Origin of the sequence: Cyanobium sp. NIES-981, from assembly GCF_900088535.1 — a bacterium.
In the GTDB taxonomy this organism is placed as follows: Bacteria; Cyanobacteriota; Cyanobacteriia; order PCC-6307; family Cyanobiaceae; genus NIES-981.
Genome location: NZ_LT578417.1, coordinates 1,860,286 through 1,917,956, shown reverse-complemented (window position 1 = coordinate 1,917,956; position 57,671 = coordinate 1,860,286). Strand labels below are relative to the sequence as shown.

The window sequence follows — 57,671 nt, the reverse complement described above, 5'->3', positions numbered from 1 at the left end:
TGTGGGTTATCGGGACGATCTCGCGGCTGGGCGGGTGGCCTTCGCCCACCTGATCCGGGTCTGGCACGGCCGCAACGGCTGGAGCCACCGGGTGCTCCCCGCCCTGGCGGAGGCGCTCGACCTGGGGCGCGTGCACAACTCCCAGCTCTCGATGCTCCGCAACGGCAAGCTGGCCTCTCCGGGGCCCGAGGTGTTCCTCGCCCTGGGCCGCATCAACCGCCTGCTCGCCGCTGAGGTGGTCGAGGGCGTGCTCTCCGACGCGCTGCGCCGCAAGCTCGCCGACCACCCGGCCCTGCTGGCCGACCTGGAGGCCTCGGCACTGCCGGTGCAGGCCCCCGGAGAGCCGGTCCTCGGCCCGGGCGAGCTGCTGGAGGTGTTCGTGGGCCTGCGCCCCCCGCCCCCCGCCTTCGACCTGCGCATCGGCGACGTCGAGTCGCGGGCCCTCAGCGAGGCCCTGGCTGCGTTGCTCACCGCCGGTCGGCCCTGGCGCCTCTGCCGGGAGCAGGTGCTCGCCGCCTACCCGGTGAACAGGCGCCAGCGCCGCGAGCGCTTCGCGGCGGTGATGGCCGGCCAGAGTGATTACACCGCCGCTGAACTCGAGGCCGAGTTGCCCGAGCTGCGCCGCACCCTGGCCGCCCTCGGCGGGGTGGAGGAGCAGCAGCTCGGGCCTGACCAGTTTCTCGAGCTGCTGCGCCGACGGGCCCGGGAGCTGGTCGGGGGAGCCGACGGCACCGCCCCCGACGAGTTCACCGCCGCCATCCGGGCGGAGCTCGGAGGCCTGTGCAAGCCGTGAGCGGGGCCGGCCGCCCGGGCTCTGCCCGGATGGCAACCGGCACGGGCACCATGGCGGCTGCCGGGATGTGCCGATGACCTCCGCCCGTTGGGCCGCCGAGCGCGTGGAAGCGGCCGCCGCCCGCACCGCCGCCGCGGCCGAGCACCACACCGCCCAGGTGCAGCCGCGGCTTGCGCGGGTGCTGGCGGCGCTGGCGGCCGAGCGGGTGGGGGTGCATCACTTCGCCTCCGTGAGCGGCTACGGCCATGGCGACCAGGGCCGGGAGGTGCTCGATCGGGTGTTCGCCCGCGTGCTCCAGGCCGAGGCTGCCGCCGTGCGGCTGCAGTTCGTGAGCGGCACCCACGCCATCGCCGCCGCCCTGTTCGGAGTGCTGCGCCCGGGCGATCGGCTGCTCTCCATCACGGGTCGCCCCTACGACACGCTCGAGGAGGTGATCGGCCTGCGCGGCAGCGGTCAGGGCTCCCTGGCCGAGTTCGGCATCGCCTACGACGAGGTTCCCCTCACCCCGCCGGGCCGGGTGGATCTGGAGGCGGTGGAGGCCGCCCTGGCCGCCCCCGCCCGCATGGTGCTGATTCAGCGCAGCTGCGGCTACAGCTGGCGCCCCTCCCTGCCGGTGGCCGAGATCGGCGATCTGGTGGAGCGGATCCGCCGGCGCCAGCCCGGCTGCGTGGTGTTCGTGGACAACTGCTACGGCGAGCTGGTGCAGGAGCTGGAACCCACGGCCGTGGGGGCGGATCTGATCGCCGGCTCCCTGATCAAGAACCTCGGCGGCACGATCGCCCCCACCGGCGGCTACGTGGCCGGCCGCGCCGACCTGGTGGAGATGGCCTGCTGCCGCCTCACGGCACCGGGCATCGGCGCCGAGGGCGGCACCAGCTTCGATCTCAACCGGCTGCTGTTCCAGGGGCTGTTCCTGGCTCCCCAGATGGTGGCCGAGGCCCTGATCTGCAGCGAACTGGTGGCCCAGGTGTTCACGGATCTGGGCTTCGCCACCCACCCCCTGCCCGGTGCCGCGCGCAGTGACGTGATCCAGGCCGTGCGCCTCGGCTCCCCCGACCTGCTCAAGGCGGTGTGCCGCGCCTTCCAGGCCAGCTCCCCGGTGGGCTCCTATCTCGATCCGGTGCCGGCCCCCATGCCGGGCTACGCCAGTCCCCTGGTGATGGCCGGCGGCACCTTCATCGACGGCAGCACCAGCGAGTTCTCGGCCGATGCCCCCCTGCGGGAGCCCTACGTGCTCTATGCCCAGGGGGGCACCCACCGGGCCCATGCCCGCCTGGCGCTGGAGAAGGCGCTGGCGGCCCTCGCCGAAAGCGGAGCCTGTCCTCCAGACTGAGCCGCACCTTCCCGTGCACCCGGTCGCGATGGCGCTCTCCTATCCCAGCGACTGTCGCTACGCCGACAGCCATGAGTACCTGCGTCCCGAGGGCGACACCGTGCGGTTGGGCCTCAGCGCCTTCGCCATCGACCAGCTGGGCGACATCGTGTTCGTGGAACTGCCGGAGGTGGGTGCCGAGCTCCTCCAGGGGCAGAGCTGCGGCAGCATCGAATCGGTGAAGGCGGTGGAAGACCTGCTGGCTCCCATCTCCGGCGTGGTGGAGGCCCGCAACGAGGCCGTGATCGCCAGCCCCGAGGAACTCCAGAACGATCCCTACGGCGAGGGCTGGCTGCTGAGACTGCGTCCCGCCGAGCCGGCCCAGATGGAGGCCCTCATGGACGCGGAGACCTATGCCGCCAAGGTGGAGGGTCACTGACGGTGGAAGATCTGCTACGGGAAGATCTGTTTGGGGATGGTCCGCTTCGGCATGGTCCGCTCCGAGATGACCTGATGCCGAACAGTTGCGGCAGCGATCCCCTCCGCCCCGCGAGTTTCGTGCAGCGCCACATCGGGCCGAGCCAGGCCGACCAGGCGGCGATGCTGGAGGAACTGGGGCTCGGGAGCCTGGAGGAGCTGGGCCGGCAGGTGGTGCCGGCCGACATCCTGCTCAGTGCCGAGGAGGCGGAGGCCGGGCTGCCCAGCCCCTGCGACGAGGCCACGGCTCTGGCCGAGCTGGCCGCCATCGCCAGCGACAACCGGGTGGTGCGCAGCCTGATCGGCCAGGGCTACCACGCCACGGCCACCCCGGCGGTGATCCAGCGCCACGTGTTCGAGAACCCCGCCTGGTACACCGCCTACACCCCGTACCAGGCCGAGATCGCCCAGGGCCGCCTGGAAGCCCTGCTCAACTTCCAGACCCTGATCAGCGAGCTCACCGGCCTGCCGATCGCCAACGCCTCCCTGCTGGATGAGGCCACGGCCGCCGCCGAGGCGATGGCCATGGCCCGCGCCGTGGGCCGGCACGGCGGTGCCAGCCGCTTCCTGGTGGATGCCCAGGTGCTGCCCCAGACCCTGGCGGTGCTCCGCACCCGGGCCGAACCCCTCGGTATCACGCTCACCTGCCTCGACGCGGCGGCCCTGGCGGCCCGCCTGGCCTCCGGCACCGCCCCCCCGGCGGAGGAGCTGTTCGCCGATGCCTTCGGGCTGCTGCTCCAGCTCCCCGGCCAGCAGGGCCAGCTCTGGGATCCCGCCCCCCTGCTGGCCGCCGCCGGGGCCGCCGGCCTCGTGACCGCCGCCGCCGTCGATCCCCTGGCCCAGGTGCTGCTGGCGCCGGTGGGGGATCTGGGGGTGGACATCGCCGTGGGCAGTGCCCAGCGCTTCGGCGTGCCGATGGGCTTCGGAGGACCCCATGCCGCCTTCTTCGCCACCCGGGAGGCCTACAAGCGCCAGATTCCGGGCCGCATCGTGGGCCGCTCGCTCGATGCCGAGGGCCAGCCGGCCCTGCGCCTGGCGCTGCAGACCCGGGAGCAGCACATCCGCCGCGACAAGGCCACCAGCAACATCTGCACGGCCCAGGTGCTGCTGGCCGTGATCGCCGGCTTCTACGCCATCCACCACGGGCCGGACGGTCTGCGGGCCATCGCCGAGCGGGTGGTGCGGTTGCGCGGCGGCCTGGTGGCCGGCCTGAGGGCGCTCGATCTGCCGCCCGAGCCCGCTACGGGCTTCGACACGGTGTGCGTGCCCACCCGCCGGGCCTCCGAGCTGCTGGAGGCTGCCCTCGCGGGGGGCTTCAACCTGCTGGCCCTGGAGGGCGGCGTGGGGATCAGCCTCGATGAGTGCAGCAGTGCGGAGGAACTCCAGCGGCTGCTCACCTGCCTGGCCCCCGGGCCCTCCGAGGCCGACCGTGCCTGGCAGGCCTGCCGGGAGGCCCTCGGCCGTGATGACGGGCTGGACGGCTGGCAGGCCATTCCCCAGCGCCGGGGGGCCTGGCTGCAGCAGCCGGTGTTCCACCGGCACCGCAGCGAAACCGAGCTGCTGCGCTACATCCAGCGGCTGGTGAGCCGGGACCTCTCCCTGGTGCACGGCATGATCCCGCTGGGCAGCTGCACGATGAAGCTGAATGCGGCGGCCGAGCTGGCCCCCGTGAGCTGGCCGGCCTTCGCCCAGCTGCACCCGTTCGCCCCCGCGGCTCAGACTGCCGGTTACCGCCGGCTGGCGGCGGATCTGGAGCGCTGGCTGGCCGCGATCACCGGCTTTGCGGGGGTGTCGCTCCAGCCCAACGCCGGCTCCCAGGGCGAATATGCCGGGTTGCTGGCGATCCGCGCCTGGCACCGCAGCCGCGGCGAGCAGCATCGCGATGTCTGCCTGATCCCCACCAGCGCCCATGGCACCAACCCCGCCAGCGCCGTGATGGCGGGCATGCAGGTGGTGGCCGTGGCCTGTGATGACCAGGGCAACGTCGACCTGGCCGATCTGGAGGCCAAGGCGCAGCGCCATGCCGCCCGCCTGGCGGCCCTGATGGTCACCTACCCCTCCACCCACGGGGTGTTCGAGACCGCCATCCGCCGCATCTGCCAGCTGGTGCACGAGCACGGCGGCCAGGTGTATCTCGATGGCGCCAACCTCAATGCCCAGGTGGGGCTGTGCAAGCCGGGGCTGTACGGCGCCGACGTCTGTCACCTGAACCTGCACAAGACCTTCTGCATCCCCCACGGCGGCGGCGGCCCCGGCGTGGGGCCGATCGCGGTGGCCCGGCACCTGGTGCCCTTCCTTCCCGGAGACCCCTGCAGCCCCGGGGAAGCGGGCGCGGCTGGACCGGTGGCTGCGGCACCCCTGGGCAGCGCCTCGATCCTGCCGATCAGCTGGATGTACATCCGCATGATGGGTGGAGCCGGCCTGCGCCAGGCCAGCCAGGTGGCCCTGCTGAGCGCCAATCTGATCGCCCGGCGCCTCGACCCCCATTTCCCGGTGCTCTACCGGGGAGCCCAGGGGCGGGTGGCCCACGAGTGCATCCTCGATCTGCGGCCGCTCAAGCGCAGCATCGGGCTGGAGGTGGACGATCTGGCCAAGCGCCTGATGGATTACGGCTTCCACGCCCCCACGGTGAGCTGGCCGGTGGCCGGCACCGTGATGGTGGAGCCCACCGAGAGCGAGAGCCTCGCCGAGCTCAACCGCTTCTGCGCGGCGATGGTGGCGATCCGCGGCGAGGCCCGGGCGATCGAGGAGGGCCACTGCGACCCCACGGACAATCCGCTGAAGCGCGCGCCCCACACCCTGGCCTGCGTCACCGGCGACAGCTGGGACCGCCCCTACAGCCGCCGCCAGGCGGCGTTCCCCGCCGGGGAGGGGCAGCGGGAGGCGAAGTTCTGGCCCGCCGTCGCCCGGATCGACAACGCCTACGGCGATCGCAACCTGGCCTGCACCTGTCCGTCGGTTGAGGAAGTGGCCCTGGCGGAGCCTTTGGCTACGGCTGCCTGAGGGGTCATGCCGCACACTGGCGGCAGCCGGGAAGGGCAGGCAAAAGATTCTCTTTAGGATTCTTCCCTTGCTTTTCCCGGAAAATCTGGTGCAACTGCGCTCGTGGGCGCAGCAACGGCACGACTCCGTGTCGGCACCCGTTCACCGCCTGGGACTGGGTTTCAGCCATCCATCGTGTGGGGGATCATGAGCGGCGACCAAGACGGCAAGCAGGGGCGCAGCCTCGGTCCTGTGGAAGGGACCAACGTGGTGCGGGTGGCCTTCGGCATGCGACGCGCCCGTCGCACCCGGCCCGAGCGGCCGGATCACTGGGCCACCCTGGTGATCCCGTTCCAGCAGGGCGGCAGCGATCCCACGCCCCCTCCCCGGGCCGCCTGAGCCTGAGCGGCGCCCTGCGGGGTCGGACGGGATCAGTACTGGGCGCCGCTGCGCCGCTGGTGCACCGCCGTGGTGCCGGCGGCATCGAGCACCCCACCCTCACGGGCTTCGGCGTAGATGAGCCAGTGGTCGCCGCACTCCATCCGCTGGCTCACGCGGGCTTCGAGCCAGGCGAGGGCCTCGGGCAGCACGGGCTGGCCTCCGGGGGTCTCCTCCAGGTTGAGCCCCGCAAAGCGGTCGGCCCCCGGGCTGAAGGGTTTGAGGAACTGTTTCATGGGACCGGTCTCCCGGCCCGCCGCCAGCACATTGAGCGCGAACCGGTCGCCGATGTGGAGCAGCCCCTCCACTGCCCGGTCCTTGGCCACGGCCACGGTGAAGCCAGGGGGCGTGAAACTGGCCTGGCTCACCCAGCTGGCCACCATCGCCCCCCCCAGACGCGTATCGCCGGAGGGCTTCACGGCCGTGAGCACGCACAGGGAGCCCACCACCCGGCCCAGCGCCTGGATGGCGGGGTTGGTGCGGCTCTCCTGCAGGCCTCCGGCGGTGCGGCGCTCCTGGCGTTTTCTGGCGCCGAGCAGCTCCCGGCCCAGGGCCGTGCCGGTTTCCTCGATCGTCTTGACGGTGACGGGATCGGGGCTGAACTTCACCTTGATCGGCTCGAAGGCGAAGCGGAAGCCGCCGTCGCGCAGCTTGCTCTCCAGCAGGTCGAGGGCCTCGCCGCTCCAGCCGTAGCTGCCGAACACCCCCACCGGCTTGCTGCGGTCGCCCTCGGCGAGCACTGTGCCGAGGGCCGCCACGATCGGCGTGGGGGCATGGCCGCCCAGGGTGGGGGAGCCGATCAGCAGGGCATCGGCGGAGCGGATCACGGCGAGCAGCTGCTCAGGCTCGCTGAACTCGCAGTTGAGGCTCTCCACCCGCACGCCCGTGCGGGCCACCCCCTGGGCCAGGGCATCGGCGATGGTGGCGGTGTTGCCGTAGGCGCTGGCGTAGAGCAGGGCCACCGACAGCCGGGAGCGGTTCTGGCCCTCCCCCCAGCGGCGGTAGTCGGCCAGGAGGCTGCGCCAGCTCTCGGCGATGGCCGGGCCGTGGAAGGGCGCGATCGTGCGGATCGGCAGTTCGTCGATCCGGTCGAGAACGGTGTCCACCTGCCGGGCCATCGGGGCCATCAGGCAGTCGTAGAACCAGCGCCGGTCTTCCTCGGTGCTGCTGCGGTTCGCCTCGGCGAACCGCTCCTGGCAGATGTGGGCGGAGAAGAACTTGCTGCTCATCAGCAGGCCTGTGCTCTCCTCGAAGGCCATCAGGGCGCCGGGCCAGCGGGGGGTGGGGGCCGGGATCAGCCGCAGCTGCAGTCCAGCGGCCAGGGGCCGGCACGCCTCCTGCTTCACCACGTCGATCGGCGGCTGGGGCGGCAGGGGTGCCGGCTCCGGCGCGCCGGCCGGGGCGGGCCGCCGCTGATCCCAGAGTTCGCGCACCAGCTTGGCCCCGGCATTGGAGGCCACCAGGGCCATGTGGGGCCAGCGCTCCGCCATGGCCCGCAGCAGTTCCACCCGGTTGGGGTTCACCACCCCCACCACCACCTTCAGTGGAGCATCGCCGGGCACCAGCTCCGCCAGGGCCGCGAAGAAGGGTTCGGCATAGGTCATGCCCGGGGGATGGATCAGCACCGGCGGCACGGTGTGGCCGCCCTCGGAGCTGCCCGACTCGAACAGGAAGCTGTTGGCCGTGGTGCCCCGCTCCAGGCCGTACTCCACCTCGAAGCGCGACCGGCGTGGACTCAGCCCCCGCAGGCACACCAGGCCGGGCTCCAGGGGGATCACCAGCACGCGGCGCTCAACTGCCGGGGCTGCTGCAACGGCTGATCCGCTGATCGAGGTCTTCATCAGTAGTGGTTGCCCACCTTGCGGTGGTGCACGGCGGTGGTGGCCTCAGTGTCGGCCACATTGCCCTCCTCCACTTCGGCATAGATGATCCAGTGGTCGGGGCCCTCCATCCGCTGGGCCACGCGGCAGCCGAGGAACGCCAGGGCATCGCCGAGCACGGGCCCGCCGGCGGCGGCTCCCTCCACGATGGCCACGCCGGCGAAGCGGTCGGCCCCGGGCGGGAAACGCTTGAGGAAGTGGCGCAGCAGCTGCTGGTGGTTGTCCTCCCGCAGGATGTTGAGCACGAAGCGGTCGCCCACCTGCATCAGCGATTCGATCGCCCGGTCCTTGGCCACCGCCACGGTGATGCCGGGCGGCTCGAAGCTGGCCTGGCTCACCCAGCTGGCCACCATGGCGCTGCTGAGTGATCCCCCATCGTCGGTGGTCTGCTGGGCCGTCACCACGTAAAGCCCGCCGCTGAGGCGGCCCAGAGCCTTGTCGAGGTCACCGTCGAGGGCTTTCATGGCCGCGATCGTCTTCGCCTTGGTGAGCAGCTGGCCCAGGTCGGTGCCGGCCTCCTCGCAGCGCTGGTAGTCCTCCGCCTGGGGCACCTGGCGCACCCGCAGGGGATCGAAGGCCGGCTTCTGGCCGAGGCTGCGCAGCTTGGCGGCCACGGTGTCGATCGGCTCGTCGTTGCCGCCGAAGGCGTCGTAGCAGGCCACCCACTGCTTGGGCTTGAGGGCCGCCAACAACGTGCCGATCGAGGCCTGCAGCTCGGCGTCGGCTCCGGCCGGCCAGGTGGGCACCACCACGGCGCTCGCCTCGCCCACCAGGGCACTGAGCTCCTGGGCGTCGGTGGCGCGCAGATCCACCAGCTGCACTTGGGCGCCGGCCTTGCCGATGCCGCGGGCGATGGCCTGGCTGAGCCGGTCGCAGAAGCCGTACTGGCTCACGTAACACACGGCCGCGTACACCTCACCGCTGCTGCGGCCCGTGCTCCAGTCGCGGTAGTCGTCCACCCAGAGGCTGAGGTGATGGCGCAGCAGCGGACCGTGCCCCACGGCGATCGTGGTGATCTCCGGCAGCCCCTCCATGCGCTTGAGCGCCTGCAGCACGCTGCGGGCGTTGGGGCCCATCAGGCAGTCGTAGTAGAAGCGGAAGTCCGGGGCGATCGCGCCGGGATCCACGTCGAACACATCTTCGGAGCAGTAGTGGAGGCCGAAGGCGTCGCAGGTGTAGAGGATGCCGGTGCCGTGGTCGTAGGAAAAGATCGTGTCGGGCCAGTGCAGGTTGGGGGCGCTGAGGAAGGAGAAGCGGTGCTGCACGCCGCTCTCGGGGTTGGTGCCCAGATCGAGTTCGTCGCCACTCTTGACGGCACGGCTGCGGAAGGGGCGGTGCACCTGGTTCTCCAGGAACTGGATCGCCACCTTCGAGCCCACGATCAGGATCTCCGGATTGCGATCGATCAGGTGGCCGATCAGCCCGGAATGGTCTGGTTCGGTGTGCGACACGATCAGACAGTCGATCGCCAGGGGATCGACCTGCTCCTCCAGCAGGGGCAGCCAGGTATCGGCGAACTTGAGGTGGCTGGTGTCGATCAGCGCCGTCTGCTCGCCCCGCACCAGGAAGGCGTTGTAGGTGGTGCCGTTGCGAAGACCGAACTCGATGTCGAAGCGGCTGCGGTCCCAGTCCAGCGAGCGGATGGTGGTGGTGTCGGCGGCGATGGCCTCGCACTGCAGGCTGAGGCGGGGCGCCGCTTCGGAGGTGGCTCCGGAGGCGGCGCCGGACGTCGTGGCGGACGTGGAGGTGACAGCTCCCATGGGACACCCGGTGGAACGGCCTGAACTGTAAGGAGGCTGCCCGGAGGGCTGACTCGTGGGGCCCCACCCGCCGATGTGGTCGGCTGTGCTCGGGGCTGTGGTCGTGGTCACCGCCCCTGCCACGGTCACAGCCAGTGCCAGTCGCTGAAGCGCGCGGCCTGCCCGCAGGGCTGGCCTGCGGCGTCCCACAGCGTCCAGAGGCGCGCTCCCCTGATCTGGAAGCGCCGGCCCTGGCTGTCGATGCGCACGCCGCTGTAGCCCTCGAGGGCCGTGGCCGCCCGGGCGCTGCGCAGGGCCTGGTGGCGGCGGCCGCGCTCGTGGGGTTCGGCCGTGAGCTGGGAGGGCAGCCCCACCATCTCCGCCCAGCGGCGCTTCCAGAGCACCAGGGCGGCCCGGTTGGCATAGATCAGCCGGGGGCCGGGATCAGCGCCGGGATCGGCGCCGTCATGGGCCAGCACCGGTGCCGCAGAGCTGAACAGGGCCTCCGCCTGCTGCTCCGGTGATGCATCGGCGCGCAGACCCCCCAGCAGGGGCCGCCCGAAGGCCCGCTGGTGGGACTGCAGGATCCGCAGGGCGGCCTGAAGTGCCGCTGGGGAGAACCAGGCCGCGGGGGTCGGCACGGGGAGGGATCCGACGGGGCAAGCCATTGTGAAACGGCCCCCGCCGGCTAGGGCTTCAGCACCAACTTTGCAATTGGTAGCCATAGACACGCTCAGGGGGATCTGCGCCGTGATTCTTTAGTCGCCGCTGGCAAGCATTGGCGCCAGCTCCTATCACCGGCACGGTGCGCTTCGTTCTGGAGCCCGTCCGGAGGCCAGCGCCTCAGGCGTTGTTCTTTCTCCGGCCATTTCCAGGCTTCCCCGAAGGCTCCATGTCAAGTCTTTCCCGCCGTAAGTTTCTGATCACCGCCGCCGGCACCGCCGCCGGTGCCGTCTGGTTGAGCGCGTGTGGCAGCAACCAGTCGACAACCAGTTCCACCCCTGCCCCCACGGGAGCTTCCGACACCGAGGTGAAGGGTGCCACCCTCGGTTTCATCGCCCTCACCGATGCCTCCCCCCTGATCATCGCCAAGGAGAAGGGCTTCTTCGCCAAGCACGGCATGCCCGACACCAAGGTGGTGAAGCAGACCTCCTGGGCCGCCACCCGCGACAACCTGGAACTCGGTGGAGGCAGCGGCGGCATCGATGGCGCCCACATCCTCACGCCGATGCCGTATCTGTTGACGGCCGGCAAAATCACCAAGACCAACAAGCCGCTGCCGATGTATATCCTGGCGCGCTTGAATGTGAATGGCCAGGGTCTTTCCCTCTCCAATGAGTTTCTGGCTGAAAAGGTCACGATCAAGGATCCCAAGCTGAAGGAGATCGCCGATCGCAAGAAGGCCAGCGGCAAGCTGCTCAAGGCTGCCATGACCTTCCCCGGCGGCACCCACGACCTCTGGATGCGCTACTGGCTGTCAGCCAACGGCATCGATCCCAACAAGGATGCCGACCTGGTGGTGGTGCCGCCCCCCCAGATGGTGGCCAACATGCAGACCGGCACCATGGACACCTTCTGTGTGGGTGAGCCGTGGAACCAGCGCCTGGTGAACAAGAAACTCGGCTACACTGCCGCGATCACCGGTGAGCTCTGGAAGGATCACCCCGAGAAGGCCTTCTCGCTGCGCGCCGACTGGGTGGACAAGAACCCCAAGGCCGCCATGGCCCTGCTGATGGCGGTGCAGGAGGCCCAGATGTGGTGTCAGGATCCGGCCAACCTCGACGAGCTGTGCGAGATCACCTCGAAGGACAAATACTTCAAGGCCAAGGTGGAAGACATCAAGCCCCGCCTGGCTGGAACCTTCGACTACGGCGATGGCCGCATGGTGAAGGATTCGCCCCTGCGCATGCACTTCTGGAAGGACACCGATTCCTACTCCTTCCCCTACAAGAGCCACGATCTCTGGTTCCTCACCGAGGACATCCGCTGGGGCTACCTGCCCCAGGACATCAACACCAAGACCCTGATCGACCAGGTGAACCGCTCCGACATGTGGAAGGAGGCCGCCAAGGCCATCGGCCAGGAGAAGGCCATCCCCGCCAGTGATTCCCGCGGCAAGGAAACCTTCTTCGATGGTGTGGTGTTTGACCCCGAGAACCCGAAGGCCTACCTCGACAGCCTCAAGATCAAGGCGCTGGCCTGAACTCCCCTCGGTCGTCGCTTACCCCGGGCGGCGACCACCCATTCCTCTTGCATGTTGTCGCGATGACCCTCACCGCCTCACCGCCCCGGAGCCGTTCGCGGTTGCGGAGGCTTCTGCCGGGCCTGCCCCAGGTGGTTCCCTATCTGCTCTGCATCGGCTCCTTCCTGCTGGCGTGGCAGCTGCTCTCGCTGCTGCTGGGTGCCGCCCGGCTGCCAGGGCCGGTGAACGTGATCGTGGATACGTGGGATCCGTACATCAGTCAGCCCTTCTATGACGATGGTGGCACCAGCAAGGGGCTGGGCCTGCAGATCCTGATCTCGCTGCAGCGGGTCGCCCTCGGCTATGGGCTTTCCGCCGTGGTGGGCATCGCCATCGGCGGGCTGCTCGGCATGAACCGGTTCATCGGCCAGGGTTTCGATCCCGTGATCCAGGTGCTGCGCACGGTGCCGCCGCTGGCCTGGTTCCCGATTTCGCTGATGGTGTTTCAGGATGCCAACACCTCGGCCGTGTTCGTGATCTTCATCACGGCGATCTGGCCGATCATCATCAACACGGCGGTCGGTATCCGCCAGATTCCCCAGGATTACACCAACGTGGCCCGTGTGTTGCGGCTGCGCAAGTCGGATTACATTCAGAACATCGTGATTCCGGCCACCGTTCCCTATGTGTTCACCGGGTTGAGAATTGCTGTGGGCCTGGCCTGGCTGGCGATCGTGGCTGCCGAGATGCTCAAGGCGGATGGGGGCATTGGCTATTTCATCTGGGACGCCTACAACGCCGGCGGTGACTCCAGCGCCAGTCAGATCATTCTGGCCATCGTGTATGTGGGCATCGTGGGGCTGGCCCTGGATCGGCTGGTGGCCTTCGTGGGCTCCAAGGTGAGCAAGGGAGCCAACTGAGGTGGTCACCGCTGCAGGCCTGGTCACGGTGGATGCCGTCACCCAGGTGTTCCCCCTCGACGGGGGCGGCCACTACGTGGCTCTCGAGAACATTGATCTCGACATTGCCGAAGGCGAATTCGTCTCCCTGATCGGCCACTCCGGCTGTGGCAAGAGCACCCTGCTCAACCTGCTCGCCGGCCTGAACCAGGCGAGCAAGGGCGGCATCCTGATGAACGGGCGCGAGGTGAGCGAACCCGGCCCCGATCGGATGGTGGTATTCCAGAACTACTCACTTCTGCCCTGGAAAACTGTGCGGCAGAACATCGCCCTGGCGGTGAATGCCGTGATGGCCGCAGCCACGCCGGCGGAACGCCGCGCCATCGTGGAACGCAACATCCAGGCCGTGGGCCTCACCCAGGCGGCGGACCGCTTCCCCTCGGAGCTCTCCGGAGGCATGCGGCAGCGGGTGGCCATTGCCCGGGCCCTGGCGATCCGCCCCCGGCTGCTGCTGCTCGATGAGCCCTTCGGTGCCCTCGATGCCCTCACCCGCGGCAATCTGCAGCAGCAGCTGATGCAGGTGTGCCAGGAATCGGGCCTCACCGCCGTGATGGTGACCCACGACGTGGACGAGGCGCTGCTGCTCTCCGACCGGGTGGTGATGCTCAGCAATGGGCCCCGGGCCCGCATCGGCCGGATTCTCGAGGTGCCCCTGCCGCGGCCGCGCGATCGCCTCGACGTGATGGGCCATCCCGATTACTACCACCTTCGCGCCGAACTGATCCATTTCCTCCAGGAGCAGCGCCGCCTGAGGACAGCTCCGCCACGCCCGCAGTAACTCGCCGCCCTGTTCGGACCATGCCTCTCCGGATCCAGCCCCGCCACGGCCGTTCCCCCAGTTCTTCCGCATCTCCTTCCCGTCCACCTTCCCCTGCACCCTCCCCTCCACCCGTCGTGTCCGCTGCCATGGCAACCACATCTGATCCCCGCCGGGGCTTCCTGGAGTTCGAGGCCGTGGGCCAGGTGTTCCCCACCCCGCGCGGCCCGTTCGAAGCCCTGCGCGACATCAATCTGAGCGTGAACGAGGGGGAGTTCCTCTGCGTGATCGGCCACTCCGGCTGTGGCAAGAGCACCCTGCTCAACATGGTGTCGGGATTCCTGCGTCCCAGCCATGGTCGCGTCACCCTGCACGGTGAGGTGATCGAACGCCCCGGCCCCGACCGGATGGTGGTGTTCCAGAACTACTCGCTCCTTCCCTGGAAAACGGTGTGGGAGAACGTGGAGCTGGCGGTGAAGGCGGCGCGGCCGGAGTTGCCCAGGGCCAGCCGCGCCCAGGTGGTGGAGCATCACCTGGCGATGGTGCACCTGCTCGACTCCCGGGACAAGCGTCCCCCCCAGCTCTCCGGTGGCATGCGGCAACGGGTGGCGATCGCCCGCGCCCTGGCCGTGAACCCGGCGGTGCTGGTGCTCGATGAGCCCTTCGGTGCCCTCGATGCGATCACCAAGGAGGAGCTGCAGGAGGAGCTGCTGGCGGTGTGGCGGGTGAATCGCCCCACGGTGCTGATGATCACCCACGACATCGATGAGGCGCTCTTCCTGGCGGACCGCATCGTGATGATGACCAACGGGCCTGCCGCCACCATCGGCGAGATTCTGCCGGTGCCGTTCGAGCGCCCCCGCCGCTACGAATCGATCCAGGAGGATCCGCGCTACGCCCAGCTGCGCAACCACGCCATGGATTTCCTCTTCCGCCGCCACGCCCACGATGTCGACTGACGCGCTCAGCGTCATCCCCGCCGGCACCCTCCCCTTCCCGCCCAGCCAGCCTCCCCTGCACATCGCGGCTGGGCACACCCTCCTCCTCGACGAAACGGCCCTCCTCCGTTGTGCGAGCTTCGTGGTGCAGGCCGGCCTGCTCCGGGTGGCTGTCAGCGAGCCTGGGGAGATCGCTCCCGGTTCATGCGCACCCTGGGACCTGGGCCCCGAGCGGGTGGTGACGCTGGGTTTCCTCTGTGGCGGTGACCATCTGCCCCTCGACCTGCTCCGTCGCGCCCGGCTGCATCTCGAGGCCCTCACCCCTGTGGTGCTGGTGGCGGCGGCGGCGGGGGTGCCGCCAGCTGGCGCGGCCAGCCTCAACGACTGGACCGTTGCGCTGCTGCTGGTGCGCCATCTGGACGACGCCGAGCAGCGGCTGCTGGCGCTGCTGCAACTGCTGGCGGAACGGCTGGGCCGGCGCTGCGGCGCCTGGGTGGATCTGCCGCTGCGGCTCACCCACGAGCGGATCGCCGGTCTGATCGGCCACACCCGCGTCACCGTGACGCGGCTGCTCTCCAAGTGGCGTCAGGCGGGGCTGATCGGGGTGGAGGCCTCGGCCGAAGGGGGGCTGCGCCTCAGCCCGACGCTGCTTGCCCTCAGGCCGGCCGCCGGCCGCAGCGCGGTCTGAAGCCGGCGGCGGCCGCGATCAGGTGCCCGCCACCGCCGTCTGTGCCACCGCCGCCTGCTCGCCATCGCCGTTGCCCATCGCCCGCGCCATGGCCAGGGCAGCGCGCGCACGGCTGTGGTCCTGGAGATGCTCCAGGAACAGGCGGTTGGCCTCGGGGAAGCGGGGCTCCTCCGCCAGGGGCAACGGCCCGGCCGCATCCAGGCCGGTGTCGCCCTCCATGGCAGGGGTGATCACCACCAGATCCGGCGGCAGGGCGGCGTCGTAGCGCCACCAGCGGCTGGGATCGAGGATGGCGGCATGCACCGGATGGGCGGGAGCGGCCTTGTCCGGGCCGCCGCCGCGGGAGCGGGCCTGCTTGGCCAGCACCTTGCGGCGCCGCTTGGCCAGATCGGCCAGCAGCTGGGCCCGGGAGCGCCCCCGCAGCTGGAACAGCACGAAGGGGTCTTCGCTGAAGCGCTCCCCCATCAGGTAGAACACGGCGCTGACGTGCTTGCAGGGGTTGGTCTTGTCCGGGCAGGTGCACTCACTGCGCACCTCCTGCAGCTTGAACGGGAAGAGCCGCTTGCCGCTGGCGGCGAAGGCCCGTTCGATGTCCTCGGGCATCACCCCCGCCAGCAGCTGGGCCGACCAGCGCGCCTTCTGACTCAGGGCCTCGAGCACGAAGCCCCAGTCGTCATCGTTGAGCACGTCCAGCCAGAGCTTCACCTTGTAGGGATCGGGGCGGCTCCCCTGCACCCGGGCGTGCACCCGGCGGCCCTCGAAGCGGATCGAGGTGACATTGCCGGAGCGGGCATAGTCCCAGGCGCGCTCCAGCCGTTTCTTGTAGCGGTAGGAGTTGATCAACTCCATCCACTGGTCCACCCACCACGGCTGCTGGCTCAGGCCTTCATCGCCGAGCTGGGTGGTGATGGGGCTCACGGTCATGGGCTGAGTATGCCCTGTTCCGGTGGCCCGGGCGACGGACCCATCAGGGAGCGGCAGGCCAGCGCCAGCACCACGGCATTGAGCAGATGCCAGGCCGGATGGGTGCCCAGCGGCAGCCAGGGGCACACCAGCGGATCCACGCTGCGCAGGGTGAGAGACACGGCGAAGACGGCGCCGGCCACGAGCAGGGAGGGCCAGCTCCGACTGCCCCCGGGCCGCAGACCCCTCTCCCGCCAGCCCAGCAGCAGCAACACCAGCAGGCTGGGCGCGTAGGCGAGGGACCCATTGACGAGCTGGGGCCAGGAGCGGCTCACCAGGGTGGCCGCCGCGAACAGCGCGACCAGGCCCAGCGCCGGCGGGATCGCCAGACGCCACCGCCGCCGCAGATAGAGCCAGAGGAAGACAAGCTGAAACAGCAGGATCGGCAGCACGTCGGCCACCAGGGCCCAGCGGCTGGCGGTGGTGTGGAACAGGGTGCTGCCCACGCCGATGGCCACCACCAGCGCCACCAGCACCGCCATGCCGCGATCGACCCGCCCCCGGCGCAGCGGCGCCCGTCGCCAGATCCACCAGGCGGCCAGGAAGAAGCCGGCGTTGGTGAGGGCGTTCACCGGCTCGGCCAGCAGTCCTGGCCCCAGCCGCTCGCAGTAGAGGTCGAGGTCCATGCCGACCGCCTCCCTACTCCTCGAGGGCCACCAGGTCCTTGAGCTGCCCCACATCGAGGCCCCCCAGCCAGTCTTCGCCGGAGCCCACGATCTCCTCGGCCAGCTTCGACTTCTCCCGGATCATCCGGTCCACCTTCTCCTCCACCGAGCCGCTGGTGATGAACTTGTGCACCATCACCCGCTTCTGCTGGCCGATGCGGTAGGCGCGGTCGGTGGCCTGGTTCTCCACGGCGGGGTTCCACCAGCGGTCGATGTGGAACACGTGGCTGGCGCGGGTGAGGTTGAGCCCCACCCCGCCCGCCTTGAGCGAGAGCAGGAACAGCTGGGGCCCGCGGGGATCCTCCTGGAAGCGGTCCACCATCGCCTGGCGCTCCGTCTTGCTGGTGCTGCCGTAGAGAAAGGGCACCTCCTGGCGCCAGCGCTTCTGCAGATGGGCCTGGAGCAGCAGGCCCCACTCGGCGAACTGGGTGAACAGCAGGGCCCGGTCGCCGGCCTCGATCACCTCCTCGAGGATCTCCTCCAGCCGCTGCACCTTGGCGCTGCGGGCGGCGAAGCTGGCGGGCCCGGCGCTGGAGGCCGCCTCGGCCCCCTCGCCCAGGGCCAGGGCGGGGTGGTTGCAGATCTGCTTGAGCTTGGTGAGCAGGGCCAGCACCTGGCCGTGCTTCTGACCGAGGGGGGAGCGGGCGATGGCCTCAAGGCTGTCGTCCACCGTGCGGCTGTAGAGCTTCTTCTGCTCCGGCGAGAGGGTCACCCACTCGCTCAGCTCCACCTTCTCGGGCAGGTCGGAGATGATCGATTTGTCGGTCTTGAGCCGCCGCAGCAGGAAGGGGCCCACGCGGGCCTTCAGATCCCGCAGGGAGGCCATGTCGCCGTAGCGCTCGATCGGCAGCCGGTAGCGCTGGTGGAAGAAGCCCTCGTCGCCCAGCACCCGGGGGTTGAGGAAATCCATCAGGGCCCAGAGCTCGCTCACCCGGTTCTCCACCGGGGTGCCGGTGAGGGCGATGCGAAAACGGCTGCCCTTGCCCGGCCGCCCCAGGTCGCGGGCCGCCATCGACTGCTTGGCGCTGGGATTCTTGATCGCCTGGGCCTCGTCGATCACCACGCCCTGCCAGTCGATCGCCTCCAGCAGTTCGCTGTCGCGCTGCAGCAGGCCGTAGCTGGTGAGCACCAGGTCCACCCCCTTGAGGGCCTTCTTCAGGGCGGCCTCGCTGCTGGGCCGCCGCGGGCCGTAGTGCTCCCGCACGCCGAGCTCCGGCGTGAAGGCGGCCGCCTCCCGCTTCCAGTTGGTGAGCACCGAGGTGGGGGCCACCAGCAGCACCGGCCGCTTCAGTTCCCCCTCGGCCTTGAGGTGCTGCAGGAAGGCCAGCAGCTGGATCGTCTTGCCCAGGCCCATGTCGTCGGCCAGGCAGGCCCCCTGGTCGAAGCGGTGCAGGAAGGCCAGCCAGCCCAGGCCGCGCTCCTGGTAGGGCCGCAGCTGGCCGGCGAAGCCCGGCGGTGCCGGCAGGGGGTCGGGGGGCTTCTGCTGGTGGTACTGCTCCAGCACCGCCTGCAGCCGCGGGCCGGCCGTGAAGGCGTGCACCGGCAGCCGGTGGAACGTGTCGCCCTCGGTGGCGGTGAGCCGCAGGGCGTCGTCGAGGCTCAGGCCCGGGTCGGCGGCGCAGAAGCGTTCGGCATTGCGCTGGTCGTTGGGCCGCAGCTCGATCCAGGCCCCCTTGTGCTGCACCAGCGGACTGCGCTTGGCGGCGAGTTTCTCGAGGTCCCGCAGGGTGAGGGTGACCCCGCCGATCATGAACTCCCAGCTCCAGTCGAGGCCCTCGCCGAGGGTGAAGCCCCGGGAGTTGGCCGGCAGTTCGGCCGTGATCGCAAGGCCCAGCCGGCTGGCCAGGCCACCGGCCAGGCTGGCGGGCAGCACCACGCCCACCCCGACATCCCGCAGCTGGGCGGCGGCGGTGCGCACCAGCACGAAGGCTTCCGCCGGGGTGAGCTGCATGGTCTCCGGCGTGGCGGAGTCGAGCCCCCGCAGGATCGGATCGAACACCGTGAGGGCCCGGCCCAGGCCTTCCAGCAGCAGCTCGCTCGGCTGGGGCACGGCCACCTCCCCCAGCTGCAGCCCCTGGTCACCGGCGGCCCAGGCCACGGCGGCCGGCACCCGCAGGCTGGGATCGGCCTCGGCCTGCAGGCTCAGCTTCACCTCCCACAGCTCGTCCCCTTCCGCCGGAGTGAACAGCTCCAGGCAGGCGCGGGCCGGAGCCACCCGGCCCGCCACGCCCTCGCGCCAGTGGTGGGTGGCGATGGTGAGCCGTTCCAGCTCCTCCTCATCGAGGGGCAGCGAGCCATCTCCCTTGCCGAGGGCCTTCTGCCAGGCCGCGAGCAGGGGATCCAGGCCGGTGGTGTCGGGACGGAAGTCCTGCCGCAGCTGGCCATCGAGCAGGGCCCCCACCAGGCTGGCCACCCGCAGCCGGCCGCTGCCCGGCCGGCGGCAGGCCAGGGCCGGATCCCCCTGCAGCCCCGCCGCCAGGGCACAGGTGGCCACCTGGGGCAGGCCGGTGGCGAGCTCCTCGAGGCGGCGCCGGTCGTCCTCCCGGTTGAGCAGGGGCAGCCAGCGGGCCTTGTCCTCCTCGATCTGGGGCAGCCAGCGGCCGCGGGCGATCAGGCTGAGCGACCAGCGCTGCAGGTGGGTCCACCAGCGCACGTCATCGCCGATCTCCGGGTGGTCGCCGGCCAGGGGCAGCAGGCTGAGCCATTCGGCGGCACTGGCGGGGTCGAGGGCCCAGCCCGTCACCTGCCAGGGCCACCACTCCAGCTGCTTCGGGATCGGTTCACCCGCCTGCAGCGGCAGACCGCTCCAGCTGCCGCCCGAGCTTCTGCGGCCGCGGACCGCCTGCTGCCGGCTGGGCAGGGTGAGGGTGGCGCGGGCGGGGCGGAGGGCCTCGGCCCAGAGCCCGTTGTCATCCAGCCATTCGGCCAGGGTGTCCTCGTCGAGGGCCAGGGGGTGCTCCGGGGCGTCCCGCCCCGGGCTGGTGGGGGCGGCCACCCGCCAGGTGTCGGCCCACAGGAACAGCCGTCCTCCCGCCCCTTCCGGTGGAAACAGCCAGGTGGCGTGCAGCAGGCTCATGGGGCGGGCAGGACCGCGGCGGACGATCGGGGAGGAACGGCTAGGACCCGTTCTCCGGCCGCAGACGCCGGACCAGGACCTGGCCTCCGTGCAGCAGCAGGGCCGCGCCGATCAGCGGCAGCCATGCCCGAACGAGGCCCATCATCACAGTTGGCGCAACCGCCACCAGCGCGGCGGGCAGAGGCGCCGGCAGCGGCCAGGGGGCCAGGGGGGGCAGGGCGAGGCTGTGGATGCCGCAGACGGCGCCCACCAGGCCGGCCTGCAGATGGCTGTCGTCGGGGTCGACCCGCTGCAGGTGGAAGGCCAGCAGGCCGTAGAGCACGCCGCAGCCGCCGGCCCGCAGGCCGGCCTCCAGACCGAGCGGCAGGCCCAGCAGCAGGGCGGCGATGCCGGCCCCCAGCGACCAGGCGATCGAGCGCAGGCGCAGCTGCTGGCGGGACGGCGGAGGGGCGAGCTGGCTCACGCGGACATGCCGGCCGGGCCGGACTGCTGCGGGGGATCATGCCGTGCGGTGTCCCGAGGCAGAGTCGCGCGGCATCTTTAGCGTGACGGGCACTGCCGCGCTCTGCGCCATGCGGATCTTCGCAAGGTGGCCCGAACGTCAGGCCCACGCCGTGCGCTGGCTGCTGCTGCTGGGCTGGCTCGCCCTGATCGCCTCGCTGCTGATTCCGCCGCTGGGGGGCTGGGCCCTGCGGCCGCCGCTCTGCACCGACGGCCTGGACTGCCACGGCCACGGCGGCAACCAGCTGTTCTGGGGCGTGGTGGTGCCCAGCGGTCTGCTGATCCTGGCGGCCGGCAGCCATGAGCTCTGGCGCCGCATCTGTCCGCTGGCGTTCGTCTCCCAGCTGTTCCGGGCCCTGGACCGGCAGCGCCGGGTACCGGGCAGGAACGGCAGGCTCCAGCTGGCCAAGGTGGAGAGCGACTCCTGGCTGGGCCGGCACCACCTGGCCCTGCAGTGGAGTCTGCTGATCGCGGGTCTGAGCCTGCGGCTGCTGGCGGTGAACAGCAGTCCGCTGGGGCTGGGCCTGCTGCTGCTGCTCACGGTGGTGGCGGCGGTCGTGGTCGGCTGGGCCTATGCCGGCAAGGCCTGGTGTCAGTACGTCTGCCCGATGGGAGCGGTCCAGCAGGTGGTCACCGGTCCGCGCGGACCCCTGGCCAGCGCCGCCCACCTCGATGCCAGCCGCATCACCCAGTCGATGTGCCGCACGCTCGGCGATGACGGCCAGGTGCGCTCAGCCTGCGTGGCCTGCCAGTCGCCCTGCATCGACATCGATTCCGAACGCACCTACTGGGCCGGATTCGAGGGCAGGCGCGGCCTGCGCTGGGCCTGGCTGTCCTACCCGGGGCTGGTGCTGGCCTTCTTCCTGCTCACCCGTCACCAGGGGCCCGAGGCCATCGAGATGCTGCGCAGCGGCCTGTGGGCCTTCGATGCCGGCCTGCCCGGCCGGGCCCTGGAGCTCTGGCCCCGGGCCGATGCCAGCTGGGGTGTGCCGCGCCTGCTGGCGGTTCCCGCCCTGCTGAGCGCCGCCGGTGCCGGCAGTGTGGCGCTCTTCGGTGGCCTGGAGACGGCGCTGCTGGGCAGGCTGGCGCGGGACCACAGCAAGGAGCGTGCCCAGGCCATGGCCCGCTCCCGCACCCGGCTTCTGGCCACCTTCCTGGCGGTGAACCTGTTCTTCTGGTTCGCCGATCCCAGCCTCGGGGCGGTGGAGGGCAAGGTGGGGCAGCTGATCCGCTCGCTGGTGCTGATCGCCAGCGCCATCTGGCTCTACCGCGGCTGGCCCCGCGATGCGGAGGTCTACCGCCGCGAGAGCACCAGCGCCAGCCTCCGCTCCCAGCTCAGGAAGCGCTTCCCCGGCCTGGAGGCCCATCTCGATGGGCGCACGCTCGAGGAGCTCACGCCCGGCGAGGTGTTCACCCTGGCCAAGGCGCTGCCGGCCCAGCTCGCCGCCAACAGCCAGGCCCTCTACCGCGACGTGCTGGCCGATCTGTTCCGCAGCGGCCGGCTGGAGCGGGCCACCAGCGCGGTGCAGCTCGAGGAGCTGCGCCTCGCCCTGGGGCTCGAGGAGGCCGACCACCACGCGGCCATCCGCGAACTGGAGCTCCAGGACGCGGATCTGCTCGAGCTCGATGGCCGTCAGAGGGCCAGCCGCAGCCTGCGGGAGGACGCAGCAGCGGAGGCGATCCACGACCTGCTGCAGCTGGCCGGGCAGCATGACCTGAGGCCCGACCTGCTCGACACCTCCCAGGCCCGGCGGCTGGAGATGATCCGCCAGGACTCCGGTCTCGACGACGGGGCCTGGCAGGAGCTGCTGCTGCGCTTCGGTCCCCGCTCGGCCTTCGCCCGTCGCCAGCTGGAGAACGGGATGGAGGCCCTGCAGGGGGAACTGTCCCGCCGCGCCGCGCTGGCTGCCGCCGCGACGCACGACGGCCTGCTCCGGCCCCTGCTGCCGGTGAGCGACCTGCGCATCGTGGGCTGCCTGCTGCCCCTGCTGCCCCTGCTGGCCGAGTTCCGCAGCGGTGATCCGCTGCTGCAGCGCTTCACTGCCCTGCAGTCCCTGCTCCCCCCCGGGGTGGTGGGTGAGGTGCTGCGCCGCGACCTCACCCTGCTGCCCCATCCGGATCCGCAGCCAGCCCAGGAGCTTGAGCCCCTGCCGGATCCCCTGCAGGCGATCGAGGACCTGTGGCACGACCCCGATCCGGAGAACGCGGTGTGGGTGCTGTGGCTGCTCGATCAGCGGGATCCGGCCCGGGCGGCACGACTGCGCCGCACCCCCCGCACCGGCCTGCCGGTCACGCCCCATCTCCAGGGCCTCCTGGATGGGCGGCCCCTGGCCGAGGCCCCCCTCCTGGAGCTGCTGCTGCAGGTGCCCCTGCTGGCGGAGCTGTCGCCCTCGGCGCTGTTCAATGTGGCGGCCTGGGGGGAGCTGCGTTCCTGGCCGGCTGGAGCACCGATCCTGCAGGTCGGCGCGGAAGCGGCCTGGATGGCGATCCTGCTGGAGGGCTCGGCCCTGGTCAGCGGCGTCGACTGGCAGGCGCGGGTGTCAGCCGGCGAAACCCTCGGGGAGATGGCCCTGCTGAGCGGCCGCTCCAGGGGTTCGGCCGCCATGGCCCTGGAGCCGGTGCGGGCGCTGGTGTTCGATGCCGCGGCCTTCGAGCAGCTGCTGCACCAGTCCTCGGGCTTCGCCCGCAGCCTGCTGCGCCAGCAGACCCGGCGGATCGAGGGATTGCAGGGCCAGCAGTCGGACGCGGCGCCTGGCCCCTCCGGAGCTCCGTGAGCCCGAAGGTCGCTGAGCGATCATTCCCTTTCCCGGGTAGTTGACCTGAGCCATGGCCGCCGCCACCCCCCCCACCGGTCGATCCCAGCTCGCCCGGCCCCGCAGCGGCGCCGAGATCCGTGCCGCCTTCCTCAACTTCTACGAGCAGCGCGGCCACCGGCGGATGCCGAGTGCCTCCCTGGTGCCCGACGACCCCACGGTGCTGCTCACCATCGCCGGCATGCTGCCGTTCAAGCCGGTGTTCCTGGGCCAGGCGGAACGGCCGGCGCCGCGGGCCACCAGCTCCCAGAAGTGCATCCGCACCAACGACATCGAGAACGTGGGCCGCACGGCACGGCACCACACGTTCTTCGAGATGCTGGGGAACTTCTCCTTTGGGGATTACTTCAAGGAGCAGGCGATCCAGTGGGCCTGGGAGCTCTCCACCGAGGTGTTCGGCCTCAGCCCGAAGAACCTGGTGGTGAGCGTTTTCCGCGAAGACGATGAAGCCGAGGCGATCTGGCGCGATGGGGTGGGGGTGAACCCCAGGCGGATCATCCGCATGGATGAGGCCGACAACTTCTGGGCCTCCGGTCCCACCGGCCCCTGCGGCCCCTGCTCGGAGATCTACTACGACTTCAAGCCCGAACTCGGCGACGACGGCATCGACCTGGAGGACGACAGCCGCTTCATCGAGTTCTACAACCTGGTGTTCATGCAGTACAACCGCGACGCGGAGGGCACCCTCACGCCGCTGGCCAGCCGCAACATCGACACCGGCATGGGCCTCGAGCGCATGGCCCAGATCCTGCAGGGGGCGGCCAACAACTACGAAACCGATCTGATCTACCCCCTGATCGAAACCGCCGCCGGCCTGGCCGGGGTGGAGTACGGGGCGCTTGACGCGAAGGGCAGCACCAGCCTCAAGGTGATCGGCGACCACAGCCGCGCCATCACCCAGCTGATCGGCGACGGTGTGAGCGCCAGCAACCTGGGCCGGGGCTACATCCTGCGGCGGCTGCTGCGGCGCGTGGTGCGCCACGGCCGGCTGCTGGGCATCACTCAGCCCTTCCTGAAGGCGATGGGGGAGGCCGCGATCGCCCTGATGCGGGAGGCCTATCCCCAGCTGGAGGAGCGCCGCGCCGTGATCCTGGCGGAGCTGGCGCGGGAGGAGGAGCGCTTCCTCGAAACCCTGGAGCGGGGCGAGAAGCTGCTGGCCGACGTGCTGGCCACCAGGCCGGCGCAGATCAGCGGCGCGCAGGCCTTCGAGCTCTACGACACCTACGGCTTCCCGCTGGAGCTCACCCAGGAGATCGCCGAGGAGCATGGCCTCACGGTGGATCTCGAGGGCTTCGAGGCGGCGATGGAGGCCCAGCGCCAGCGGGCCAAGGCCGCGGCGGTGAGCATCGACCTCACCCTGCAGGGCGCCATCGACCAGGTGGCCGGGTCCCTGGAGGCCACCAGCTTCCGCGGCTACGAGGCCCTCGAGCACCCCAGCTGCGTGCTGGCCCTGGTGGTGAACGGCGCGCCGGCCGAGCGCGCCTCGGCCGGGGATGCGGTGCAGATCGTGCTGGAGAGCACCCCCTTCTACGGCGAAGGCGGCGGCCAGGTGGGCGACCGGGGCGTGCTGCTCGGCGGCGGCGACCAGACCGCCGTGAATGCCGGTGTGATCGTGAGCATCGAGGCGGTGAGCCGCAACCGCAGCGTGTTCGTGCACAGCGGCCGGGTGGAGCGGGGCAGCCTCGCCGTGGGGGATCTGGTCACGGCCCGGGTGGACGGGGCCTGCCGCCGCCGGGCCCAGGCGAACCACACCGCCACCCACCTGCTGCAGGCGGCCCTCAAGCAGGTGGTGGACCCGGGCATCGGCCAGGCGGGTTCCCTGGTGGACTTCGATCGCCTCCGCTTCGACTTCCACTGCCCCCGCGCCGTGACGGCGGCGGAGCTGGAGCGGATCGAGGCCCTGATCAACGGCTGGATCAGCGAGGGCCACGGCCTGGTGGTGGAGGAGATGGCGATCGAGCAGGCCAGGGCCGCCGGGGCTGTGGCGATGTTCGGCGAGAAGTACGCCGAGGTGGTGCGGGTGGTGGATGTGCCGGGCGTGTCGATGGAGCTGTGCGGCGGCACCCACGTGGCCAACACCGCCGAGATCGGCGTGTTCAAGATCGTGGCCGAGAGCGGCGTGGCCGCCGGCATCCGCCGGATCGAGGCGGTGGCGGGCCCGGCGGTGTTGAGCTATCTGCAGGAGCGCGACGCCGTGGTGAAGGCCCTGGGGGATCGCTTCAAGGCCCAGCCGGGCGAGATCGTGGAGCGGGTGGCGGCCCTGCAGGACGATCTCAAGGCGACCCAGAAGGCCCTGGCGGCGGCTCGCCAGGAGCTGGCCCTGGCCCGCTCGGCGGCCCTGGTGGCCCAGGCCGAGGCCGTGGGGAACGGCTTCCAGCTGCTGGTGGCCCGCCTCGACGGCGTGGAGGGGGCGGCCCTGCAGAACGCCGCCCAGGGGCTGGTGGACCAGCTGGGCGATGCCGCCGCCGTGGTGCTGGGAGGCCTGCCGGATCCTGCCGACCTGGGCAAGGTGATCCTGGTGGCGGCCTTCGGCCAGGCGGTGATCGCCCAGGGGCAGCAGGCCGGCAGGTTCATCGGCGGGGTGGCGAAGGCCTGCGGCGGCGGCGGTGGCGGCCGGCCCAACCTGGCCCAGGCCGGCGGCCGGGATGGGGCAGCCCTGGACGGGGCTCTGGAGCAGGCCAGGCTGACCCTGCGGGCGGCCCTCGGCTGAGGCGCACACGCCCCTGAAAGCCCTCCCTGAGGCCCTTAGTCTGCAGGGCTGCAGCTCCCTCGGCATGCCGGCTCCCGCACCCCATCGCTGGTGGCCGTCAGGGCACTGCCGTTCCCTGGCGGTCACCCTGCTCCTGGTCGCGCCTCCCCTCCTCTCCGCTGCCTCGCCTCCGGCTGCGGCGGCAGCCGAGCCCCCCGTGACCTACACCATCCAGGCCACCACCCTCTCCGGCCTGGGGGCGCTGGCGGCTGGCGATCTTTCGGCCGGCGGCATGATGCGCCTGCTGATGGGCGGCGCGCCTCCCTCCTCGGCCCGCACCCTGGAGCTCAGCCTCGAGGCGCCCGGCCCGGCTCCAGGCGCTCTGCGGGCCGAGCACCGCGTTCCCGAGGGCCTGCGCCTGGGGCCGGTGCTGCCGCTCGTGCCCCCCTTGGCGGCCGCTGCCGAGCCGGGCAACCCCACGCCCGGGAGTCCGCCCGAGCGCCCGCAGGGGCGTCTGCTGCTCTTCCACGGCTGCGCTGACCAGGCCGATGGCCAGCAGCCCCAGGTGGTCAGCCTGGAGCGCCTGCTCCCCGACCAGCAGGCCCTGGCCCGCCGCCTGGCGTCGATGGGCGGCCTGCGCGCCCAGGCGGATGGGCTGCGCTCCGGGGCGACCGTGCTGGGCCGCTGGCCCAACGCGGAAACCAGGGGCAGCGGAGCCGTGCCGGCCGGTGCCTCCCTCGTGGGTGCCCACACGGTGAGTGGCGGCACCACCCCCACGCTCAATTTCTCCCTGGACAGCCGCCACGATTTCCTGGCGCCGGTGGAGCTGGCGATCACTGCGGCCGGCGGGGCCTCCCTGCTGCGCTGGCAGCCGGTGGCCGGCGCCGAGGGGTACCTGGCCCTGGTGGCCGGCGCCGGACGCCAGGAGGGCGATCTGGTGATCTGGACCTCCAGCAGCCGTCCGTGGGGCGACACCCCCTTCGTTGGGCTGAGCACGCTCTCCGGTGGCCTGCAACCCAGCTCCGGTGCCGCTGGCCAGGAGAAGGGCAAGAGCCAGGCCGGGGCCCCGGCCCTGTTGCCGCTCTCCCAGACCAGCTGCGCCGTGAGTGCCCAGGCGATGCAGGCCATGCAGGCCGGCGTGCTCACGTTCGTGGCTCCCGCCGTGCCCCAGCGTCTGCAGGAGCCAGGGGTCTCGCCGGGCTGGCAGGTGCAGGTGGAGCGCCAGTCCCTGCTGATCCAGCCCCTGATGGAAGGGATGCCTCTCGAGATGCCGGCCCGGCAGGAGGAACGCGCCCCGGCTGGGGGCGGCGGCACCTTCAACCTGTTCAAGGGGCTGTTCTGATTCAGGGGGGCTGAGCCGGCAGGCCAATCAGAACCGGAACTGCGCCTTGGCGTAGAGGCCATCGTCGAGCACCCAGTCATTCCAGGGACCCTCGAGGGTCCCTGTGGAGAACTGGTGGGCCCAACCCAGCTCGAAGGCCCAGTTGTCGCCGGCCAGCCAACGCAGCAGCAGCCCGCCGGAGCCGAGGGTGTCGCTGAAGTTGAAGTCGCTCAGCTCGCTGCGCACGCCGCCGGCACCGATGAAGGGCACCAGCTGCAGGGCGTGGCTGCGGTTCTGCCAGAAGGTCCAGGACGCCTCGGTGACGGCCAGCCAGCCGCTGTCGCCGCTGATCAGCTGGGCGGGCAGACCGCGCAGGCCCACATCCGACCCCAGGCTGAACTGCATGGAGGGCAGAAGGGGGTTGAAGGCCCACTGGCCCGCCAGACGGCCGTTGAGCTGCCAGCCAGGTGCGAAGGCCCACCCAGCCGAGATCAGGCCGCCGATGGCCGTGGCCTGGGAGGGGTCGATGCCGGCCTCCCGCCACTCACGGCGCTGTTCGGCGGGGCTCATGCCTGAGAGCCCGGCCAGCAGGTAGGCCGAGCCACCCCAGCCCACCCCCACGCCCTGGCCACTGCCACCGACGCCCAGCCGCAGATAGCCGCTGCGCGGCTTGCGGATGATCTCCGGCACTGTGGAGGGCAACGACGCGCCATCGAGGCGGGTGCGGCTGGAGCTGCCGCTGATCCCCAGGAAGGCGTTCCAACGCTGGGTGAGGCTCTCGGAGAACACCCACTCGAGCTGGCCGAGACCCTGGAGCTGCGTGGTCGAGAGACCATCGGCGGGTGGGTCCAGCTCGATCAGGTCCCGGCGGCTCGCACCGAAGGCCGTGGTGAGATTGAAGGCGTCACCGAGGGGCAGGGTGTAGGTGAGTGAGGTGATCGCTGCCCCCAGCTCTGGCTCGTCGTCACTGTTGAGCTCCCCGTAGAGCAGCAGCACGTCGCCAGCCACCAACGCGCCGGGCTTGAGGAAGCTGGCGACGGCGCGAGCATCACCGGAACCGTTGTTGCCGTCGTTGCGGAGGGAAAGGTCGCCTTGCCAGGCGGGCGCGCCGCCTTCGAGCGTGATGGTGAGGGTGGCCTGGGTGGGGTCGCTGCCGAGTCGGGAGAGGTTGCCCCGCACCTGTTTCACTCCAGGAACCCGGCGCAGCAACTGCAGCTGGCGCTCGAGGCTCGGCAGGTGGAGCAGCGTGCCCTGCAGGGATCGCATCAGGCGGGCGACGCGGCGGTTCAGCCGGTCGTCGTTGCCGTTCACCCGCAGTTCCACCAGGCGGCCCTCCACCACCAGAAGGCGACCCGGGGCGGGGGTGAGCTCCACGAACACACGGCTGTTCACGTAGCCATCGGCCACGAACTGGGCGGTGAGTGCGGCGGCGCAGGCATTCAGCCGCTCGGCTGGAGCACTGATCTGGCTGCAGTCCGCAAGGATGTCGCGCAGTCTGTCGTTGTCGTAGAGGGTGAGTCCCTCGATGGCTGGCAGACCACCGCTGGGCACGGCCGGGACCGGGGCTTCCGGCGCCGGTTCCCCGTCCAGAGGTGGTTTTGCGTTGTCGTCCGGCATCACCTCCAGGGGGGGCTGCTCAGCCCCACGGGCAGGAGCCCGCCGTTCCAGGGATGGCCGGTTCTCCGGCAGCCGCACAGGACCCTGTTGCAGCGGAGGTGCCACCAGCTGTGCGAGCAGCAGCATTGACATACCCGAGACTGGAAGCAATCCCGCGAAGATGATGGGATGGTTCAACAGACATGCAAGCCAGAGCTGGCCTGCTTCGTGAACTGGCCTTGGATGAAGAGCTCACAGTGGCAGCCCCCGCAAGCGTGATACCGCTGATCTGAGATGTGGCTGGTCGCTGTGGTGTTACCGGTTGTGGATACCTGTCTGTCTCCATGGACTGGCCCATGAACTTCAGCCAGAATCAACCTATAGTTTGTTCAGCGTGATAGCAGCCCTCGGGTTGCGCCAGGGAGTTTCAGATGCTGACGTGTGCTCTGCGTCTCACTGAATGCTGGTCATGGATCAAGGCAAGGCCTCACCGTTGGCCTGTCAGCCTGGCCCCTCGGTTGAAGATTCTCGGGCCTGTCCTGGTGGCCGGGATATGGGCCGCACCACCCACCCTGGCTCAGATTACGCCCGATTCATCCCCTTCATCCCTGGGAACGCTCGTCAACAACGGCACCGGCAGCTGCACGAGCGGCGTCTGCACGGTCACGGGGGGCACGGCTGCCGGTGCCAATCATCTGTTCCATCGATTTTCTGATTTTGATACGCGAGCAAGCACATCGCTTGCTGGCGTAAGGTTTCTGAACGGCGCATTCGGTTCCGTTTTTGTGTCGGTAACAGGAGCCAATGGCACCTTTATCAACATTCCTGTGGAACTCCAGAATGCGGCGAGCCTCTTCTGGCTATCTCCGGGAGGCATCTCCGTCAGCGGCAACGGTTCGTTCAGCAATGTGCTCAACCTCCAGCTGAGTACGGCCACCACTCTGAGGTTCCCGGGCGGCCTGGCTTTTGATGGCCAGACAACGGCTGGCCAGGTCGCTCAGCTCACTGGTGCCCCCCAGGGCTTCTTGACAAATCCCGGGGGCTTCAATGGCGACATCTCAATCTTTGGCAACCTGCTTTCCGTAGATCCAGGCTTGTTGCCTGAAACTGTACTGCTGGACTCGCAGTCTGGCAGTATTTCGGTTTCCGGTGATGTGTTCACCAGAGGGGCGGATTTCCTGGCAAAAACCGACAGTTTCTTTCTGCTTCAGGGTCGGCTAGACACCAATGGAGGGGATGTCAGTGTTCTGGCCAATGGGGATATCTTTCTGTTGTCCGGATCCGGAAGCCCTGATCCGCAGGAAAGTCTGAATTCCGGAGGGGGGCGGGTGTCCCTGCGGAGTTCCGCAGGAACGATTGCAACAACGGCGCCAGGCTGTCTGGTGTGTGACAACTCTCCCGGCGCCATTCAGGCTGGCGCAGGAGAGGTGCTTGCGAGCAGCTTTGGCGATCAAGATCTGCAGATCTTTTCTGCGGGTAAAATTGCTTCCGAATCTCTCCAGGGCTCGATCAATATCTCGTCTGATTCCGCCACTCCCCTGGTGATAGGAAGCGTTGACAATCCAGGCTTTTTCGGCGTCCCCTTCGCTGTGTCAGGGCTCCATGCAGCACAGGGAGATTTTGAGGTTTTTGCGGCTGGCGATGTTGTTCTGGCTGACACGATAGAACTGCGTGGTTCCGATTTCAGCGCGATCACATCCCCTGCATCCATTCAGGTGTCCCCAGGAGCTTTTGTCACCACTCAGACGCCTGGACAGATCAATCTGAATGGAAGGGTCATTAACCAGGGATCCCTGCTCGTGGAACAGGGTCGGTTGGCTCTCAATGGCCCTCAGCATCTCAGCGCCGGCTCCATTGAGGTATCCCAGGGGGCTGAGCTGGATTTCTACAATTGCTTCGAAGGCCGCTGCCAGGCATCTCAAGTCCTGCTGCAGCAAGGTTCTCGCCTCTCCGGCAGTGGAACGATCCAAGGTTCCTTCGACGGTTCCACGATGGGGGTGCTGGATCAGCAGGCTGGAAGCGTCATCTCTCCCGGTAGTGCTGGCGGGGTTCGCTCCATTGGCAGCCTCACATTCACAGACCTGAACTGGCAGGTTCAGGATGGCGCTGTTCTGGAGTTTGATCTTGGTTCGATCAATGGCCTTGGAGTTTCGGATCAGATCGTTTTCGGTGCCACTTCCACGGCCACATTTCTGGGGCAGGGTCCCCTCTTCCAGATCCGTCTGGCTGATCCCCTGAATCCCCCTCCGGCCGGGACCAATCCGTTCGTGCTGGTCAATGCCGACTCGGCCCAGCTTGCAGGCGTCGACATCGACATCCTCAATGCCAGGGCTGGACTGGAAGACGGAATCCTTGGCCAACTCCAGCGAGGTTCGATCCAGTTTGCCTTCAACGGCCTGGCCCCCACCCCGGAACCCCCGCAGCCGCCCGCTCCAACCCCAACCCCCAACCCCAACACAACCCCAACTCCGATCCCGACCCCGACCCCGACCCCGAACCCGAACCCGAACCCGACCCCAACGCCAACCCCGACCCCAACGCCAACTCCAAACCCAGGGCCCGATGCTGGCCCGGGTCCGGCCCCAGGCCCGACGCCAGGCCCGTCGCCATCTCCAGATCCCACCCCACCGCCGGTCCCCGGGCCGACTCCAGAGCCTGGTCCGGGGGTCCCGTTCACCCTGCTGCGTGAGTTCACCCAGGCCGTCATTCCCCCCTGGTCGTCCGAGCCTGCAGCGGTCTCGAATGAGCCGACTCCTGGCGGTGCCGGCCCGTTTGCCGGCCCGTTTGAATTGTTAGACAACCTTCAAGCCAACGCTCTCGCGCTGCGACTCCCACTGGGCGAAGACGCGGACGCCGCTGGGGTGCCGCTGATCCTCGGGACCGAGAGCCTCGGCGCGGATCCCTCCCTGGCCCTGCTCACGCAGGTGGAAGACAGGCGACTCGAGGATCTCAATGCGCTCCTGCCGGATCTCGAGCGGCCAGCCTGTCCACCCCAGAGCCTGGCCACCAAGGACCTGCAAAGCCGGCTCTCAGCTGCCAGGCAGGCGATTCGCACCCAGGCGGGCGGACGCTTCAAGCACTACCAGCCGGGCATCCTCAGCCTCACCTTCACCGAAGACCGCACCGCGTCTGCCGATCCCTCCCAGCCGCAACGGGCATTCCTCGACCTCACCCTGGTCACCGCCGAGGGCGAGCCGACGCCCCGCCGGGTTCAGCTCTCCCTGGATCGCTTCCGCCAGCTCCTGGGGAGCTTCTACCAGCAGAACGCGGGGCGTGCCTTCATCGACCCCTCAGATCCCCAGACCCCAGCGCGTCAGCTCCATGCTGCGCTGATCGCCCCAGTCGAGGCGGAACTGGCGGAGCTGGGTGTGACCAGCCTCCTGATCGCCACGGACCGTGGCCTGCAGGCGGTGCCCTTCGCCGCACTCCACGACGGCAGCCAGTTCCTCGGGGAGCGCTACGCCCTGACCCTCACACCCTCCCTGCGGCTCACCTGTCTCACCCCCCCCAAAGACGGGCTCTCCCGGCTTCTGGCGGCCGGGGCCTCCAGCTTTGAAGGTCTTGCCCCGCTGCCCCTGGTGCTTCAGGAGATCGATGGTCTGGCGGCTCAGCGGTCTGCCGACGCCTTCCTCAACCAACGCTTCACGCCGATGGTGCTGCTGGAGCAGGCTGCCGATCCGCGCTACGACCGGGTGCATCTGGCCACCCATGCGGAGTTCCTGCCCGGGGGGCCGCGGCGGGCCAGGGTCCACACCGGAGCCGGTGCGATCTCCCTGGCTGAATTCGCCCGCATGCGGGATCAGCGCGAGGGAGATCCCCTGGAGCTGTTCAGCCTCAGTGCCTGTCGCACCGCCGTGGGCGACGCGGAGAGCGAACTCGGCTTTGCGGGCCTCGCCCTGCAGGCAGGCTCCAGGAGCGCCATCGGCACGCTCTGGTATGTGGATGATGTCGCTACTTCCGCGTTTTTCCTGCAGCTCTACCGCTACCTCGATGAAGGGTTCCCGAAAGCCGACGCTCTGCAGGCCACCCGCCGGGATCTGATCGCGGGCAGGATCCGCCTGGACGGCAACCGGGTGGTGGCTCCTGACGGCATGCCCCTCCTGATCGATCTCACCACCGCGGAGCAGCAGCGCGTCCGCTCGGGTCTGGGCCATCCTTACTTCTGGGCCGGCATCACCCTGCTCGGCACTCCCTGGTGAAACGCCATGAACCAACCCTGGCGCCCCCTCGCTCTCTGCTGCACGATCACCGTGGCACTGGCCAGCCAGATCCAGGTGTCCGCCAATCCACGGGCGACCTTCCCCGGCCGGCTGGTGGGCGGGGGAACCCGTGGGGAGTGCAGCGCACGGATGCTCGTGCACCTCGTACCGCGATCCAGCGTCTTCGCCCCGGGCGATCCCTCCCTGCTCGGCCTGCTGGAGGGTCCGTCCAGCCAGCCGCGTCCTCTGGTGCTGCGCTTTCGCCCCCAGACCGGTACGGCCCCCGCCACCGAACGGTTGCTGCTATCGGGCGGGGCGGCCCTGGTGCTGGTGCAGGGGCCGGGTTTCCCCGACGCCACGCTGTGGGAATCGAGCTACCGCTGTGACGACGGCCTCACCGCTGGTGCCTCGGGGGATCCGCTGCAGGTGGTCTCGACGTCGTCGCCGCCGGCCCTCAGCCTTCTGGTGCAGGACACAACCCCGGATGACGCTCGCTTCCAGCTACGCCTTCAGCAGTTGCGCGGGCGCTGCGGGGGCATGGTCAGCCGCGCAGAGCTGATCAGCACTTTTGAGCTCGGCGATCTGCTTGGTCAGGACTGGCCCGAGCTGCTGCCCGTGCGCTGTCCTTCCTGAAGCTCGAAGATCTCCAGGGGTTCGTCGCGACCTTTGACTTGCCGGGAGCCCCACGCCAGCCAGTCCAGCCCGGACACGAGCTCGTCATCCAGCAGATTGCGGGTCACCGAGGAAATCAGGATCCTGGTGACACCCTGATGGCGATGCTTCTCGAGGCTCTCCAGCCTTGAGCCGCAGTTCACGGTGTCGCCCATCACCCCGTATTCCAGCCGTTCGCTGCTGCCGACCGATCCGGCCAGCACCTCACCGGAGTGAATACCGATGCGCAGCCGGTAGCCCGGCTGTCCTTCCCGGCTCTGGCGGGCATTGAGTTCGTCGAGGCCCTGACGGATGGCGAGGGATGCCTGCACCGCGCCCCGCGCATCGCTGGCCGGATCCTTGCCCACCGGCACCCCGAACACCGCCATCATCCCGTCTCCGGTGAACTTGTTCACCATGCCGTCATGCTGGATCACGGCAGGGATGCAGACCGACAGACAGCGGTTGATCCAAGCCGTGAGCTCAGCCGGTGTGAGGTGCTGGGAAACGGTGCTGAAATTGGCCAGGTCGGTGAACAGCACCGTGGCAGGCAGCTGTCGCCCCTCGAAGATTCCCTCCCGCAGCAGCTGGTCGCGCTTGTCCCAGAGCAGCTGGGCCACCGCTGGGGATGTGGCCTGCCCGAGCAGTCGTTGAATCTGCCGGGAATGCAGCTGGCTGGCAGCGCCCCGCCGCAACCAGGCAGCTGCGGCGAGCATCAGCAGGGCCAGCAGCGGCATGCTGGTGCCGATCCAGATGTGCTGCAGCAGCAGCACCGCCAGGCTGCCGCCCAGGAGTGCCGCCATGCCAGCGGTGACGAACACACTCCGGCGCAGGCTGCCAATGCGTTCCCCCAGCGCGAGTCCGCCACCGGCCGCCAACAGGGTGAGCAGCAGATTGCCCCAACCCGGCATCAGCCACCCCGTCCACCGCTCGCCCCGCTGCAGGTCCATCAGAGCGGCGACCCGCAGCGCATGCACCTCAGCCCCCGGCAAGGTGAGCGGCACGGCGCCGCCGCGGAAGTGGCTCATCGGCACCATGAACAGATCCTTGAGCGACGGGGCGGTGCTGCCGAGGATCACGATCCTTCCGTTGATCGCGCTCGGCGGTACGCCTCCGGCCAGCAGGAGCGAGAGGGACGCGGTGTGGAAGCTGCCCGGCTCCCTGAAGATCAGCATCTGCTGCAGCCCGAGACCCGCGTCAGCCTCACGGTGATAGCCCCCTGAGTCGGCCTGCAGCCACGCAGCGTCGAGGCGGCCAGCCTCGATCCTGTCGCGCAGCTGCTGGTTGCCCTGGGCCACCTCCACCAGCCGCAGCGGCAGGGCCACTGTGGCTTCATCCTGGGCCGTCACGTGCACCAGGTCACGCCGCAACGTGCCGTCCGGGTCGAGGGGAAGATCGTTGTACCCCCTCCGAGCCGGTGGCGTGCCTGGAATGGCCGGGATGCCGTTGGCCACATTGAACACCGAGACCAAGCGCGGATTGCGGGCGAAGCGCTGCCGCAGGCAGGCCTGGTCCGGCCCCACCCCTTGATCGCGGTAGATGTCGAAGCCGATGGCGCTTGCGCCGGCCTCACTCAGCCGGTCAAGAGCCCGGCAGAGCAGTCCGTCATCGAGCGGCCAGCCATGACGGCGGATGTCGTCCTCCCCGATCCCGATGATCGTGATCGGCAGATCCCGCGCCGATGGCGCCGGGCGCATGTTGGTGATCAGGTCATAGAACGCCAGGTCGAGCCTTTGGGCGATGCCGGACAGCTCGATCCCGGCCAGCACCACCGCTGCCCCCAGGGACGGACCGATTCGCAGGAGCAGACGTCCGGCCTTGGACGGGCGATCGCAGGCATCCCGCGGCGGGGGGTGGCTGGCTTCAGGGTTCAAGGGATGCCCTGGTCTGAGGCTCTGATGGCGGGCGCTGCTGATTCTGATGCGATTTGGAGAGCCTGCAGGGCAGCTCACCTGGACGACTTGCCCGGCCAGGCCGGCCGGGAGCAAGCTGCATGCACCTCCGCTCAGCCAGCCGTGACGTCCGTTTCTCAGCGGTCCAGGAGCCTGTGGCGCGCCGCGGCCATGCTTTCCCCCATGGTCCTGCTGCTTCAGGCCGCGCCGCGGCCGGCCATGGCCCAGGCCCAGGTGCAGCTGCAGTGCAACGGCACCCTGCTCGAAGCCCGCGGCTCGGCCGAGCTGCGGCGCGAGGCCAGCCGCTTCGGCTTCTCCCTTGGGGTGGAAGCTGAGGCTGACACCGCTGACCAGGCCCTGGAGAGCCTCCAGGTGCGGCTGGGCGCCGTGCGCCAGGAGCTGAAGTCCCTGGGGGTGGAGGAGCTGGAGGTGAGCTCGCCGAACACCTGGGAGCGCAGCCGCAGCGGCCGGCGGCCGCCGGTGTGGGTGGCCACGCTGCAGATCAGCGGCAAGCTGGCGCTGCGGCAGCTGCAGCCCCTGGTGCGGCGGGTGGGCGGTCTGCCGGGAGTGCGGCTGTCGCCGGTGAGCACGGAGGCCAGGCCCGAGGAGGACCGGGCCAGCCGCCAGCAGCTGTTGCGCGCGGCCTACCAGGATGCCCTGCAGCAGGCCCGGGACCTGGCCGGCGTGATCGGTCTCAAGGACGTGCGCCCGATCCAGGTGCAGGTGGAGGGCGGAGGCCGGCCGGTGACGCTCAGGGCCATGGCGGCGGAGGCTGCGCCCGCCTTCGATCCGGCGGAACTGCCGGCGCCGGTGGATCGCCTGGGCCTGCAGGCGTGGTTCTGCGCCCGTTGAGCGGGTCCCTCAGGTCCGCCCCATTCCCACCGCCCCGAACAGCTGCTGCATGCGCTGGAGGAGGCCCAGCTCGTGGGCCGCGGCCTGCTCGGCCGTCACCTTCTCCAGCTCGCAGCGCCGGCGGTTCACCAGGCGGGCCAGATGGTTCAGGAATTCCGGCTCCGCCTCCACCAGCGGCATCAGGTCGTCCCGCTCCACCTCGAGCAGCACCGTGTCTTCCTCGGCACGCACGGTGGCTGTGCGGCGGCCACCGGTGCACAGGCCCATCTCCCCGAACACCTCCCCAGCCCCCAGGCTGGCCAGGGCCGTCTGCCCGCCCTGGGGCCCGGCCTTCAGCACCGCGACCCGGCCGCGCACGATCTGAAACAGCGCCGAGCTGGGATCCCCTTCCCGCACCACGGCTTCGCCGGGCCCGAAGCGCAGGCAGCGGGTGAGGGGGGCCAGCTGGGCCAGCTGGTCCGCCCCGAGCTCCTGGAACAGGGCGTTGCCGGAGAGCAGCCGGGCGCGGGCCTCCACGTCGATCAGGGCGGGATCATCCTCCGGGGGGCCCTGGCGCTTCGGGCGCAGCTCCCGCACCGGGTAGGGAATGCTCTGGCCTTCACGGCTGAGGGCATACCAGATGTGCTGCAGCACCGTGCTGCGCACCTCCAGGCGCTGCAGCTCGCCCGCGCCCCGCTGCCACACCAGCAGCTCGTAGGTGATGGCACTGTCGGCATAGGCCCCCACCCACGCCCGGGGCGGTGGCTGCTGGAGCACACCGGGGCACTGGGCCATCACCTGCTCCAGCAGCGCACAGGCCTGCCCCGGGGGCAGGGCGTAGTCCAGGCCGATGCTGAAGCGGTTCCCCACCGGGTCATGGGGCGTGAAGCAGCGCGCCGTCGCCTGGGCCACGGTGTCGTTGGGCACCACCAGCCTGCTGCCGTCGGCGGTCTTCAGGTAGGTGTTCATCAGAGTCACGGTCTGGACGATGCCGCCGCTGCCGTTCACCTCGATCCAGTCGCCCTCGCTGAAGGGGGCATCGAGTTGCAGGCTGATGCCCGCGAAGAGGTCCTTGAGGGTTTCCTGGGCCGCCAGACCCACCACGGCGGTGAGCACCGCGGAGGTGGTGAGCAGCCCCACCAGATTCACCCCGGCCCGCTCCCTAAGCACCAGCACCGTGAACGCCGCCGCCAGCAGCAGCATGGCCAGATCGCGCAGGATCTTCGGGGGTTGGGGCCACCAGCCCAGGCCGGCGGGCAGCTGCAGGCATCCCCAGGTGCCCAGGCGGATCAGGGCGAAGCCCGTGAACAGCAGGTCCAGGCTGGCAAGCCAGCGGGCCGGCACCGCCCCGAGCTGCGCCGCCGGCGTGAGCGTGGCCACCACATGCACCAGCAGGGCGGTGAGGGGAAGCAGCAGGGGCAGGGGAGCCAGGCGGCTGTGGCGCACCATCCAGGCCCGCCCCACCACCAGTCCGGCTGCCAGCGCGAGGCTGAGAGCGAGTTGGGACATCGCCATCGGCAGCATCGGGAGCAGGCCTTTGCGGCCCAGACTGGTTCAGAGTGGGACTGACGCTGCCCTACCCGGCCTGCCGGCGCTGTTCCCCATGGCCGTTCCTGCGCTGATGGCTGTTTCTGAGCTGATCGGCGTTCCGCTGGCCGAAGTGGCCGTGCCGAGGGGGCTGAACCTGGCTCTGCTGCTCGCCATGGGGCATTTCCTGGCGGATTTCGCCCTCCAGAGCGATCGGATGGCCCTGGAGAAGTGCCCCCAGGCCCGCGGTGTGCTGCCCTGGGGCTGGTGGATGGCCGCCCATGGCGGGATTCACGGTTTTCTGGTGGCGGTGCTCACCGGTGTGCCCCTGCTGGGCTTGGCGGAGTGGGTTGCGCACGTGTGCATCGACCTGGGCAAGTGCCGCCGCCTCTACCGGATCGGCATCGACCAGGCCCTGCATCTCGCCTGCAAGCTTCTCTGGGTGGCGCTGCTGGTCTGAGGGGCCGTCGGATGGAGGCCATGGCGGCCCTGTCCTCAGGACTGCAGGTAGGTGGTCTGCCCCAGGCTGCTCTCCAGGTGGGCCATCAGGCGCCGTGCGTCGCTGATCGCCAGCTGGCCGCGGCCGATCGCCTCCTCGCTGGCGAGCCGCAGCCGCTCCAGCAGCTGCCGGGGATCGTGCTCCATCACCTGCAGCACCTCGGCGTTGGTGTCGCCCCGCACCACATGGTTCACGAGGTAGTTGCCACCGGGGCCGAGGCGGATGTGCACCGCGTTGGTGCTGCCGAACAGGTTGTGGAGGTTGCCCATCACCTCCTGGTAGGCGCCCGCCAGGAACAGCCCCACCCAGTAGGGCTCACCGGGCCGGGGCACATGCAGCTCCAGCAGGGGCTTCTCCTGTCCGCGGCCGATGAAGCGGGCCAGTTTGCCGTCGGAATCGCAGGTGAGGTCGGCGAAACTGCCCAGGCCCGTGGGCGCCTCATCCAGCCGCTGGATCGGCAGCACCGGAAACAGCTGATCGATCGCCCAGGTGTCCGGGGCGGAGCGGAACACCGAGAGATTGGCGTAGTACGTGCTCGCCAGTCCCGCCTGCAGGGCCTGGAGCTGGTCTGGGATGGGGGTGCCCTCCGGCAGCTGGGCGAGCCGGGCGGCGATGGCCTCGGCGCAGGCCCAGGTGAGCTGTTCGGCCACGGCCCGTTGCGGCAGGCCGAGGTAGCCGAGCCGGAAGGCCGAGAGGGCGTCGTCCTTGAACTTGATCGCGTCGTTCCAGGCCTCCTGCAGGGCATCGCAGCAGGGGGAGGCTTCGCCGGCCGCCGCGGCCGTGGCGTGGATCGCGGCGAGGGTGTCGCGCAGGTTGCGCACCATCAGTGGTTCGTCGGCCTGCTCGGCGGGCACCTCCCCCGGCGGCCGGGCCGTGCCGAGCACATCGAACACGAGCACGGAGAAATGGCTGGCGATCGCCCGGCCGCTCTCGCTCACCAGGGTGGGCACGGGCACCCCGTGGGGCTCGCAGCACTCCCGCACCGTGGCCACCACGTCGTTGGCGTAGTTCTGCAGGGAGTAGTTCTTGGACGCCGCGCTGGCGGTGCGGCTGCCGTCGTAGTCGATGCCGAGCCCGCCGCCCACATCCAGATAGCCCATGGGAGCCCCCAGCCGGGTGAGCTCCCCGTAGATCTGGCCCGCCTCCTGCAGGGCGTCCTTGAGCACGGCGATGTCGTTGATCTGGCTGCCGATGTGGAAGTGCAGCAGTCGCAGCTCGGGGAGGAGGTCCGCCTGGCGCAGGGCCTCCACCGTGGCCAGCAGATCCGGCACCGAGAGCCCGAACTTGGCCCGCTCCCCCACCGAGCTGCCCCAGCGGCCGGTGCTGCGGCTGGAGAGCTTGGCCCGCACACCGATCAGGGGGGCGGCGCCGAGCTCCCGGCTGGCGCGGATGATCCGCTCCACCTCATCGGCCTGCTCGATCACCACCACCGGCTGGCGGCCGAGCCGGCGGGCCAGGATCGCCGTCTCGATGTAGCGCCGGTCCTTGTAGCCGTTGCAGATCAGCAGCGCCTCGGGATCGTCCACCAGCGAGAGGGCGATCAGCAGTTCGGCCTTGCTGCCGGCCTCCAGCCCGAAATGCCAGCGCCGGCCGCTCTCCACCAGCTGCTCCACCACGTGGCGCTGCTGGTTGCACTTCACCGGGAATACCCCCTGGTAGCGGCCGGCGTAGCCGTACTGGGCGATGGCCCGCTCGAAGGCGGCATGGAGCCGTTCGAGCCGGTCTTCGAGGATGTCGTCGAAGCGGATCAGCAGCGGCAGGGAGAGGTCGCGCCCCTGCAGCTCCCGCACCAGCTCCACCAGATCGAGCGAGCCGCCGCGGTCGCCGCGGGGCTGCACCATCACATGGCCGCGCCCGTTCACCGAGAAGTAGGGGTCGCCCCAGCGGTCGAGCCCGTAGAGGCTGGCGCCGTCGTCAGCGCTCCAGGTGCTGGGGGTGGCGGTGAGCACCATGGCCCGGCACCGTGCTTGGAACGTGAAGGAATGTAGTCAGGTGGCCCAGGGGTGAGCTTGCCAAGCGGCAGGCCCGGCGCACACGATGGCCCGGATCCGCCGCATCGAGTTCATGGCCGCCGAACGCACCTTCATCGCCATCAAGCCCGATGGCGTCCAGCGGGGCCTGGTGGGTGAGATCCTGGGGCGTTTCGAGCGCAAGGGCTTCAAGCTGGTGGGCCTCAAGCAGCTCACCCCCAGCCGTGAGCTGGCTGAACAGCACTACGGCGTGCACCGCGAGCGCCCCTTCTTCGCCGGCCTGGTCGAGTTCATCACGTCGGGTCCCGTGGTGGCGATGGTGTGGGAGGGCGATGGCGTGATCGCCAGTGCCCGCAAGCTCATCGGCGCCACCAAGCCCCTCGAGGCCGAGCCCGGCACGATCCGCGGGGATCTGGCCATCAACATCGGCCGCAACGTGATCCACGGCTCCGATGCCCCCGAAACCGCCGACTTCGAGATCGGCCTCTGGTTCCAGCCCTCCGAGCTGAGCGACTGGACCCCCTCCGATCAGAGCTGGCGCAGCGAGGGCTGAATCGCCACGCTGGGGGCCCGCCCCTCCCCCATGCCGGCCCTCCGTCCGCTGCCTGTGCGCGGCACTCTGCTGGCCGCGGTCACCGCGCTCCTGATCGGCCCGGCCGCGAGGGTGCAGGCCTCCCGCCCGTTGCCGACGGTGGCGGATGTGCCCTCCCGGCCGGCCTTCGTGCGGCCGCCCGGCGATCAGGAACGGTCCGCCAGGGTGGGCCAGCGGCTGCCGGGGAGCTCCCTGCTGCGCACCCAGCGCCCCGGACGGATGCAGGTGGACCTGCCGAATGGCCGCAGCTTCCGGCTCGGCGGGGATGCGGTGGTCCGGCTCACACCCTCGGCGCTCGATCTGGAACGCGGCCAGCTGATCGCCTGGATCAATCCCGGCCGCCAGGGCGGTGAGCCGCTGCGGGTGCGCACCCGGGTGGGCACCGCTTCGATCGAGGGCACCACCGTGTTCCTGGAGGTGGATGCCGAGCGCGTGCTGGTGTTCAGCTGGGAGGGCCGGGTGCGGGTCAGCACGGATTCCTCCCCGGCAGGGAGCGCGCAGGCGGGGGGAGGTCAGGAGGTCGTGCTGCGCAGCGGCGAGCAGCTCACCTACCAGAACGGCGCCTGGCTGAGCCCGCGCCGCCTGGGGCGTGCCGAGGCGCTGCAGCGCCGCCGCTCCAGCCCCCTGCTGAACGGTTTTTCGGCCCCGATGCCCACGCTGCCGGTGATCGACAGGGAGCTGGAGAGCCTGGGGGCGGCGCCGCAACCGGGTGGTGGCTGAGATCCGTCCGCCGCGCTGGCGCCAGCCCTGGATCCTGGGGCTGCTCCTGCCTGTGCTGGTCGCCCTGCCCGGCCCGCTGCGGCAGGGGTTCCCCGGGCGGGCGTTGGCGGCCGCCGACGCCCAGCTGCGGGGGGCCGGGTTTCGGATCCGCGCCGGCCTGGGCGCCGACCGGGCGGTCCCGGGCGGCGCGGCCGATCTGGTGCTGCTCGGCATCGATGCCGAGTCCCTGGAGCTGGATCAGCTGCTGACGCGGGAGCAACGCCAGGCTTCGCCCCTGCTCAGTGCCATGGGGGCCTGGCCCTGGCGCCGGGCCCTGCAGGCCGAGCTGGCGGCCTGGGTGCTGGAGCGGGGGGCCGAGCGGGTGCTGTTCAACGTGGTGCTGAGCCAACCCAGCCGCTTCGGTGCCGCCGACGACCGCGCCTTCGCGGAGCGGCTGCGGCCCTGGCGGCAGCGCGTGGTGCTGGCGGCGGCCTTCGCCCAGCGGCAGCAGGAGGGACTGGAGCTGCTGCAGCTGCGGCGCCCCCTGCCGCTGCTCAGCACCGCGGCCGCCCCGCCCCCCGGCCTCACCGCCCTGCTCCAGAGCCCCCAGGGCTTCACCGAAGCGATCCCCGGGGCGGCCTGGCTGCAGGGCCACCTGGCCGGTTTCGCGCCGCCCTCGCCCCTCCCCCTGGCGGACCGGCTCCTGCCCAGCTCCCCGCCGCCGCCCCGTCTGCCGCGCTACATCGACTTCCGCGCTCCCTCGGCCCGCGTGCCCCTGGTGCCCGCCTGGCGGCTGCCGGATCTTCCCGCCTCCTACTGGCGGGGGCGCACCGTGCTGATCGGCGTCACGGCCCCCTCCCTCGGCGACCAGATGGAAACCCCCTTCGGCCCGCTCAGTGGCACGCAGGTGCAGGCCGAGGCCCTGGCCAGCGTGGCGCGGGGCAGCGCCCTGGCGCCCCTGGAGGATCCGCTGGCGGCGCTGGTGCTGCTGGGGTGGGGGCTGGGCGTGTGGGGCGTGTTGCGGGGCTCCCCCCTGGCCCTGGGCAGCGTCGCCCGGGGGCTGGCGCTAGGGGCGGGCGGCCTGCTCCTGGCCGGGCTGGCCTGGGGGCTGCTGCAGCTCTGGCTCCCTCTCTCGGCGCTGCTGGCGATGCCGCTGCTGGCGGGGGGCCTGCGGGCCAGCGGCCAGGCCTGGCACGAACGCCGGGAGCGGGCCTACCTGCATCAGGTGCTGGCCCGGCGGATCTCACCAGCCCTGCTCCGCGACATCCTGCGGGATCCCGGGCCGCTCGGCACCGAGCTGGGAGGGCGCCGCTGCACCTGCGTGGTGCTGTTCACCGACCTGGTGGGCTTCACCGCGCTCAGCGCCCGCCTGGCCCCAGGCGAACTGTTCGCGTTGCTCAACCGCTACTTCGCGGCGATCGCCGCCGCCGTGATCGAGCAGAACGGTCTGCTGGACAAGTTCATCGGTGATGCCCTGATGGCGGAGTTCGGCGTGCCCCGCAGCCGCGGGGAGCGCGCAGAGGCGATGGCGGCCGTGCGGGCGGCGCTGGCCATGCAGGAGCGGCTGGGGGCTCTCAACCGGGAGCTCGCCAGCCAGGGGCTGCCGCTGCTGCAGCAGGGCATCGGGCTGCACGTGGGGGAGGTGATCGCCGGCAACCTCGGCTCCCCCCAGCGGCTGGAGTTCACGGTGGTGGGAGCGGCTGTGAATGTGGCCAGCCGGCTGCAGGGCCTCACCCGCCGCTTCCCCGATCACCCCATCCTGCTCAGTGCCGCCCTGCGGGACCTGCTGCCGGCGGAGGTGCGCACCCTCCCCCTTGGTCGGCACCAGCTGAAGGGGTGGCCCACCCCGCTGGAGGTGCATGCGTTGGCGGTGCCTCCCGTGGAACCGGGGTGAGAATGCGGCGATGCAGGCTCTCCGTGATCCGATGCGCTCCCACCCCCCGCGGCAGCCCCCCCTGCGGCAGCCCCTGCGGCGGGTCTGGTGGCCCCTGGTGCTGGTGCCGCTTGCCGTGCTGCCGCCCACCCCCGCTGCGGCGAGAGAGGCCGCCACGGTGCAGGAGATCCTCGATGGCCGGGAGTTCTACGTCGACGGCCGGGAGGCCAGGGTGAAGCAGCGGGCCGCGGCGCCGCAGGAGATCAGCACCCGCAAGAGCCGGGGGCAGATCCGCTTCGACACCGGGGCGGCCGGCCGGGTGAACCGCTTCTCCCAGCTCCGACTGGGCAGCGGCTGTTTCCTGCTCCGTCAAGGCCAGATCCTCGTCTCCGGTCCCCAGAGCGGCTGCACCCGCTCGGCGCGGATGAGCGTGCGCGGCACCAACTACATCCTCGAGGTCAGGGAGGACGGGCAGGCCGAACTCTCCGTGCTGGAGGGCGCGGTGGAGGTGGAACCGCTGCGGGATGGTGAAGCCGTGCAGGACGGTGAACCCCCGCAGGACGGTGCCCCTGCCCCGAGCACGCGCGTGGAGGCCGGCCAGCGCGTCACCCTGTCGCCCGCCGGTGTGGTGCTGACCCTGCTGCGCCTCAATGCGGGCGATTACAACGCCATCTTCGGCGGGTCACTGTTCGAGGGCTTCAGCACCCCCCTGCCGGCTTTCGGTTCGCTGGAGAGCTACGTGCGCCGCTACGTGCCCGGGGTGAACCTGCCGAGCCTGCCGGTCACCCCCTCGCTCCCGATCCCTGGCCTGAGTTTCCCGCGGTTCTTCTGAGTCGGCTTCTGTGATGGCTTCCTCCCTGCGCCGCACCGTGGCCCTGGCTCTGGCCTCCGGTGGTCTGGCCCTGACAGTGGGCGGGCTGGGGGCCCGGCCGCCGCAGCAGCTGCGCGTTCTCGAACGGGGCCTGGAGGATCAGCTGGTGCGGCTGCGCGGCCGGCGGCCGGTGCCCCAGTCGGTGGTGCTGGTGGCGATCGACGATTCCACCCTCCAGCAAGGGGCCTGGTTCGCCGACCAGTCCCAGGACGCGGAACCGATTCCCGCCTGGGCCGAGGGGCTCAGCACCCTCCCCTGGCCCCGGGCCCGCTACGGCGATCTGCTCGACCGGCTGGGGGAGGCCAGTCCTGGGGCGGTGGCCATCAACGTGGTCTTCGAGGGCCCCAGCAGCCAGGGCCCGGCCGACGATGCCGCACTGGCGGCGGCCATCGGTCGCCAGCGGGGCCGCGTGGCCCTCGCCGCGGAGGTCATGGAGATCCGCGACACCAGCTTCACGGGCCTGAGCCTGGCCCCGCCCGCCGATCTGCTGCGCGAGGCGGCCGGCCCCGGCGGTCTTGGCATCACCAACACCCTGCCGGGCGGCCAGGGTGAGGCCCACAGCCACCCCCAGACCTACAGCGAGCGGATCCTGGCGCTGGCTGGCGCCAAGCCCCAGCCAGCCCTCTCCCAGGTGGCTCTGGAGCGTTCCGGCCGGGTGAGCCGGCAGGCCGATGCCCGGCGCCAGCTGAACTTCTACGGCCCGGAGGCCTCCTTCGAGCGGCTGCCCGCCTGGGAAGTGCTCGATCCGGAGCGCTGGCGCAACCACCCCAGGCGCAGCCTGATCCGGGATGCGGTGGTGCTGATCGGGCCGGTGGGCGCCCAGGGGGGGGCAGGCACGGTGACGCCCTTCGGCACCCTCTCCGGGCTGGAGATGCTGGCGACCGCCACCGCCAATTCGCTGCTGGGTGATGGCCTGCAGACCTGGCCGGTCCAGCCGCTGCCCCGCGGTCTGCTGGCCCTGACGCCGGTGCTGCTGGTGGCCGTCCTGGCCCTGCTGCGCGCGGGCCTGGGCTGGCGGCTCGGGCTGGTGGCGCTGGTGCTGGCCCTGCAGCTGGCCGGCGCCTGGCTGGCCTTCGACCGCCTCAACACCTGGGTGCCCCTGCTGGTGCCCGCCACGGCGCTGGTGCTGCTGGGGGCGCTCTACGGCGGCGATGCCTACCTGGCGGAGGAGCGTGAGCGGCGGCGCCTGCGCCGCACCTTCGAGCGCTACGTGGCCCCCAGTGTGGTGGCGGAGATCCTCTCCGATCCGGCGGCGGCGGAGGGCATCCTGCGCGGCCGGCTCCTGCCCGTCACCGTGCTCTTCACCGACCTCAAGGGCTTCACCCAGCTCACCAACAGCCGCAGCGGCAGTGGTGAGATCGAGCTGCATGTGCGCCAGCTCAACCGCTACCTCGGCGAGATGGTGGAGGTGATCACCGCCCATGGCGGCACCGTGGACAAGTTCATCGGCGATGCGGTGATGGCGGTGTTCGGCTCCCCGCTGGGCCGGGGGCCCCGGGCGGAGGCGGTGGCCGCGGTGCGCTGTGCCGCCGAGATGCGGCGGGCCCTGAGCCGGCTGAACAGCGCCTGGCAGGCCGAGGGCCTGGAGCCGCTCGACAACTGCACGGGCCTGGCTTCCGGGGAGGTGATCGTGGGCCAGATCGGCAGCCCCCGCCGCATGGAGTTCACCGTGATCGGCGACAAGGTCAACCTGGCCAGCCGGATGGAGGGGCTCACCCGCACAGCAGGGACGCCCCTCCTCTTCGACGCCGCCACCGCCGAGCTCGTGGACGGGGAGCTGCCGGTGCAGCCGCTGGGGGAGCTGCCGGTGAAGGGCATGGGGGAGCTGCCGGTGTTCACGCTCCGGGCCCTGCCGGCAGGTTGAAACGGTCCCAGCGGAACGCCTCCAGCAGGTGTTGATCCTCCGCTGGCAGGCGCTGCCCGAGCAGGGAATCCCCCACCAGCTCAGCGGTGATGGCGGCCAGCAGCACCCCGTTGCGGTGGTGGCCCGCCGCCAGCCAGAGGCCGGCCATGGGGCCCGGTCCCAGCAGCGGGCCCTCGTCCGGTGTGCAGGGGCGGAAGCCCCACCAGCGCTCCATCGACGGCCAGCCGCCGGCCGCCGGCAGCAGGGCGGTGAGGCCCTCCTCCAGCTGGCGCTGGCCAGCGGGCGTGAGGCCGGGCCTGAAGCCGGCCTCCGGTTCGGAGGTGGCCCCCACCACCACCAGGCCGTCCTTGCGGGGCACCAGGTACGTTCCGGGCCCGAAGATCACCCGCCCCAGAGCGTGGCGGGGTCCCTGCAGCGACAGCATCTGCCCCTTCACGGGGGTGATCGGCAGCTGGGGCAGCAGCTGGCTGCTCCAGGCGCCGCCGCACAGCACGGCCCGATCGCAGGGCAGCTCCTGGGTGCGGCCGTCGGCCCCGCGCCAGCGCACCGCCGCCAGGGTGCCGTGGTCGTCGGCGCCCAGCTCCAGCACCTCGGCCCCCTCCTCGAACTGCACCCCCCGCTCCACGCAGGCCCGCTCCAGGGCCCGCATCAGGCGCCGGCGGTTGTCGATCTGGCCGTCCTGGGGGAAGAGCAGGCCGGCCTGCCAGGACTTGCCGATGCCCGGCACCTCCCGCTCGAGGCCCTGGCGGTCGAGCGGCTGCCCCCAGCGGGCGGTGGGGTAGGCGTCGCTGGCCTCGGCCGTGGCGAAGGGCACCACGATGCCGCAGCGCCGCAGCCCGCAGCCGAGCCCGGAATCGGCCTCGATCGCGGCCACCCAGGCGGGGATCCGCGCCAGGGAGTGCTGGCCGAGGCTGAGCAGGGGCCCGCGGAGCCCTTCGGCGTGGGGGGCCAGCATGCCGGCCGCCACGAAGCCGGCGGCCTCCTGCCGGCGGCGGCTGAGCACCCGCACCCCCATCCCCCGGCGGGCGAGGTGGTGGGCAATGGAGAGTCCCATCAGCCCTCCCCCCAGGATCAGGGTGTCGGCGCTCGCTGGATTCGCGCTGGCGCTCACGGCGGGGGACGGCAGGCCGCAGGCATCCTGCCAATCCCCCTGCGCCGGCGGCGGGCCAAAGCAGCGGGATCGCTGCAGAGTGGGGAGGCCAGGCAGGGGGGCTGGGGACCGTGCTCAACCGGGGGATCCGCGCCCTGCTCCTGCTGCTGCCCCTGGCGCTGGCGCCGGCCCGGGCGGTGCCGGCCAGCACCCTCGCCCAGGGCAGCAGCGGGGGCGCGGTGCAGGCCACCGTGCTGCAGATCCTCGACCGGCCCGAGCTGTACATCGAGCAGCGCCGGGCCCGGGTGAAGGATGTGGCCCACGAGCCCGAGACCCTCAGCACCCGCGACACCCGGGCCCAGCTTCGCTTCCACACCGGCGCCGGCGCCCGCATCAACCGCCAGTCGCGCCTGAGGCTGGGCCGCGGCTGTCTGCTGCTGGATCAGGGCCAGCTGCTGGTGTCGGGACGCCAGAACGGCTGCACCCGCTCCATGCGGGTGAGTGTGCGCGGCACCAACTACATCCTGGAGGCCTTCGAGAACGGCGACACGGCGGTCACCTCCCTGGAGGGGCGCCTGGAGCTGGTGCGGCTGCGCGATGGGGAACCCACCGGCCAGGCCCCGCTGCTGCTGGAGAGCGGCCAGCGGCTGCGGTTGCTGCAGGCCCTGGACCTCACCACCGTGATCGCCCTCACCCCGCAGGACTACCAGGCGATCCTGGAGGGTCCGCTGTTCCGCGGCTTCGAGCCGCGGCTCCCCGACCAGGGCGCCCTGGAGGACCACCTCAACGCCAACGTGCCGGGCGTGCGCCTGCCCCGCCCGGCGCCCCGGGCAGGCGGCGGGCGGCTGCCGTTCTCCTTCGGGTTCGGCTTCGGGTTCGGCGATGGGGGCCGTGGAGACGGCGATGGACCCCGGCCCGGGGGGAACCGTCCGGAACTCCGGGACGCCTCCCCCAACAGCCGCTGAGCCGGGCCCTGCGGGGGTTCCATAGGATCGGCCCACGCACTGGCGCTGGAACAACGCGATGGCAGGCACCGCCCCCACAGCAGTCCCCCCGACCGCCCCGCAGGAGCGCCCCGCCGCCGCTGCCGGAGCCGCTGCCCCGGCCTGGGAGGCGGTGATCGGCCTGGAAACCCACGTGCAGCTCGGCACCGCCAGCAAGATCTTCACCAGTGCCTCCACCGCGTTCGGCGACGACCCCAACACCCACATCGACCCGGTGGTGTGCGGCCTGCCCGGCACCCTGCCGGTGCTCAATCAGAAGGTGCTGGAGTATGCGGTGAAGGCCGCCATGGCCCTCAATCTGCACATCGCCGAGCACAGCAAGTTCGACCGCAAGCAGTACTTCTATCCCGACCTGCCGAAGAACTACCAGATCTCCCAGTACGACGAACCGATCGCCGAAGACGGCTGGATCGAGGTGGAGGTGGCGGAGAAGGGCAAGGACACCTATCTCAAGCGCATCGGCATCGAGCGGCTGCACATGGAGGAGGACGCCGGCAAGCTCGTGCACGCCGGCAGCGACCGCCTGGCCGGCTCCACCCACTCGCTGGTGGACTACAACCGCGCCGGCGTGGCCCTGGCCGAGATCGTGAGCAAGCCGGATCTGCGCACCGGCCGGGAGGCGGCGGAGTACGCCTCCGAGATCCGGCGGATCATGCGCTATCTGGGTGTGAGTGACGGCAACATGCAGGAGGGATCCCTGCGCTGCGATGTGAACATCTCCGTGCGCCGCGGGCCCGAGGCCCCCTTCGGCACGAAGGTGGAGATCAAGAACATGAACTCCTTCTCGGCCATCCAGAAGGCCTGCGATTACGAGATCCAGCGGCAGATCAAGGCCTACGAGGCCGGGGAGCCCGTGGTGCAGGAAACGCGCCTCTGGGATGAGAGCAAGCAGCTCACCAAGAGCATGCGCTCCAAGGAAGGCAGCAGCGACTACCGCTATTTCCCCGACCCCGATCTCGGTCCGATCGAGGTCACGCCCGAGCAGCGGGAGGCCTGGCGCGCCGAACTGCCGGAGCTGCCCGCCGCCAAGCGCCACCGCTATGCCGACCAGCTGGGCCTGAGCATCTACGACGCCCGGGTGCTCACCGATGAACGCCCCATGGCCGAGTACTTCGAGGCGGTGGTGGCGGCGGGCGCCGACGCCAAGGCCACCGCCAACTGGATCACCGGCGACATCGCCGCCCACGTGAATGCCAACCGGCTCTCCTACGCCGATCTGCCCCTGCGGCCCGAGCAGCTGGCCGAGATGATCCAGCTGATCGAGAACGGCACGATCAGCGGCAAGATCGCCAAGGAGCTGCTGCCGGAACTGCTGGAGCAGGGCGGCTCCGCCAGGGCGATCGTGGCCGAGCGCGGGCTGGGCATGATCAGCGACCCGGCGGCGCTCACCGCCATCGTGGAGGAGCTGCTGGCGGCCCATCCCGATGAAGTGGAGGCGTTCCGCGGCGGCAAGACCAAACTGCAGGGCTTCTTCGTGGGTCAGCTGATGAAGCAGACCGGCGGCAAGGCCGATCCCAAGCTCGCCAACCGGATCCTGGCCGAGAAGCTCAAGGGCTGAGCGGCGCTCACGGTTCCGCGGCGGAATCCTGCGGGGCGCCAGGTTTGAGGATGCCGCCGATTTTTTCGAACGAATCCTCGGCGAAGGTGGAGTCGCCGCTGAACTCGGGTCTGTTGATGATCTTCAGCCCCTCATCCACGTGGCTGATCAGCTTGGCCATGTCGGGCTTGCTGGCCAGGTTGAGGGTGTTCGGTTCCTGGTTGGTGGTGATCACGGCGGAGCCATTGGCGATGGCGCTGTCGATCGTGGTGATCAGGTCGTGGGCGAGCACATATTTCCTGCTGTAGTTCTCGTAGTTGGCGGCCTGGCCGTAGAGCTGGCTGAACGTCCAGGCCGTGTAGAGGGTGAGAGCCGACGTGATGCCGAGATTGATCACGAGGTTGTTCGATTTCGCCCAGCCCTGCTTGCTGATCAGGGCAAGGGAGCCGAGCGCGGCGATCCCGGCCGCTGTGCTCAGCGACAGGGCTGCGTAGCGATGGGAGAAGAAGAACACTCCCACGGTGCAGGCCAGCCGCTGCCCCCGATCCAGCTGCTGCACCTGCTGCAGCAAGCGCTCGGTCTGCCCCGGGGTGACGGCCATGCTGACCCCCGCATTGCTGAGGCTGCCGATGCGCTTGCGCATGTTGCCGATGCGGGCCTGCAGCTCCTGGCTCTGAGCCGTGGCCTCTGCCTCCGTCTGGGGCTGGGGCAGGCAGATTCTCCAGCGGTTGGAGATCTCCGACACCGTGACGAACACGGCCCCATAGAACATCCCGCTGGCAACGATCAGCGCGCCACTGAAGGCGAGATGGCCGCAGAACGTGAGGGTGGTGTGGCGACCTTCCGGCCCTTCAACCTCCAGCCACAGCACAGGTCTGCGCGTCCAGATCCGCCGGAGCTGCCCGCAGCAGCCACTCCAGACGCCTCGCAGGACGTGGGTCAGCGGCAAGCGCCCTCCCTGCGCTGGGCTGGATTCCGGGTCCATGCGCGCGTGGGGGAGAGTCTTCAGGCTATGGAGCCGTCACCGATTCGTCAGTGCCGGCCTGCCGCAGGGTTCTGCGCGCCGTTTCAGAGCGGTGGTGGGAGGGCGACCCAGGGCAGGGCGTTGCCGGCCCGCTGGCGGTTCTCGCCGGAGCCGCCGCCGGCCAGCACCGCCTCGCCGCCCAGGTACCGCCAGCGACGGCCACCAGGCAGCCACACTCCGGCCGCCAGTCCCGGGATCTGCCAACGCCGGGCCAGCCGCTGCGCAGTGCTGTCGAGGGCCGCCGCCGGCAAGGGGGCGGCGGCGGGGCCGCCCGTCGCAGCGGTGATGCCGCCCTCCTCGAGCCGGCGGGCAATCCTGCGAAACAGCAGGGTGGGGGCGTGAACGCCGGGCAGGTTGGAGATGTTCGCCACGATGGCCGCCCGTGCCCGGGAGCGGGGCTCGTACATCACCAGCGCCGTGAACCCCAGCCCCTCACCGGTGTGCCCCCACCAGCCCTCGAGGCTGCCCAGGCCCAGACCGTAGCTGTCGTACTCGGGGCCGCGCAGCAGGGGCTGGGCGGCCGTGCGCCGCTCCCGGGCCGTGCTGCGGCTGAGGAGGAGGCCCCGGCCGAGCAGGCCGGCCCAGCGGCGCAGGTCCGGCAGGGTGGCCACCATCTCGCCGGCGGCGCGGAAGATCGAGAGGTTGCCGGGCTGGGGGGTGAGACGCCCATCTTCGCGCTGGTAGCCCACCGGGCGGGGCCTGGGCCAGCGGCGCTCGTTGGGAGTCACCAGGGTGTGCCGCAATCCCAGCGGCCGGAGCACCTGACGGCGCAGGCTGTGCTCGAAGCTGCGTCCGGTCACCGCCCGGATCACCTGCCCCAGCAGCACGGTGTTCACGTTGGTGTACACCGCCTGCTCGCCCGGCGGGCCCTGCAGGGGCTGGCTCCAGGCGTAGGTCAGCAGCTCCCGCGCCGTGAAGATCCGCCGCGGATCCGCCTCAAAGGCCGCGATGAATTCCGGCGTGGTGTAATCCGGCAGGCCGCTGGTCATGGCGGCCAGATCGCGCAGGGTCACCGCATCGCCGTTGGGCACCCCCTGCACGTAGCGGGACACCGGATCGTCGAGATGCAGCCGCCCCGCATCGGCCAGCTTCAGCAGCAGCGTGACGGTGAACGACTTGGTGATCGAGCGCAGCGGCCAGCTGAGGCGGCCGTTCACGGGCAGGGCGGTGGGGATGGAACGCATGGCCCTGGAACATCTGCCGCAGGCGTTGCCCTGACGCTAGGAGGTGGGGGCGGCCCTGTCGCCGGACCCTCCCAGCGCCAGGGACCGGGCCAGGCCAGCCTCCAGAGCCTCCACCCCGCCCCGGTTGTCGAGCACCACATCGGCCAGGGGCCGTTTGCGCGCCAGGGGCCACTGGGCGGCGATGCGGGCGCGGGCCTCCGCCTCGCTGAGCCCGTTGCGGGCCATCAGTCGCTGCCGCTGCTGGCTCTCCTCGCAGTCGATCAGCCACACCTCGCTGCAGAGGCTCTGCAGGCCGGCCTCGAACAGCAGCGGGATCATCAGCGCCACCACCGGGGCGTCTGCCAGCCGGGCCAGTTCCTCCTCGAACCGCTGCCGTACCAGGGGATGCACCAGTTGCTCCAGCCAGGTGCGCTCCGCCGGATTGCTGAACACCAGGCGCCCCAGGGCGGCCCGGTCCAGGCCATGGGCATCCCAGGGCACCGCGTCTCCGTAGCGCTCCCGCACCGCCGCCTCCCCGGCCGATCCCGGCGCCAGGGCCTCGCGGGCGAACAGGTCGGCATCGAGCACCGGCAGGCCGGCCCGCTCGCTCAGCCAGCGGCCGGCGGTGCTCTTGCCGCTGGCGATGCCGCCGGTGAGGCCGATGCGCCGCTGGCTCCCCTGCCAGCGGGGCTGGTTCAGGCGGGGCAGCATCGCCGGTGGACCCAGCTGCTCCAGTGCGAACTCCTCGCCGTAGCTCGGGGTGGGGCGTTCGGAATAGAAGCGCGTGGAACCGGGCCGGCGCGGCCAGCGGCGCGCCAGCCGGCTGCGCAGCCGCAGGGCCAGCAGCACCAGCTGCTGCAACCAGCCGGGGCTGCAGCTCCAGCCGAGGCTGCCGCACACCTCGGCACCCACCAGCGCCAGCAGCACCCGCCGCAGGGGCGGCCGCAGCGGGGCCGGCCAGTCGGCCAGCAGCATCGCCAGCGTGGCGTCGGCCACCCGCTGGTTGGAGTCCGCGGCACGGAAGGCCTCGGCCTCCACGCGCCGGTTGAAGGCCAGCAGCTCCTCCAGACCGGCGGGAATGGCGGTGATCCCCATCGCTTCCCCCACCTGGCGCCAGAAGCGGTAGAGGCAGGTCTGCTCGTGGGCGCTGAGTGGCCGCCAGCCGTAGCGTTGCAGCCAGCGGATCGGTTCGGCCACGAAGGTGGAGAGCACGTAGAGGAAATCACGGTTGCCGATCGCGTAGGCGCCGTGGATGCGGTTCATCCGCCTGATCACGGCCTGCCCCGCGGCGCTGGCGGGCCCCCAGCGCAGCAGTTCGGCCACCATCAGGCCGGTGTCGTCGTAGCGCTTGCGGGGCCGCGTGGTGAATTCGCCGGTGCGCTCCAGCAGGCCCGAGATCGAGGGCAGGCAAAACGTCTTGAGCAGGGCCAGCTCCAGGGCGCGGGTGATGTCCCAGGGGAAGAGCTCACCGGCCAGTCTCCGGCACACGGCATTCGCCTCGGCATCGGCCGGCTCCATGGCACCTGGGCAGGACGGTGAGAGTCATCCTGCCGCCGTGCCCCCTCCCTGGCACCCGATCCCCGGCGGCCTCACCGCCCCCTCGGGCGTCCCGGTGGCCGGACTCTCCATTCAGGCTGCTGGCGTCGAGCCAGTGTCGCCCGATCCGCCAAGGTGCGCCTCCAGCTGGTCCAGCCGGGCGAGGGTGCGCTCGAGGCCTCGCTGGTCAGGCTGGCCTGTTTGCTGAGTTCCTCCAGCATCACCGTCTGCAACGCGGTGAAACGGGAGGCCTCGGCCTGGTCGGCCAGGTCGCGGTAGTCGCGCAGTTCGGCCAGGTGACGCCGGGTTTCCAGCAGGGCGGAGGTCTGCAGCACCACCACGAACAGCAGGAACAGCCCTGTGACCACCACAAGCAACACCAGCATCACCACCCCCAGCGGCAGGTTCATGGAAGTAACCCCCAGGGAGAGATCCGAGGGGGTGGTGAATGCCTTCCAGTTCAACGCGGCGAAGATGGCGGTGACCGCCAGGATCAGGAAGGAGAGCAGGGCTTGGAGTTTCATCTGGCAGCTCCGGGACTGGTGCCGTTCGCTGTACGTCCATGCTCTGGCCGGCTGGCCAAGCACTGGGTACTGCAAGGGAAACCTTCACGATCCGAACCAGAACTCCTGCAGCTGGGGCCACCTTATTTGCCGCCGCCCATGGGAGACGTCTCTTCCTGGAACGGGCAGCCCGTCGCTTGCACTTGTTGCCATTGGATGACAGGTAAAGCGGCTGAATCGCCAGGTTTCGTGCATGGCATTCCGGGTTATATCGCCTTCCCGGTGGAATTGTCGATGAGAAGCATCCCCGGACAGCTTGGAAACATCCCCGGACGGCTTGGAAGCATCCCCGGACAGTGTGATCCGCTCTGGTGCCAGGTGTTATTTTAAGACGGGATCAAATTGCTGCCGTTTCTGTTAAAGTTTCTTCGGTCATAAGGTCGCCTGTTCTTGTCTTGCAAGGGGCTAGGTTTTTGCAAGGGCTAGCTGTCGGCGCCTTGCTGTGCTGATCCAGGCCTGTCTGCTTCCCTTCCCCTGCCCCAATGCCGTCTTCCATCCCGTCCTGGCACCCGATCCCCGGCGGCCTCACCGCCCCCGCGGGCTTCCTGGCGGCCGGGATCACGGCCGGCCTCAAGCCCTCGGGCAATCCCGACCTCTCCCTGCTGCTGGCTCCGCAGGGGGCCGTGTGCGCCGGCACCTTCACCACCTCGCGGGTGCGGGCTGCCTGCGTGAACCTCTGCGCCGAGCGGCTGGAGGCCTCGGGCGGCCATGCCCGCGCCGTGGTCACCAATTCCGGCCAGGCCAATGCCTGCACCGGGGATCGCGGCCGGATCGACAGCCTGCGGGCCACCGAGGCCCTGGCGGCCCGGCTCGGCCTGGAGGCGGAGCAGGTGCTGATCTGCTCCACCGGCGTGATCGGTGTGCCGATCCCGATGGACACCCTGCTGGCGGGCCTCGATCCGCTGGTGGAGGCCCTCAGCCCGGAGGGGGGGGGCAGCGCGGCGGCGGCCATCCTCACCACCGATCTGGTGGCCAAGGAGATCGCCCTGGAGGCCGACCTGGGCGGCCGGCGGGTGCGCCTTGGCGGCATGGCCAAGGGTTCAGGGATGATCCATCCGGCCATGGCCACGATGCTCGGCTACCTGAGCTGCGATGCCGGCATGCCGGCGGAGGTGTGGCGAGGGATGGTGAAGCGGGCGGTGGATCGCTCCTTCAATGCGATCACGGTGGACGGCGACACCAGCACCAACGACACGCTCCTGGCCTTTGCCGCCGGCGAGCCCCTGAGCCCCGAGCACCTGGACGCGCTGGAGGCCGGCCTCACGGCGGTGTCGCAGCACCTGGCCAGGGCGATCGCCCGCGATGGTGAGGGTGCCACCTGCCTGATCGAGGTGCAGGTGGCGGGTGCCGCCACGGAGGCCGATGCCCGCGCCATCGCCCGCACCATCTGCGGCTCGTCGCTGGTGAAGTGCGCTGTGCACGGCCGCGACCCCAACTGGGGCCGGATCGTGGCCGCCGCCGGCCGTGCCGGTGTGCCGATGGATCCCGACGCCTTGGCCCTCTGGCTGGGGGAGCACCAGTTGATGGCCGCCGGCCAGCCGTTGGCCTTTGACCGCCCGGCGGCGTCCGCCTACCTGCGCGCTCGGGCCGCCGGCGCCTACCTCAGCGATGACACCGTGCAGATCCGCCTGGTGGTGGGCGAGGGCCCGGGCACCGGCCTGGCCTGGGGCTGCGATCTCTCCGACCAGTACGTGCGCATCAACGCCGACTACACGACCTAGGCCCAGACACGACCCTGGCCCAGGCGGTTCCTCCCCCCTTCAGAGCACCACCCATGGTGTGGCCCAAGGAAGTGCCACCATGGATAGCGATTGCGACCGAGCTGCCCATGCCTGCCGCGACCGCCTACAACAGCCGCAACCTTCGGGGTCAGTCCCTCCTCTTCCGCTGTCTGGAGACGGGGTTCATCACCACGGCCCCTGCACTGACCCGCTACCAGCAGGGACGGGGCATTGACCCATCCCGGCGGGAACTGGTGGGCGAGCGACCGGCAAGCTGGACCAAAGCGGCACCCACGACGACCTGCGAACGTTGCGGGATGGTGGTCAGGGGCAACCAGTGGGCATTCCGCCAGCATCAGCAGTCGAGGCGGTGCCAGAAGGCAAGCTCACTGTCCTGAGGCGCCACCCCCCTCAGCATGCCGGTGGCGTGGGTGACCATCAGCGCACCCCAAGGTGTTGATGGCTGCGGTTGATGGTTGCCGCTGATGGTTAGGCTGAGAGTATTTTTAGAACCACTCTCTGGCATGGGTGTTCATCCCTACGCGGATCTTCCCCCGAGTGCTTTTTGGAAGTCAGGCGTATCCCATGGGGATCCCCATGCCATCCAGGGGATCTACAGGAAAAAGTTCGATCTTTCTCCGCAGACAAGGATCGCCACGGCTGGGTCCTGCTTTGCTCAGCACATCACCCGCCGACTGGCGGGCGAAGGCCTCCATGTTCTGGATGTGGAGCCCGCACCTTCCGGCCTGCCCACGAGCCTGCATCAGAAGTACGGATTCTCCTTGTTCAGTGCACGCTATGGGAACATCTATACGGTGAGGCAGCTGCTGCAGCTGGCCGAGGAGGTGGCAGGTGATCGTGCTCCTCAGGACTATGTGTGGGAGAGGAATGGTCGCTACTTCGATGCCCTCAGGCCTGGCGTTGAGCCTGAAGGCCTTGATTCTCCTGAGGAAGTTGTTGAACATCGCCGTTATCATATTGCAGCTGTAAAAAAGCTGTTCCAGGAGCTTGATCTGATCGTCTTCACGCTTGGTCTCACCGAGTCTTGGGAGCATCGAGAGTCTGGCACGGTGTATCCCATGGCCCCAGGCACTTTTGCAGGCAAGTATGATCCTGAAATCCATGCCTTCAGGAATTCTCAATTTCCGGATGTCATCGGAGATTTCAACAAGTTTCAGGTTCTTCTCAGGAGTCTCAGGCAGGGGCGGCCCTTCAAGGTGATGCTCACCGTTTCACCGGTTCCGCTCACGGCCAGTGCCAGTGGACATCACGTGCTTGTCTCGAGCAGTTATTCCAAGGCGATCCTCAGGTCTGTGGCGGGTCAATTGGCTGACAACCAAGCTCACATTGACTACTTCCCCTCTTATGAAATAGTGACGAACCCGAAACTCTGTTCATCTGCGTTCGCGGAAAATCTGAGATCAGTGCGAGAGAGCGCGGTGGATGTTGTGATGGAGCACTTCTTCTCCCAGCATGCATTCTCCCAGCATGCAGGCCGTGGTTGTTCGGCCGGTCCTGGCGATTCCTCTGGCGGTTCTCCTGGCGGTATGGGGCTGGCAAGGCGACGGGCGGATGCACGCGCGGATGCCCAGGGCAGGCAATCCGATGGGGAGGCTTCGGGTCTGGCCTGCGACGAGATGATTCTGGATGCGTTTGCACCCCGGCAATGAGCTTGAGCTACACAGTCTGGGGCGACTCCCATCTGATCGGCTTCATGGAGGCAGTGGAGAGAATGGGGCTGGGCAATACATCCGACCTCACTTTTCTTCCCACTCCGAATGTCAAAAATATCAAGG

Annotated in this window: 43 protein-coding genes and 1 pseudogene (1 of these 44 running past the window's edge); 27 read left to right on the top strand and 17 right to left on the bottom strand. The window is 70.2% G+C overall.

Annotated features, from left to right (window positions below; translation table 11 throughout):
* Positions 1–34 precede the first annotated feature (34 nt).
* The 5 genes from CBM981_RS09830 (at position 35) to CBM981_RS09810 (ending at position 5,963) form a co-directional block, all read left to right on the top strand.
* Entirely contained in the window at positions 35–793 is a 759-nt protein-coding gene (locus CBM981_RS09830) for a hypothetical protein (RefSeq protein WP_087069336.1), read from the top strand.
* A 73-nt stretch (positions 794–866) separates the two neighbouring features.
* On the top strand, positions 867–2,126 hold the full coding sequence (locus tag CBM981_RS09825; protein ID WP_087068259.1) for an aminotransferase class I/II-fold pyridoxal phosphate-dependent enzyme: 1,260 nt from the start codon (positions 867–869) through the stop codon (positions 2,124–2,126).
* 28 nt (positions 2,127–2,154) lie between these two features.
* Complete coding sequence (gene gcvH / locus CBM981_RS09820) at positions 2,155–2,544, top strand: glycine cleavage system protein GcvH (RefSeq protein WP_087068258.1); 390 nt, start codon at positions 2,155–2,157, stop codon at positions 2,542–2,544.
* A gap of 74 nt (positions 2,545–2,618) precedes the next feature.
* Positions 2,619–5,585: an aminomethyl-transferring glycine dehydrogenase gene (gene gcvP / locus CBM981_RS09815; RefSeq protein ID WP_087068257.1), complete on the top strand. Its 2,967-nt coding sequence runs from the start codon at positions 2,619–2,621 to the stop codon at positions 5,583–5,585.
* Positions 5,586–5,771: 186 nt separating this feature from the next.
* Positions 5,772–5,963, top strand: coding sequence for a hypothetical protein (locus tag CBM981_RS09810; protein ID WP_157665395.1), 192 nt, complete (start codon positions 5,772–5,774; stop codon positions 5,961–5,963).
* Between the two features lie 32 nt (positions 5,964–5,995).
* Here the strand turns inward: CBM981_RS09810 and CBM981_RS09805 are convergent, their stop codons facing one another.
* The 3 genes from CBM981_RS09805 to CBM981_RS09795 form a co-directional block, all read right to left on the bottom strand.
* Positions 5,996–7,843, bottom strand: a complete 1,848-nt coding sequence (locus CBM981_RS09805) for a diflavin flavoprotein (RefSeq protein WP_087068256.1) — start codon at positions 7,841–7,843, stop codon at positions 5,996–5,998.
* Positions 7,843–9,642, bottom strand: a complete 1,800-nt coding sequence (locus CBM981_RS09800; RefSeq protein WP_225867338.1) for a diflavin flavoprotein — start codon at positions 9,640–9,642, stop codon at positions 7,843–7,845. The genes CBM981_RS09805 and CBM981_RS09800 overlap by 1 nt, the downstream gene beginning before the upstream one ends.
* Positions 9,643–9,767: 125 nt before the next feature.
* The gene (locus CBM981_RS09795) at positions 9,768–10,262 is read right to left on the bottom strand and encodes an MEKHLA domain-containing protein (RefSeq protein ID WP_369801601.1); all 495 of its coding nucleotides are present in this window, start codon (positions 10,260–10,262) and stop codon (positions 9,768–9,770) included.
* Positions 10,263–10,513: 251 nt separating this feature from the next.
* Between CBM981_RS09795 and CBM981_RS09790 the strand changes: the two genes are divergently transcribed.
* The 5 genes and pseudogenes from CBM981_RS09790 to CBM981_RS09770 all read left to right on the top strand — a co-directional run bounded on the left by CBM981_RS09790 (position 10,514) and on the right by CBM981_RS09770 (position 15,145).
* On the top strand, positions 10,514–11,824 hold the full coding sequence (locus CBM981_RS09790; protein ID WP_087068254.1) for a CmpA/NrtA family ABC transporter substrate-binding protein: 1,311 nt from the start codon (positions 10,514–10,516) through the stop codon (positions 11,822–11,824).
* 62 nt (positions 11,825–11,886) lie between these two features.
* Complete coding sequence (gene ntrB / locus CBM981_RS09785; protein WP_087068253.1) at positions 11,887–12,723, top strand: nitrate ABC transporter permease; 837 nt, start codon at positions 11,887–11,889, stop codon at positions 12,721–12,723.
* 19 nt (positions 12,724–12,742) lie between these two features.
* A pseudogene (locus tag CBM981_RS09780) lies at positions 12,743–13,528 on the top strand (nitrate ABC transporter ATP-binding protein); the annotation flags it as partial.
* 140 nt (positions 13,529–13,668) lie between these two features.
* Positions 13,669–14,478 carry an ABC transporter ATP-binding protein gene (locus CBM981_RS09775; RefSeq protein ID WP_087068252.1) on the top strand — a complete coding sequence of 270 codons (810 nt, stop codon included), beginning with the start codon at positions 13,669–13,671 and terminating at the stop codon, positions 14,476–14,478.
* Entirely contained in the window at positions 14,468–15,145 is a 678-nt protein-coding gene (locus CBM981_RS09770) for a helix-turn-helix domain-containing protein (protein WP_087068251.1), read from the top strand. Before CBM981_RS09775 ends, CBM981_RS09770 begins: the two co-directional genes overlap by 11 nt.
* A gap of 18 nt (positions 15,146–15,163) precedes the next feature.
* Here CBM981_RS09770 and CBM981_RS09765 read toward each other — a convergent pair whose 3' ends face one another.
* The 4 genes from CBM981_RS09765 to CBM981_RS09750 are packed head-to-tail and all read right to left on the bottom strand — an operon-like array spanning position 15,164 to position 20,312.
* Positions 15,164–16,069 carry an SWIM zinc finger family protein gene (locus CBM981_RS09765; protein ID WP_087068250.1) on the bottom strand — a complete coding sequence of 302 codons (906 nt, stop codon included), beginning with the start codon at positions 16,067–16,069 and terminating at the stop codon, positions 15,164–15,166.
* Positions 16,066–16,734, bottom strand: a complete 669-nt coding sequence (locus tag CBM981_RS09760; RefSeq protein ID WP_087068249.1) for a ceramidase domain-containing protein — start codon at positions 16,732–16,734, stop codon at positions 16,066–16,068. Before CBM981_RS09760 ends, CBM981_RS09765 begins: the two co-directional genes overlap by 4 nt.
* Positions 16,735–16,747: 13 nt before the next feature.
* The gene (locus tag CBM981_RS09755) at positions 16,748–19,849 is read right to left on the bottom strand and encodes a DEAD/DEAH box helicase (protein ID WP_087068248.1); all 3,102 of its coding nucleotides are present in this window, start codon (positions 19,847–19,849) and stop codon (positions 16,748–16,750) included.
* Between the two features lie 40 nt (positions 19,850–19,889).
* Positions 19,890–20,312: a hypothetical protein gene (locus CBM981_RS09750; RefSeq protein ID WP_087068247.1), complete on the bottom strand. Its 423-nt coding sequence runs from the start codon at positions 20,310–20,312 to the stop codon at positions 19,890–19,892.
* A gap of 109 nt (positions 20,313–20,421) precedes the next feature.
* On the opposite strand from CBM981_RS09750, the gene CBM981_RS09745 reads away from it, so the two are divergent.
* The 3 genes from CBM981_RS09745 to CBM981_RS09735 all read left to right on the top strand — a co-directional run bounded on the left by CBM981_RS09745 (position 20,422) and on the right by CBM981_RS09735 (position 27,194).
* Positions 20,422–23,124, top strand: a complete 2,703-nt coding sequence (locus CBM981_RS09745) for a cyclic nucleotide-binding domain-containing protein (RefSeq protein ID WP_172820867.1) — start codon at positions 20,422–20,424, stop codon at positions 23,122–23,124.
* Positions 23,125–23,176: 52 nt separating this feature from the next.
* Complete coding sequence (gene alaS, locus CBM981_RS09740) at positions 23,177–25,873, top strand: alanine--tRNA ligase (RefSeq protein ID WP_087068245.1); 2,697 nt, start codon at positions 23,177–23,179, stop codon at positions 25,871–25,873.
* Between the two features lie 64 nt (positions 25,874–25,937).
* Positions 25,938–27,194, top strand: a complete 1,257-nt coding sequence (locus CBM981_RS09735) for a hypothetical protein (protein ID WP_157665394.1) — start codon at positions 25,938–25,940, stop codon at positions 27,192–27,194.
* Positions 27,195–27,221: 27 nt separating this feature from the next.
* On the opposite strand, the gene CBM981_RS09730 is transcribed toward CBM981_RS09735, so the two are convergent.
* Both CBM981_RS09730 and CBM981_RS15900 read right to left on the bottom strand, forming a co-directional pair.
* Positions 27,222–28,916 carry a ShlB/FhaC/HecB family hemolysin secretion/activation protein gene (locus CBM981_RS09730; protein WP_087068243.1) on the bottom strand — a complete coding sequence of 565 codons (1,695 nt, stop codon included), beginning with the start codon at positions 28,914–28,916 and terminating at the stop codon, positions 27,222–27,224.
* Positions 28,917–30,361: 1,445 nt separating this feature from the next.
* Positions 30,362–31,129 carry a hypothetical protein gene (locus CBM981_RS15900; protein ID WP_225867337.1) on the bottom strand — a complete coding sequence of 256 codons (768 nt, stop codon included), beginning with the start codon at positions 31,127–31,129 and terminating at the stop codon, positions 30,362–30,364.
* A gap of 501 nt (positions 31,130–31,630) precedes the next feature.
* Here CBM981_RS15900 and CBM981_RS15895 point away from each other — a divergent pair.
* Positions 31,631–32,968, top strand: a complete 1,338-nt coding sequence (locus tag CBM981_RS15895; protein WP_225867336.1) for a CHAT domain-containing protein — start codon at positions 31,631–31,633, stop codon at positions 32,966–32,968.
* A 6-nt stretch (positions 32,969–32,974) separates the two neighbouring features.
* A complete protein-coding gene (locus CBM981_RS09720; protein ID WP_087068241.1) occupies positions 32,975–33,601 on the top strand; it encodes a hypothetical protein in 627 nt (208 codons plus the stop codon).
* Here CBM981_RS09720 and CBM981_RS09715 read toward each other — a convergent pair.
* Positions 33,559–35,493 carry a CHASE2 domain-containing protein gene (locus CBM981_RS09715; RefSeq protein WP_225867335.1) on the bottom strand — a complete coding sequence of 645 codons (1,935 nt, stop codon included), beginning with the start codon at positions 35,491–35,493 and terminating at the stop codon, positions 33,559–33,561. The two genes, CBM981_RS09720 and CBM981_RS09715, sit on opposite strands and share 43 nt — an antisense overlap.
* 201 nt (positions 35,494–35,694) lie before the next feature.
* Here CBM981_RS09715 and CBM981_RS09710 point away from each other — a divergent pair, with 201 nt between their 5' ends.
* Entirely contained in the window at positions 35,695–36,363 is a 669-nt protein-coding gene (locus CBM981_RS09710) for an SIMPL domain-containing protein (protein WP_225867334.1), read from the top strand.
* Positions 36,364–36,372: 9 nt separating this feature from the next.
* Here CBM981_RS09710 and CBM981_RS09705 read toward each other — a convergent pair whose 3' ends face one another.
* On the bottom strand, positions 36,373–37,857 hold the full coding sequence (locus CBM981_RS09705) for a mechanosensitive ion channel family protein (protein WP_172820865.1): 1,485 nt from the start codon (positions 37,855–37,857) through the stop codon (positions 36,373–36,375).
* Between the two features lie 106 nt (positions 37,858–37,963).
* On the opposite strand from CBM981_RS09705, the gene CBM981_RS09700 reads away from it, so the two are divergent.
* The gene (locus CBM981_RS09700; RefSeq protein WP_225867333.1) at positions 37,964–38,329 is read left to right on the top strand and encodes a DUF3307 domain-containing protein; all 366 of its coding nucleotides are present in this window, start codon (positions 37,964–37,966) and stop codon (positions 38,327–38,329) included.
* A 35-nt stretch (positions 38,330–38,364) separates the two neighbouring features.
* Here the strand turns inward: CBM981_RS09700 and speA are convergent, their stop codons facing one another.
* Positions 38,365–40,320, bottom strand: a complete 1,956-nt coding sequence (gene speA, locus CBM981_RS09695) for a biosynthetic arginine decarboxylase (RefSeq protein ID WP_087068237.1) — start codon at positions 40,318–40,320, stop codon at positions 38,365–38,367.
* Between the two features lie 112 nt (positions 40,321–40,432).
* Here speA and ndk point away from each other — a divergent pair, with 112 nt between their 5' ends.
* Genes ndk through CBM981_RS09670 form a run of 5 tightly spaced genes read left to right on the top strand, consistent with a single transcriptional unit; the run spans position 40,433 to position 46,237 of the window.
* Positions 40,433–40,891 (top strand): nucleoside-diphosphate kinase, encoded by a 459-nt coding sequence (ndk, locus tag CBM981_RS09690; protein ID WP_087069331.1) that lies wholly within the window; start codon positions 40,433–40,435, stop codon positions 40,889–40,891.
* Between the two features lie 30 nt (positions 40,892–40,921).
* A complete protein-coding gene (locus CBM981_RS09685) occupies positions 40,922–41,650 on the top strand; it encodes a FecR family protein (RefSeq protein ID WP_087068236.1) in 729 nt (242 codons plus the stop codon).
* On the top strand, positions 41,643–43,523 hold the full coding sequence (locus CBM981_RS09680) for an adenylate/guanylate cyclase domain-containing protein (RefSeq protein ID WP_225867332.1): 1,881 nt from the start codon (positions 41,643–41,645) through the stop codon (positions 43,521–43,523). Before CBM981_RS09685 ends, CBM981_RS09680 begins: the two co-directional genes overlap by 8 nt.
* A 31-nt stretch (positions 43,524–43,554) precedes the next feature.
* Positions 43,555–44,334, top strand: a complete 780-nt coding sequence (locus CBM981_RS09675) for a FecR domain-containing protein (protein ID WP_087069329.1) — start codon at positions 43,555–43,557, stop codon at positions 44,332–44,334.
* 13 nt (positions 44,335–44,347) lie between these two features.
* On the top strand, positions 44,348–46,237 hold the full coding sequence (locus CBM981_RS09670; RefSeq protein ID WP_087068235.1) for an adenylate/guanylate cyclase domain-containing protein: 1,890 nt from the start codon (positions 44,348–44,350) through the stop codon (positions 46,235–46,237).
* Here CBM981_RS09670 and CBM981_RS09665 read toward each other — a convergent pair.
* Entirely contained in the window at positions 46,209–47,291 is a 1,083-nt protein-coding gene (locus tag CBM981_RS09665) for an FAD-dependent oxidoreductase (RefSeq protein WP_087069328.1), read from the bottom strand. The two genes, CBM981_RS09670 and CBM981_RS09665, sit on opposite strands and share 29 nt — an antisense overlap.
* A 167-nt stretch (positions 47,292–47,458) precedes the next feature.
* On the opposite strand from CBM981_RS09665, the gene CBM981_RS09660 reads away from it, so the two are divergent.
* Together CBM981_RS09660 and gatB are read left to right on the top strand one after the other, a co-directional pair.
* Positions 47,459–48,292: an iron dicitrate transport regulator FecR gene (locus CBM981_RS09660; protein WP_197686649.1), complete on the top strand. Its 834-nt coding sequence runs from the start codon at positions 47,459–47,461 to the stop codon at positions 48,290–48,292.
* A 58-nt stretch (positions 48,293–48,350) separates the two neighbouring features.
* Positions 48,351–49,889 (top strand): Asp-tRNA(Asn)/Glu-tRNA(Gln) amidotransferase subunit GatB, encoded by a 1,539-nt coding sequence (gene gatB / locus CBM981_RS09655; RefSeq protein ID WP_225867330.1) that lies wholly within the window; start codon positions 48,351–48,353, stop codon positions 49,887–49,889.
* Between the two features lie 7 nt (positions 49,890–49,896).
* Here the strand turns inward: gatB and CBM981_RS09650 are convergent, their stop codons facing one another.
* The 4 genes from CBM981_RS09650 to CBM981_RS09635 all read right to left on the bottom strand — a co-directional run bounded on the left by CBM981_RS09650 (position 49,897) and on the right by CBM981_RS09635 (position 54,115).
* Positions 49,897–50,817 (bottom strand): hypothetical protein, encoded by a 921-nt coding sequence (locus tag CBM981_RS09650; protein WP_172820864.1) that lies wholly within the window; start codon positions 50,815–50,817, stop codon positions 49,897–49,899.
* A gap of 119 nt (positions 50,818–50,936) precedes the next feature.
* Positions 50,937–52,076, bottom strand: a complete 1,140-nt coding sequence (locus CBM981_RS09645) for a serine hydrolase (protein ID WP_087068233.1) — start codon at positions 52,074–52,076, stop codon at positions 50,937–50,939.
* 36 nt (positions 52,077–52,112) lie between these two features.
* A complete protein-coding gene (gene coaE / locus CBM981_RS16205; RefSeq protein ID WP_087068232.1) occupies positions 52,113–53,573 on the bottom strand; it encodes a dephospho-CoA kinase in 1,461 nt (486 codons plus the stop codon).
* Positions 53,574–53,644: 71 nt separating this feature from the next.
* Positions 53,645–54,115, bottom strand: coding sequence for a hypothetical protein (locus CBM981_RS09635; RefSeq protein WP_087068231.1), 471 nt, complete (start codon positions 54,113–54,115; stop codon positions 53,645–53,647).
* A gap of 521 nt (positions 54,116–54,636) precedes the next feature.
* Between CBM981_RS09635 and argJ the strand changes: the two genes are divergently transcribed.
* From argJ to CBM981_RS09620, 3 genes are all read left to right on the top strand, one after another.
* On the top strand, positions 54,637–55,875 hold the full coding sequence (gene argJ, locus CBM981_RS09630; RefSeq protein ID WP_087068230.1) for a bifunctional glutamate N-acetyltransferase/amino-acid acetyltransferase ArgJ: 1,239 nt from the start codon (positions 54,637–54,639) through the stop codon (positions 55,873–55,875).
* 485 nt (positions 55,876–56,360) lie between these two features.
* Positions 56,361–57,545 carry a GSCFA domain-containing protein gene (locus CBM981_RS09625; RefSeq protein ID WP_087069326.1) on the top strand — a complete coding sequence of 395 codons (1,185 nt, stop codon included), beginning with the start codon at positions 56,361–56,363 and terminating at the stop codon, positions 57,543–57,545.
* Positions 57,542–57,671: the 5' portion of a hypothetical protein gene (locus tag CBM981_RS09620; protein WP_087068229.1), read on the top strand. The gene runs 626 nt beyond the window's last position; 130 of the gene's 756 nt are visible here — the first part of the coding sequence; it begins with the start codon at positions 57,542–57,544; its stop codon lies off the right edge, out of view. The genes CBM981_RS09625 and CBM981_RS09620 overlap by 4 nt, the downstream gene beginning before the upstream one ends.

Coding starts and splice junctions, on each gene's coding strand:
- CBM981_RS09825 (WP_087068259.1), top strand. CDS start 867: ATGACCTCCGCCCGTTGGGCCGCCGAGCGCGTGGAAGCGGCCGCCGCC.
- gcvH (WP_087068258.1), top strand. CDS start 2,155: ATGGCGCTCTCCTATCCCAGCGACTGTCGCTACGCCGACAGCCATGAG.
- gcvP (WP_087068257.1), top strand. CDS start 2,619: ATGCCGAACAGTTGCGGCAGCGATCCCCTCCGCCCCGCGAGTTTCGTG.
- CBM981_RS09810 (WP_157665395.1), top strand. CDS start 5,772: ATGAGCGGCGACCAAGACGGCAAGCAGGGGCGCAGCCTCGGTCCTGTG.
- CBM981_RS09805 (WP_087068256.1), bottom strand. CDS start 7,843: ATGAAGACCTCGATCAGCGGATCAGCCGTTGCAGCAGCCCCGGCAGTT.
- CBM981_RS09800 (WP_225867338.1), bottom strand. CDS start 9,642: ATGGGAGCTGTCACCTCCACGTCCGCCACGACGTCCGGCGCCGCCTCC.
- CBM981_RS09790 (WP_087068254.1), top strand. CDS start 10,514: ATGTCAAGTCTTTCCCGCCGTAAGTTTCTGATCACCGCCGCCGGCACC.
- ntrB (WP_087068253.1), top strand. CDS start 11,887: ATGACCCTCACCGCCTCACCGCCCCGGAGCCGTTCGCGGTTGCGGAGG.
- CBM981_RS09775 (WP_087068252.1), top strand. CDS start 13,669: ATGGCAACCACATCTGATCCCCGCCGGGGCTTCCTGGAGTTCGAGGCC.
- CBM981_RS09770 (WP_087068251.1), top strand. CDS start 14,468: ATGTCGACTGACGCGCTCAGCGTCATCCCCGCCGGCACCCTCCCCTTC.
- CBM981_RS09765 (WP_087068250.1), bottom strand. CDS start 16,069: ATGACCGTGAGCCCCATCACCACCCAGCTCGGCGATGAAGGCCTGAGC.
- CBM981_RS09760 (WP_087068249.1), bottom strand. CDS start 16,734: ATGGACCTCGACCTCTACTGCGAGCGGCTGGGGCCAGGACTGCTGGCC.
- CBM981_RS09755 (WP_087068248.1), bottom strand. CDS start 19,849: ATGAGCCTGCTGCACGCCACCTGGCTGTTTCCACCGGAAGGGGCGGGA.
- CBM981_RS09745 (WP_172820867.1), top strand. CDS start 20,422: ATGCGGATCTTCGCAAGGTGGCCCGAACGTCAGGCCCACGCCGTGCGC.
- alaS (WP_087068245.1), top strand. CDS start 23,177: ATGGCCGCCGCCACCCCCCCCACCGGTCGATCCCAGCTCGCCCGGCCC.
- CBM981_RS09735 (WP_157665394.1), top strand. CDS start 25,938: ATGCCGGCTCCCGCACCCCATCGCTGGTGGCCGTCAGGGCACTGCCGT.
- CBM981_RS09730 (WP_087068243.1), bottom strand. CDS start 28,916: ATGCTGCTGCTCGCACAGCTGGTGGCACCTCCGCTGCAACAGGGTCCT.
- CBM981_RS09720 (WP_087068241.1), top strand. CDS start 32,975: ATGAACCAACCCTGGCGCCCCCTCGCTCTCTGCTGCACGATCACCGTG.
- CBM981_RS09710 (WP_225867334.1), top strand. CDS start 35,695: ATGGTCCTGCTGCTTCAGGCCGCGCCGCGGCCGGCCATGGCCCAGGCC.
- CBM981_RS09705 (WP_172820865.1), bottom strand. CDS start 37,857: ATGGCGATGTCCCAACTCGCTCTCAGCCTCGCGCTGGCAGCCGGACTG.
- CBM981_RS09700 (WP_225867333.1), top strand. CDS start 37,964: ATGGCTGTTTCTGAGCTGATCGGCGTTCCGCTGGCCGAAGTGGCCGTG.
- speA (WP_087068237.1), bottom strand. CDS start 40,320: ATGGTGCTCACCGCCACCCCCAGCACCTGGAGCGCTGACGACGGCGCC.
- ndk (WP_087069331.1), top strand. CDS start 40,433: ATGGCCGCCGAACGCACCTTCATCGCCATCAAGCCCGATGGCGTCCAG.
- CBM981_RS09685 (WP_087068236.1), top strand. CDS start 40,922: ATGCCGGCCCTCCGTCCGCTGCCTGTGCGCGGCACTCTGCTGGCCGCG.
- CBM981_RS09675 (WP_087069329.1), top strand. CDS start 43,555: ATGCGCTCCCACCCCCCGCGGCAGCCCCCCCTGCGGCAGCCCCTGCGG.
- CBM981_RS09670 (WP_087068235.1), top strand. CDS start 44,348: ATGGCTTCCTCCCTGCGCCGCACCGTGGCCCTGGCTCTGGCCTCCGGT.
- CBM981_RS09665 (WP_087069328.1), bottom strand. CDS start 47,291: ATGGGACTCTCCATTGCCCACCACCTCGCCCGCCGGGGGATGGGGGTG.
- gatB (WP_225867330.1), top strand. CDS start 48,351: ATGGCAGGCACCGCCCCCACAGCAGTCCCCCCGACCGCCCCGCAGGAG.
- CBM981_RS09645 (WP_087068233.1), bottom strand. CDS start 52,076: ATGCGTTCCATCCCCACCGCCCTGCCCGTGAACGGCCGCCTCAGCTGG.
- coaE (WP_087068232.1), bottom strand. CDS start 53,573: ATGGAGCCGGCCGATGCCGAGGCGAATGCCGTGTGCCGGAGACTGGCC.
- CBM981_RS09635 (WP_087068231.1), bottom strand. CDS start 54,115: ATGAAACTCCAAGCCCTGCTCTCCTTCCTGATCCTGGCGGTCACCGCC.
- argJ (WP_087068230.1), top strand. CDS start 54,637: ATGCCGTCTTCCATCCCGTCCTGGCACCCGATCCCCGGCGGCCTCACC.
- CBM981_RS09625 (WP_087069326.1), top strand. CDS start 56,361: ATGGTTAGGCTGAGAGTATTTTTAGAACCACTCTCTGGCATGGGTGTT.